The following is a 57671-nucleotide window of genomic DNA, read 5'->3' on the forward strand; positions in this document are numbered from 1 at the left end:
CGATCACTGTCTCGAAATTGACAAGAACTCACCTCTCTCACTCCAAAAAGTAAGAGCAGTGTCCTTGCTTCAAAACGTGAAAGGCCTTCTGTCTTCAATGTCAGGGCACAAACCCCAACTCGCAGAAACCGCCGTCCACGTTTCTCTTTCTTCTCTATTCAATTGTCAAATAACAGACACATCAACGTGTCAAAACTCATCCAAACCAATCCATCCCTAGACCAGTCATACCAACTCGCGTCAGCCGGAAAAACCAGAGACAAACAATCCCGCCGCCAGAAGCGCCGCTGCCGTCGTCTCGTGAAGCGGCTTATAAGGCCCCAACACGCCAAACGTCAACAGGGTTTTTCATTCCCCTGCCATATTTCACTTAAGACGTTGAAATAATATGACATAATAAGCATAAGATTTTTATCCGGGTCGCAAGACCTGCGTTTTGGCCGGCCGTTGGATAGCTTCGCCCTCAGATTTTCATATTGCAGTGGGAGACAGCTGCGCATCAGGTGCGTGTTACGTCGCTTTGTTTCCCTTCGACAGGTTTTCCTGGGCTCTTCGATTGCGCAGCCATCTGCCCAGGAAACGTGGCATCCATTGCGCTCTGATTGACAGGCCGCAGGGGAAAGGGCAGATGTTTGTGGAGGTCCTTTATGCTCATGAATGATAGGGCATGTTGGATATGATGGACAGGTGAGCATGACCTCAGGCAATGATTTGGCACGGACATTGGGAAGCGAACCTCCCTTGCTGGCTGATGGCCGCAATGTGCCTGATCGGCGTGAAATTTCGCTTCGCTGGCTTTGCGGCACCTTCCTGACGGGCATCACCTCATCTGTACTGATGGGCGTGGCGTTGTTTGCCGCAGTGGATGGTCGCCAGCAATTGGCCATTCCTGCCGAGGCACTGGCGCTCGGCGACCTCAAGATGCAGGATAATGATGGTTCGAAGGTTCAGCGTGGCAATCGTTTGATCCACACCGTCCTTTCCGAAAAGACGGCCGAGCGCTCGGTCATGGATGTTTCGACGGTTCAGAAAAGCGGTGACAAGGACGTCGTAAGGCGCCAACCCTTCACGCATCTCAAAATGTTGCTGGCAACCAGCCTTCCTGTGCAGGAAAACTACCCCCCCTTCGATCCGCTCACCATGTTTGCCGATGGCAACAACTCGACACCGGCACGCACAGGCAGCATCTACGGCTCGGATGTCGAGTCCGAGGTCAGCCTGAAAACGGTGGCCTATCCCGTGACTGGCGACAGCATGAAGCTTGCGGCGGGCATGACGTTCGACGAGATTGAGGAAAATGTTCGTTCTAACGGCTCGTTGCTAACCGACGAAAATTCCGAGGTGAGCGGCCTTTATTACATCGACCCACAGCGCTTTGCAGACGAATCTGACGATATCGACATTAATTCAGGGCTGGCGGCCCGTGTTGTCGAGCAAAATCTGAGCCTATCGGCGGCAGAGCCGATCACGCCGCGTACAGAGGAATATGCCGATGAGATCATTCCCGTACGACGCGACCAGTCGATTGTCGTGACGGTCATGGGAGCGGGATATCCTGAGGAAAAAGCCAAGGCGATTTCTACCGGATTGGGGCCGAAATTGCACTCCGACGACTTGCAGCAGGGTGATGTGCTGCGGATCGGCATCATCCAGCGTGGAGATGAAGTCCGTGTCGTGCGCTTCAGTGTCTACCGGAAATCACAGCATCTCGTGACCATGGCTGTCGATGATACGGGACATCTCGTTGAAGGAGCCCAGCCACCCATGCTGGATGCCATTGCTACCGCCTTTGACGAAGGCAGTGGTGCCATTATGGCCGGACGCGACCTCCCGCGCATCTATGATGGTATCTATCGAGCAGCGCTGGCCTATGGCATGGGGCGGGACCTGACGGCGCAGATCATTCGGATGCTGGCAAGCAGCGTCGATCTCCAGGCGCCGCTCAAGCCGACCGATAAGCTTGAAGCATTTTACTCCGCAGCCGACGAGAGCGGCAAGGCTGCGCCGGATTCCGAATTGCTTTTCGTGAAGGCCAGATTTGGCGATACGAATGTTACCCTGTATCGCTTTCAGGACCCCGGCGACAATTCCGTGGACTATTTCGATGAAAACGGGCGGAGCGCCAAGCAATTCCTGCTGCGCAATCCTGTACCAAACGGCGTGTTCCGCTCCGGTTTCGGAATGCGGCGGCACCCGCTACTTGGCTATTCACGGATGCATACCGGGGTGGATTGGGGAGCGCCATCCGGCACGCCGATCATCGCGGCGGGCAATGGCGTGGTGGAAAAGGCCGGTTGGGACTCAGGCGGCTATGGCAATCAAACCATCGTGCGCCATCCCAATGGCTATGAAAGCTCGTATAACCATCAAAGCGCGATTGCCAAGGGCATTACTCCCGGCACGCGGGTCCATCAGGGTCAGATCATCGGCTGGGTTGGCACGACAGGTGAATCCACCGGTCCCCACCTGCACTACGAAATCATCGTCAACGGCACCAAGGTGGACCCCATGAAGGTGCGTCTGCCAGACGGGAAATCGCTGGACGGACAATTGCTCAGCCAGTTCCAGAAGGAACGCAAGCGAATCGACGAATTGCTGGCCACATCCGACAAGAACAGGCAGGTCGCTTCAAACTGATGAGGAAAAGAGTGGGCCATACAGCAGGCCCACCCTCGGCTTTTGTCACATGGTCAAGCGACGGCATATTTTGCCATGCGCCTCTCAGGCCGCCTGATTCACCACCTTGCGGGGGTTGATCAGCAAGCGGTCGGAGCCAGCCGTCACATTCACGGCCATGCCGTCGAGAATTGACCCGCCCAGGATTTGCTCGGCCAGCGGATCCTGAAGATATTTCTGAATAACCCGCTTCAACGGCCTCGCTCCATAGACGGGGTCATAGCCTTTCTCCGCCAGCCACTCGCGGGCGTCTTCCGCCATGTCGATGGTGATCTTGCGTTCGCTCAGCAGCGACAGCAGGCGCTTCATCTGGATATTGACGATCGCCCCCATCTCGTTGCGGCGAAGGCGATGGAAGAGGATGATCTCGTCCACACGGTTGAGGAATTCCGGCCGGAACGAGGCCTTCACCACATCCATCACCTGCTCGCGCACAGCATCCACATCCTGTTCATCGCTCAACGAGGTCAGATATTCGGCACCGAGATTGGAGGTCATGATGATGATGGTGTTCTTGAAGTCCACCGTCCTGCCTTGTCCATCGGTCAGCCGTCCATCGTCCAGCACCTGAAGCAGCACGTTGAACACATCGGGATGCGCTTTTTCGATCTCGTCGAACAGCACCACCTGATAGGGCTTGCGCCGCACGGATTCCGTCAGGGCGCCTCCTTCTTCATAGCCAACATAGCCGGGAGGCGCACCAATCAGCCGGGCGACGGAGTGCTTCTCCATATATTCCGACATGTCGAGGCGCACCATGGCGGTTTCGTCGTCGAACAGGAAGCGCGCCAGCGCTTTGGTCAACTCGGTCTTGCCCACGCCGGTGGGACCGAGGAAAATGAAGGAGCCGATAGGCCGGTTGGGATCCTGTAGCCCGGCCCGCGCACGGCGCACCGCCCGCGAAACGGCCTGCACGGCATCGCCCTGTCCTACGACGGATTTCGCCAATTCGTCTTCCATGCGCAGCAGTTTTTCGCGCTCGCCCTCCAACATGCGATCCACCGGAATCCCGGTCCAGCGGGAGACCACGTGAGCGATATTGTCCGGCGTCACCACTTCCTGCACCATGCTGGCGCCGCCACCGGCATCACGCGCCTCGGCATCGGCCAGCTGTTTTTCGAGACCGGGAATGACGCCATAGGCCAGCTCGCCAGCCCGCTGAAATTCGCCCTTTCGCTGGGCAATCGCCAGCTCGTTGCGCGCCTCATCCAGCTGACGCTTGAGATCGGCGGCAAGGCCAAGCTTCTGCTTTTCCGCCTGCCAGCGGGCAGTCAGTGCATCGGCCTGTTCTTCAAGCGAGGTCAGCTCGTTTTCCAGCCTTTGCAGACGGTCGGCCGAGGAGGCGTCCGTCTCTTTTTTGAGGGCCTCCCGCTCGATTTTAAGCTGAATGATACGCCGGTCCAGCTCGTCCAGCTCCTCGGGCTTGGAATCCACCTGCATACGCAGCCGCGATGCAGCTTCATCCATAAGGTCGATGGCCTTGTCGGGCAGGAAGCGATCGGTGATATAGCGGTTGGAAAGGGTCGCGGCCGCCACGATGGCGGAATCCGAAATCCTTACCTTGTGGTGCTGCTCGTATTTTTCCTTGAGCCCGCGCAAAATGGAGATCGTGTCCTCCACTGTAGGCTCGTCCACCATGACCGGCTGGAAGCGGCGGGCCAGGGCCGGATCCTTCTCGACATGCTTGCGGTATTCATCAAGCGTGGTGGCCCCCACGCAATGCAGCTCGCCACGCGCCAGCGCAGGTTTCAAAAGGTTGGAGGCATCCATCGCCCCGTCGCTCTTGCCGGCACCGACAAGCGTGTGCATCTCATCGATGAACAGTACGACCTCGCCATTTTCCGCCTGGATTTCATTGAGAACTGCCTTCAGCCGCTCTTCGAATTCACCGCGATATTTGGCACCGGCAATCAGCGCGCCCATGTCGAGCGCCATCAGCATCTTTTCCTTGAGGCTTTCCGGCACGTCTCCATTGACGATCCGCAGCGCAAGCCCTTCGGCGATTGCCGTCTTGCCCACGCCGGGCTCGCCGATCAGCACCGGATTGTTCTTTGTGCGGCGGGAAAGAACCTGAATCGTGCGGCGAATTTCATCGTCGCGACCAATAACCGGATCCAACTTGCCTTCACGCGCTTCGGCCGTCAGGTCGCGGGCATATTTCCTCAGGGCGTCGAAGCCCTGCTCGGCATTCGCCGTGTCGGCGGTGCGTCCCTTGCGAACGTCGTTGATGACCTGATTGAGCGCCTGCGCCGTCACGCCGCCCTTTTTCAGGCTGGCAGAGGTGGAGGCAGAGGATTCGACCGCCAGCGCCAGCAACAGCCGCTCGACGGTGACGAAACTGTCGCCTGCCTTTTTCGCAGCTTCCTCGGCGGTAGAAAACACCTTGGCAAGCGGCTGGGAAAGGTAGACCTGCCCGTTTCCACCGCTGACCTTTGGCATTTTTGCCAGCGCTGCATCATTGGCCAGCCGCACCTCTTTGGCGTCGCCTCCGGCCCGGCTGATCAGCGAGGACGCCATGCCCTGCTCATCATCCAGCAGCACTTTCAACACATGTTCCGGCGCAAATTGCTGATGCCCTTCCGACAGGGCATGAGTCTGGGCCGATTGCAGAAAACCGCGCACCCGCTCGGAATATTTCTCGATATTCATCTTGCTCTCCGTTCCTCCGTCAGGCCCTGACCGGCACCCGACGGCAATTAACGATCAGGCCCCCTGATGGCAGGCCCGCGATGATCCGCCCCTTTACCCTCCGCAGTGCTTCCCTGTCCGGAAGCATTCGCGCCGTAAGCGCAGCCCGCGAAGAACAGGCTAGACCGTTTCATTGTTTCACGGAAACATTGAACCGCTCTAACTATCTGTTTTTACGCATTTTCAGACGGAAAACCGGCTTCCACTTTTCCTGAAAATGCTCTAGCTCTTGCGGCGACCGCGGCAGGAAGATGACGTTCATCTCTGATTATAGATATGGGGAAGAGTTTTTGCTGTTTAAAGAGGGGTTTACCCCCGGATGCACAAAAGGGCGACCTCCCAGTCTGACATGTTTCCGCCCGCGATATGACAAAGAACAAATCCCCCTTGCCAAGCGACTGAAAAAACAAAACCTCCCGAAGCGAAGGCCTCGGAAGGTTTCAAATGTCTGGCTGGCAGGCGCGCTGAAAATCCTATTCGGAAGCGGCACTCGCCAGGGCTGGCGCTTCACCACCCTCTGCGGCGGCTCCTTCGCCACCTTCGCCACCTTCCGCACCGGCATTGCGACGCGGGCGGCGCGGGCGGCTGGCGGGGCTGCGGCGGCGCTGCTGGCGCTCCTGCTTGGCGCCTGCCTGCTGCACGCTTTCTTCCGCGGCCATTTCTGCCTCTACCGGCGTTTCGTCGATGACCGGCTGCGGGCCGCTTCCGGCAATTTCCTGCACCGGCTGTGGCTGCGGCTGCGGCTGCGCCGGGGGCTGACGGTGTTGCTGCTGCGGCTGATGGTGCTGCGGACGTTCTGCCACGGTTTCCATCTCGTCACCGTCCATGTCCATCGTATCACGATCACCATAGTCGCGATCGTCGCGGTGAACACGTTCCTGCATCTGCGCCTGGGCAGAGGCGATGATCCGGTTGTAATGCTCGGCATGTTGCAGGTAGTTTTCGGCCATCACGCGGTCGCCGGCGCTTTGGGCGTCACGGGCAAGCGCCATGTATTTTTCGGCGATATGCTGGGCGGTACCGCGAATCTTCACATCCGGGCCGGAGCTGTCATAGGTCCGGGTCAGCGGGTTGGAGCCTTTGCGGTTGAAATTATTGTTTCCACCACCGCCGCCGCCATTGCTACGCCCCCGACTGCGCTTGTTCTGCTGTCCTGGCCTCATTGATTACTCACCTGTTTGTCTTGCTGATACGAGGGCAACGCTAAAGTTTCGGAATTCCCGAAACGAGATTGAGCGCGCCACGGGGCATAATGCGCCATCGCAACATATTGCCGCTGGTGACTGTTAAATTATCTGAACCACACGCCGGGGTGAATTCGCTCCGCGAACCTGTCCAAACAAGAGTCATGTTCGAGGTCGAGCCAGACCCGAACGAATCTTTATTCATTCCCCGCTGTCCGGCGTGTGAGCGCAAACTATCCCGCTTCCTTTGGAAAACCAAGTGTTTTCTTTGCTACACACAAAATGTCTTTGCACACGCAGCAAACCTCTTATTCGAAGTTGAAAATCAGCACGCGGTCATTGCCGCCGTGATCGCTTGCAGCCTGTGCAAGCTTGAAGCCCGCTTGGTCAAAAATATCGCTAACCGCTTGTTTTTGATCATATCCGATTTCGAGCGCCACATGGCCATGCGGCCTCAGAAATCGCCCGGCATTCGATGCGATGGCGCGATAGGCATCAAGGCCGTCCTCTCCGCCATCAAGCGCCGCCATGGGATCGTATAACCTCACTTCCGGCTCAAGTCCCTCGATCACAGCCTTGCTGATATAGGGTGGGTTTGACACGATCATGTCGAAGCTGCCGTCCACCGCAGTGAACCAGTCGCTCTTCAAAGTAATCAGCCGATCGGACAAGCCGTTGCTCTCGGCATTCCTTGCCGCTGTCGCCAGCGCCTCGGCGGAAATATCCGTCGCAGTCGCCCGGATGTTTTCGCATTCCTTCAATAACGCCAGGGCAATCGCTCCGGTTCCAGTGCCAAGATCGAGAATGCGCACATCCTGCTGCCGGGCGGCGATCGGCCGCAGAAACCCAAGGGCGCTCTCCACCAGAATTTCCGTATCGGGGCGGGGCTCCAGCGTTGCCGCAGAGAGCGCAAGCGTCAGGCCGTAAAACTCACGCGCTCCCAATATCCTGTGAACCGGCTCGCGCGCCAGCCGCCGCAATGCCGCAGCCTCGATCCTTGCCCCGTCCTCCTTGCAGACCGGCCGCTCGCCTCCCACCACGAGATCGGTCATCGAAAGGCCAAGCAGGCCCATCAGCAGGTGACGGGCATCCATCGCCGGATCGTTGAGCCCCGCTGCGGCAAAGCGGCGCCTGAGATCGGCCAGAACTTCGGCCAGGCTCACGCCGTTCATTGGCCCATGCCAAGCTGCGCCAGCTGACCGGCCTGATAATCGGCAATCAGGGCATCCACCACTTCATCGATTTCGCCTTCCATCATCCGATCCAGCTTGTAGAGCGTCAGGTTGATGCGATGATCGGTCACGCGGCCTTGGGGAAAATTATAGGTACGGATGCGTTCCGAGCGGTCGCCGGATCCCACCTGGCTCTTGCGATCAGCCGATCGTTCGCTTTCGGCCCGCTGCCGCTCGATGTCGTACAGCCGCGAACGCAGAACCTGCATGGCCTTGGCCCGGTTCTGGTGCTGCGATTTCTCGGAACTGGTGACGACAAGCCCGGTTGGCAGATGCGTGATGCGAACGGCAGAATCGGTGGTGTTGACATGCTGGCCACCGGCTCCGGAAGAGCGCATCGTATCGATGCGAATATCTTCCGGACGGATCTCGATATCGATCTCCTCGGCCTCCGGCAGAACGGCCACCGTTGCCGCCGATGTGTGGATGCGCCCGCCCGCCTCCGTCTCCGGCACGCGCTGCACGCGATGAACGCCCGATTCGAATTTCAGTTTGGAAAACACCCCGCGCCCGGTAATCGTGGCGATGATTTCCTTGTAGCCGCCCGCTTCGCCTTCGCTGGCCGAAAGGACTTCCACCTTCCAGCCCTTGCCGCTGGAAAAGCGCTCATACATGCGGAAAAGATCGCCCGCGAAAAGCGCCGCTTCCGAGCCGCCCGTTCCGGCGCGAATTTCCACGATGGCGCTTTTCTCGTCGGCGGCATCCTTGGGCAGAAGCTGGATCTGGATGTCGCCCTCCAGCTTTTCCAGCCGCGCCTCCACCTCCGGCAGTTCCATTTCCGCCAGATCGCGCATGTCGCGGTCGGTCGCCTTGTCGGCCAGCAAGACCTTGAGGCCTTCAAGCTCCCTTTCTGCCTCCGCATGGTCGCGAATGGCTTTGACCACCGGCTGCAACTCGGAATATTCCGAGGCCAGCTTCACATAGACATCGGCAGCAGGCCCGGCAGACATGCGCGCCTCGATCTCGCCGAAGCGTCGCTCCAGCTCGCGCATTTTCTCAACAGGAAGCTTGGCCAAATTTCACTCCATTCATCATCGCAGACTGGAGGCGCAAACTCCAACCTGCAATGCATAAAAACAATAGGTTCGGACATATCCCGCAAACCCGTCTGGCGGACAAGCTCGAAACAGGATCAGAGCGGAACGCCGTTTTCCTCGGCAAACCGTGTCAGGAAGGCGCGGATCGTTCCGTCATCGGCACGCGGCGCGTCCAGCCTGCGGTTCACCTCTTGCGAAAGCCTGCCCAGATCGAGTTGCAGCAGCATGGCCTTGACCGGACCGATGGCCGTTGGCGACATGGAGACCGACCGGAAACCGATGGCAAAAAGCGCCATGGAGGAAAGCGGCTTGCCAGCCATTTCCCCGCACAGCGTGACCGGCGTGGCGTGCCGCTCTCCTGCCCGGACAATATCGCGCAGGATACGCAGGAATGGCAGGCCCAGATTGTCGAAGCGGTCGGAGACCCGCGCATTGCCGCGGTCCACCGCCATCGAAAACTGGAAGAGGTCGTTTGAGCCGACAGAGACGAAATCCACCACCTGCATCAACTCGTCCAGCTGCCACATCAGCGCCGGAACCTCGAGCATGACACCGAATTGCAGCTTGCGCGGCAAACCATGCCCGAATTTCGAAAGATGCTGCACTTCCTTCTGCAAAAGCTCGCGTGCTGCATGAATTTCGGCGACTTCCGTCACCATGGGCAACATCATCTTCAGCTCGCCACCGGAGGCCGCCTTCAACAAGGCGCGCATCTGCGTGCGCAACAGGCCGGGCCGGTCGAGCGACAGGCGAATGGCCCGCCAGCCAAGCGCCGGATTTTCCTCGGCATCGCCCCGGAAATAGGGAAGCACCTTGTCGCCGCCAATATCGAGCGTGCGGAAGGTGACGACGCTGCCCTTCGCCTGCTTCAGAACATTGCGATAAAAAGCCTCCTGCTCCTCTGCCTTGGGCATGGTGGAGGAGATCATGAATTGCAGCTCTGTGCGGAAAAGGCCAATGCCGTCGGCGCCGGATTCGGCAAGCTGCGGCAGGTCCACCATCAATCCGGCATTCATTTTCAAGGCAATGCGCGTGCCGTCCTTGCTGCGCGGCTCGACATCGCGCAGGGCGCGAAACTGCTCCTGACGCCTTGCCCTGAGCTTGACCTTTTCTTCATAAGCCTTTTGCAGGTCGGCAACCGGGCGCAGATGCACGGTGGCATCATCGCCATCGATAATCACGGCATCGCCATTTTCCGCCAGCGCCACCGCACCTGCCGCCTGCCCGACCACCGCAATGCCCATGGCACGCGCCACGATGACCACGTGGCTGGTGACAGCACCTTCCTCCAGCACCAGACCCCGCAGGTTCTGCCGCGGATAATCCAGCAACTCCGCCGCCCCCATGGCGCGGGCAAAGACGATGGCGTCGGCCGGCAGGGCCTGCCCGCCACCACTGGCGGAAAATCCGGTCAACTGCCGCAGCAAGCGATTGGCCAGATCGTCGAAATCATGCATCCGTTCGCGCATGTAGGGATCGGTCAGGCGCATCATCCGCGCCTTGGTGTCGCTCTGCACCTTTTCCACCGCCGCCTCGGCGGTCAGGCCGTTGCGGATCGCCTCTTCCATGCGCCGCACCCAGCCCTGGTCATGGGCGAACATGCGGTAGGTTTCCAGCACCTCGCGGTGTTCGCCCTCCATGGCCACTTCACGGCGCGAGAGCATGTCGTCAATGGAAATGCGCAGAGAGCCCAGCGCATCGGCCAGTCTGGCGATTTCCGTTTCGGTATCTTCGTTGAGAAGGTTCGTGACCACCACGCGCGGCTCGTGCAGAACGACATGGCCAAGGCCGATGCCTTCGCTATAGCCGTCCCCTTCGATGGTAACAGGCCGCGTCAGGTCCAGCTCAAGGCCGGGACGGGTGATCTTCTTCAATTCGCCGGTGGCAATCATTTCCGCCAGCACCATGGCGGTGGTTTCAAGAGCCTCAAGCTCGTCTTCCCGATAGTTGCGCTGCGCCTTGTTCTGAACGACAAGAACGCCAAGACTGCGGCCAGCCCGCAGGATCGGCACACCCAGGAAGGAATGGTAGATTTCTTCGCCCGTCTCCGGCAGGTAGCGGAAGGCCGGATGCGCCTGCGCATCGGAAAGATTGAGCGGCTGGGCGGAGGCTGCAATGGTACCGACGAGACCCTGACCCATCTTCAACTGGGCAAGATGCACCGCATCGGGATTGAGGCCTTCCGTGGCATAGAGTTCCAGCACGCCATCGGAGCGCAGCACATAGACGGAACACACTTCGGCGACCATGTTGCTCGCGATCTGGCGCGTGATACGGTCAAGTCGCTCCTGCGGCTCAAGCGGTTCTGCCATCAGTTCGCGCAGCCGCTTGAGGAGAACGCGCGGACCTGCGGAAAGGTCTCTCATCGCCTTCATGCTCCCGATTATGATGCCGCCGGCAGGACGCCGGCGGCGAAGATCAGCAAAGGTGGCAAATTACCACATTCGGATCAACTCTTATCGAGGCCATACACAGAATGCAAAGTCCGAACGGCAAGCTCTGCATAGGGGCCGTCGATCAGAATGGAGATCTTGATCTCGGATGTGGTGATCGCCTTGATGTTGATGCCCTTTTCAGCCAGCGCCCGGAAGGCGGTGGCGGCAACGCCGGCATGGCTGCGCATTCCAATGCCGATGACGGAAACCTTGACGAGACCCTTTTCGCTCTGGATGACGTCGAAACCGATCTTTTCCTTGTTGTCGCCCAGCGCCTGAAGCGCCTTATCGACATCGCCGGAAGGCACGGTGAAGGTCATGTCGGTCTTGGAGCCGTCCTCGGAAATATTCTGGACGATCATATCGACATTGATATGCGCCTCGGCCAGCGGCCCGAAGATCGCGGCGGAAACACCCGGCCGGTCGGCCAGACGGCGCAGCGAAATCTGGGCTTCATCCTTGGCATAGGCAATGCCGGTCACTACTTCCTGTTCCACGATCTCATCCTCATCGCAAATCAACGTGCCGGGCGGGTTCAGCAGATCTCCCATGCCCGGCGCATCGGGATCCTCGAAACTCGAACGCACGAAGGTGCGCACCTTGTGAACCATGGCAAGCTCCACCGAGCGGACCTGCAACACCTTGGCACCCAGCGAGGCCATTTCGAGCATTTCCTCGAAGGCCACCTTTTTCAGGCGGCGCGCCTTGGGCTCGATGCGCGGATCGGTGGTATAGACCCCGTCCACATCGGTATAGATGTCGCAACGGTCGGCCTTGACGGCGGCGGCAATGGCAACGGCGGAGGTGTCGGAGCCACCGCGTCCGAGCGTCGCGAGGCGATTGTCCGGGCCGACGCCCTGGAAGCCTGCCACCACGGCCACCTGCCCCTCGCCCATGCGACGGATGATGTCCGAACCGTCGATCTCCTGAATGCGGGCCGCGCCATGGGCATTGTCGGTCCGGATGGCGATCTGCCAGCCCTGCCACGAACGGGCATTGATGCCCATGGATTGCAGCGCGATGGCCAGAAGGCCGGACGTGACCTGCTCGCCGGAAGCCACAACCGCGTCATATTCGCGCGCATCGTAGAAGGGAGACGCCGCACCCGCGACCTTCGGCATGGACTGAACCCAGTCCACCAGCTCGTTGGTCTTGCCCGACATGGCGGAAACGACCACGGCCACTTCGTGGCCTGCATCCACCTCACGTTTCACATGACGGGCGACGTTATGGATGCGTTCGAGATTGGCGACGGAGGTTCCGCCGAATTTCATCACAATGCGCGCCATGGATCTGACCGTTTCAACCTCAAAAAATGCCGGGTTTCCAGCTCAAAATGCGTTATGCCGCCATCCGGCAGCCGGTCCTGCATCGGGCGGGTCCCGACTGGCCGGATGCGGCAGGCGGCTTTTATCGAATAAGCCCCGCAGACGCAACGGCAACTTGTCCCCCTCACAGGCCCGAAAAGAAAGAACCAAAAAAGAAAAGCTTGAAGACGCTGGCGATTGCACAGTCATTGGCGGTTTTGTAAGGGCTGCGGTGATACGGGATTCCGCCATATTTTAGTAACAGTCACTGCCGCACAATGGTTCTCGCGGCGACGTGGGTCGATGCAAGGGACGTAGCAAGGGGTTTTACATGGCTGCCGAAACAAAGGCCGCAGACACCGCAGAGGATGAGCTGTCGCCCGCCACGGGCTGGCGCGCCAGGATCGGCGAATACGGGCGCATTCTCACAGCCATCTTCACCCTCGTGGTGTTCGCGGCTGTCGGATTGGCGATCTACCGGCTGACGGAGGAGGTCAGCTATGACGACGTCGTCACCGCCATGGCGACCACCGGCATCGACCAGATTGCCCTTGCGGTGTTTTTCACCGTCCTCAGCTTCCTGTCCCTTTGTCTTTACGACTGGAACGCCATGGCCTTCATTGGCCGCAAGCGCCCCTTCGCGGAAGTGGCGCTGACGGGCTTCAGCGCCTACGCCGTAGGCAATGCCGCAGGTTTCGGCATGTTGTCGGGCGGCGCCATTCGCTATCGCGCCTATGCGCGGGCGGGGCTTGCCCCCGACGAGATCGGCCGCATCATCGCCTTCGTCACCCTGTCATTTTCACTGGGCCTTGCTGCCGTCACCGCTCTTTCGCTCATTCCGATGTCATCGGAAATCGCCCCGCTCCTCGGTATCGATGCGATGTGGCTGCGCGCCATTGCCATTGCCGTGCTGGCGGGCTTTGGGGTGCTGCTTGTCATCGGCGAGCGGCGCAGCCTCACCTTTGCCGGGGTCACGCTGCGGCTGGCCGATTCGCTGACCCTTTCGCGCCAGTTCCTCGTGACCGTTGCCGACCTCGCCTTTTCGGCATCCGTCGTCTATGCGCTCCTGCCCGAACAGGCGGCCATTTCCTGGCCCGCCTTTTTCGCCATCTATTCCATCGCCATCGGCGTCGGCGTTCTCAGCCACGTTCCGGCCGGGATCGGCGTTTTCGAAACGGTCATCATCGCCTCGCTCGGCCCGACAACCAATGTCGATGCGGTGCTTGCCTCGCTGGTCGTCTATCGCCTGATCTATTACGTCCTGCCGCTCATCATCGCCATTACGCTGGTCACGGTCACGGAGCTGCGCCATGTCTCCAAGACCCCGGCGCTGGCAGGCGTCGGGCGCACGGCAAGCCGCATTTCTCCGGCCTTGCTGGCGGCTCTGTCGGTCATTCTCGGCACCATGCTGATCTTTTCCAGCGTCACGCCGACGCCGGAAAGCAATCTGGAATTCCTGCAAAGGCTGGTGCCGCTCTCCATCGTCGAGGGGGCGCATTTCTTCTCCAGCCTTCTCGGCCTGCTTCTCGTCATTGCCGCCCGCGGTCTGGCGCAGCGGCTGGATGGCGCATGGTGGGCAGCAGGCATCGGAGCCGCCGCCGCCCTCGTCCTTTCGCTGCTGAAGGCTTTCGCGATTTTCGAAGCCGCGGCTCTGGCCGTGCTGCTCATCGGCCTCGTGGCCAGCAAGCGGCTGTTCATCCGGCCAGCCTCGCTGTTCCGCCAGGCGTTGACCTCGTCCTGGCTAACCGCCATCGCGGTCATCTGCATCGGCGCCTGTTTCCTGATGTTCTTCGTCTACCGCGATGTGGATTACAGCCATTCGCTCTGGTGGGATTTCGAATTTTCCGAGGAAGCGCCCCGCTCGCTGCGCGCCATGCTGGGCCTGACGATTTTTGCCTCCGCCGTGGCGATCTTCAGCCTGCTGCGCCCGGCGGCACCGGCTGTCACCCCCTCCACACCGGAGGATGTGGCAAAAGCCGCCGATATTCTGATGAAACACGACGTTGCCGATAGCAATCTGGTGCGCACCGGCGACAAGGCCATCATGTTCTCGCCCGACGGGCTGGCCTTTCTGATGTATGGCAAGCAGGGCCGTTCGTGGATTGCCTTTCTCGATCCGGTGGGACCGAAAAAGTCCCGCGACGAGCTGGTCTGGCAGTTTGTTGAATCCGCCCGACTTGCCGGTTGCCGTGCGGTGTTCTACCAGGCCTCGCCGCAGCTCCTGCCCGCCATTGCCGATGCGGGCCTGCAAGCCTTCAAACTGGGCGAGCTTGCCGTGGTGGACCTTTCGCGTTTCGACTTGAAGGGCGGGAAATGGGCCAATCTGCGCCAGTCCGCCTCCAAGGCCGAGCGCGACGGGCTGAGTTTCGAAATCATCCCCGTCGAGCGCGTGCCCGATGTTCTCGAGGATCTTCGCAACGTGTCCGATAGCTGGCTATCGCAGCATCGCACCAAGGAAAAAGGCTTTTCGCTCGGCGCCTTTACCGATGACTACATGCTGGCCCAGCCGGTCATCGTGCTACGTTACGAAGGCCGGATCGTGGCCTTTGCCAATATTCTGGTAACGGACACGCATAACGAAGCTTCGATCGATCTCATGCGCTTTTCGCCCGATGCTCCGAAGGGTGCCATGGACTACCTTTTCGTCAGCCTGCTCACCCATTTGCGCAACGAAAGCTATGCCCATTTCAACCTGGGCATGGCGCCGCTTTCCGGCCTTTCCCGGCGGGATGTGGCCCCGGTCTGGGACCGTATTGCCAACACATTTTACGAGCATGGCGAACGCTTCTATAATTTCAAGGGGCTTCGCGCGTTCAAGTCGAAGTTCCATCCCGAATGGCAGCCGCGCTATCTGGCCGTTTCGGGCGGTCTCAGTCCGGTTATCGCGCTGCTCGATGCAACTCTGCTGATCGGCGGCGGTCTGAAAGGTGTCGTGAAGAAATGAAGCTCACCAAACATATTCCGGGCCTGCTGCTGGCGGCCTCTATAGGGTTCGCCAGCCATGCCGCACGCGCCGACGACAACAAATATGAAACGGGCGCCATTCCCGATCCGGTCATTGCGCTTCCCGAAGGCGGTGCAAAATCCATGGTTTTCCTGCTCTCCGACAAGGATGGCTGGACAGACGCAATGAAGGCGGAAGCCGAGCGGCTGCGCAAGAACGGCGCCGTGGTGGTGGGCATAGACACGCCCCGCTATCTCACCTCGCTCCAGGCTGCTCTCAAAGCCTCCGACGAGGATGACTGCATTTACACCGTTTCCGACATCGAGGAATTGTCGCACGAGATCCAGCGCCGGCTGGGCGACAGTAGTTACATGGCCCCGATCATTGCGGGCGTCGGGCAGGGCGGCACGCTGGCGCTGGCCATTCTGGCCCAGACGCCAAACGCCACCATCGGCGAAACGCTGGCCGTCGATCCCGGTGCTGTCATTCCCCTTCCCGACCAGTTCTGCACGCCTGCCGACAAGACGCCCAAGGACGGCGGTATCATCTACGGCCTGACGGAGGGTGCCCTGCCCGATCCCGCCAGCGTGATCTTCACGCCGTCGGCAACACCGGAAGGCCGCGCCCATGTGGCGGCCCTCGTCAAGGACCATAGCGATCTGGACGTCAGCGAAAGTGCAAATCCGGCAGCCAAGGCGCTTTCCACCGGCATAGACACCATCATTGCGGCAACGGGCAAGGATTCCCAACCGCTTGGCCTGCCCCTGACGCTCCTGGAGGTGGACAAGCCGAAATTCGACACGCTGGCGATCTTTTATTCCGGCGATGGCGGCTGGCGCGATATAGACAGCGATATGGCCAGTTATTTCCAGGATGAGGGCCTGCCCGTGGTCGGCGTCGATTCGCTCCGCTACTTCTGGTCCGAACGTGACCCGCAGCAGACCGCAGACGATCTCAGCCTCATCATCAATACCTACACCAAGCGATGGAAGGTCAAGCATGTGCTGCTGATCGGCTTCTCCTTCGGGGCCGATGTCTCGCCGAAGATCTACAATCACCTTTCGCCCGCCATCCGCCAGAAGATCAGCCAGATTTCGCTGCTGTCGCTCTCCCACAAGTCGGATTTCGAGATCTCCGTCACCGGATGGCTGGGGGCGGCAGGCAGGGGTACGGAAGGCGACCCGACCAATGAAATTGCCAAAATGCCTGCCGGGCTGGTGCAGTGCCTTTACGGCGGCGACGACGAGGAAGAAGATGCCTGCCACAATCTCGATCCGCAAAAGGTCGATATTCTCAAGCTCGAAGGCGGCCATCATTTCGACGGCGATTACGAAGCACTGGGCAAGCTTATTCTCGACCGGCTGAAAACACGCCGGTTGGACTGAAGCTGCCCAACCGAACCCAAATAACAAAGGCCCCATTGCCTCACGGCGATGGGGCCTTTGTCTACCGGCATTCAATTGGAAAACCGGCACCCACTTTTCCTGGCAATGCTTTTTCCATCGCATTGCCGGACGGAAAACCGGCACCCACTTTTCCTGGCAATGCTTTTCCCACCGCATTGCCGAACGGAAAACCGGTTCCCACTTTTCCTGGCAATGCTTTTCCCATCGCATTGCCGGACGGAAAACCGGTTCCCACTTTTCCTGGCAATGCTATGCCCTTTACTGCTGCTGGTCCTCAGGCTGCGGCCTGATCCACGGCGGCCTTGTTCCATTGGGTTGCGGCTGCCCTTGTGTGGCGGCAGGGGGCGGCTGGCGCCGATCCGGGCGGTCGCTCTGCTGCGGCGGACGCCTGTCCGGGCGTTCTGTCTGCGGTGGACGCTGCATGTCGGGATCGGGCCGCCGGTCGCCATCGCTCATCCGAGGCGGCGGCGGGCGACGATCCGGCCGATCGCGCTCATCGGCGCGAGGACGCCGATTATCGTCGCGCCAGTCTCTCGGCGGACGGTTGTCGTCGCCGCGCATGTCCGGCGGGGGCGGATTATCGCCACGATGCCATGCGGGCGGCGGCGGCGGAGCCCTGCGCCAGCGGTCACGCTCACGATAAAAATCGCGGCCACGATAATATCTGTCCCAATAGCTACCCACACTGAACGTCACGGTCGGGATGCCGAGCGGACGGTAATAATCGGGATCGACATAGATACGGCGTTGCGAATAGGTGGTTTGCAGATAGCTGCCGGAAATCCAGCCGCGATAGCCGGAATATCCCACATCGCACCAGTTGGCGCTGGAAAGGCAGCCGAAAATCTCCACACGATTTCCCGCTGGCACTACGAGAACCGGCGGATACTGCGTGCTGGGGCCAGCGCGCAGGTTGACATTGGCCGTGGCAAAGGCCTGTGCAGCCTCGGCGGCAACGGGCGCGCTCAAGGCCGCCATGCCAGCCAGTGCGGCAAGAAAAACGGGATTTTTCAACATATCTTCTCCTTGGGCGTCAGGCGCGAGCCTGCACCGGATACCGCCAAAAAGCTCAAGCGTTCCCAAGCAGCTTCAAAACGTGGCATTGCACGCTGCCATCGCCCCGCTGAAGCCCGCCTGAACGGCAGTGTCACTCAACGTTCATCTGGTATCATTGTTCCGCACGCCAAATGTCGCACCTCTTGACTTTAGGCGGGGATCGTCCGACTTCACTGCAAAGTCCAGATCCCGTCCTGATTTTTGCCAAATGCGGATGGGGTCGTCCTGTTTTGATGCTGGCGCCGGTCGAAAGCCGTTTTTCAGCGGCAACAGGCGGGACATACATTCGGACCGTATAACGGGAGACAGGCAATGAGCGACATGGGCGCAACCACCAGAAGCACGATCGATCAGGCAGAAGTGGACCGTTTCTCCGCCATGGCTGCGGAGTGGTGGGATCCCACCGGCAAGTTCAAGCCATTGCACAAGATCAATCCCGTGCGCCTCGCCTATATCCGCGACAAGGTCTCGGAGAATTTCGGACGCGATCCCTTGTCGAACAAGCCGCTCACGGGGCTGCGCTTCCTCGACATCGGCTGTGGCGGCGGGCTTCTCTCCGAACCCGTGGCGCGCATGGGCGCCGATGTGCTGGGGGCGGATGCGTCGGCGAAGAATATCGGCATTGCCAGCACGCACGCAGCCCAAACCGGCGTGCAGGTGGACTACCGCGCCATCACCGCCGAAGAACTGGCCGCCGCAGGCGAAACCTTCGATGTGGTGCTGAACATGGAAGTGGTGGAACATGTGGCAGATGTCGAATACTTCATTTCTACCTGCGCCACCATGGTCCGCCCCGGCGGCATGATGCTGATTTCCACCATCAACCGCACCATGAAAGCGGCAGCCCTGGCCATTGGCGCCTGCGAATATGTGCTGCGCTGGCTGCCGCGCGGCACGCATCAATACGAAAAGCTGGTTCGCCCGGAAGAACTTGAACGCCCCATCTCGTCTGCCGGAATGGACGTGGTGGAAACCACGGGCGTGTTTTTCAACCCCTTCCTCAACCGCTGGAACCTCTCCAGCGATACCGATGTCAATTACATGATGCTGACGCGCCGCCCCTCTCAGGCCTGAGGGCACGGCGGCAAGGCCACCGTTTCTCGTCAGTTCACCTCATCGGGTAAAAAGGGAAGGGCCGCAATCTCTATACCCTCGTCCACCAGGGCGCGGGCCTCGTCAGGACTTGCCTGCCCGATGATGCCACGGGCATCGGCCTCGCCATAGTGGATTTTCCGGGCCTCCTCGGGAAAGCGTTCGCCAACATCCTCGCTATTGGCCCTGATGGCGCTGACGGCCTCCTTCAACTTGATATAGGCCTCGCGCTGCGCCTGATCGAAGGCCACCGCCTGCTGCTCGTCCTTCTTGCGCGCCGTGGCGACCGCAGGCGCCATCAACGACTTGGAGACCGAGGAAGATCCGCAGACGGGACAGCCCAGAAAACCGCTTTCCTTCTGCCGTTCGAAATCGGCGCTCTCGGAAAACCAGCCTTCGAATTCATGGCCATGGTCGCAAACCAAGCTGTAGCGGATCACGCGGTCAGGCCCCCTTTCGCCAGCGCCGGAAGCATATCCAGATTGAAATCACGGGCATTCTTCAAATTGGGAATGCGTGCTCTTGCCGCCCGCGACGCAGAAATATCAAGCTCGGCGAGGATCACCGCCTCCCCCGCCTCCGGCCCTTCCGCCAGAATTCTTCCCCACGGATCGATAATCAGGGAATGGCCATAGGTTTCCCGCCCGTCCTCGTGCAGGCCCCCTTGAGCGGCAGCAATGACGAAAGCGCCGTTTTCGATGGCGCGCGCCCGCAACAGCACATGCCAGTGTGCCTCGCCCGTCTGGCGGGTAAAGGCGGCCGGCACAGTAAGAATTTCGGCCCCAGCCACGGCCTCGGCACGGAAAAGCGCCGGAAAACGAACGTCATAGCAAATGGCAAATCCAAGCCGCGCGAAACCGAGATCGATGACCCGCGCATCCTTGCCCGGCGTATAGGCCGAGCTTTCACGCCAGCTTTCGCCATTGTCCAGATCCACATCGAACATGTGGATCTTGTCATAGGTGGTCGCCAGCCGTCCCTTTGGATCGAACAGCAGGCCGCGATTGGCGATCTTGCCGTCGCCACGCGCAATGGCTGTGGAGCCGACATGCAGGTAAATGCCAAGCTCGGCGGCAAGCTCCCCGGCCCGGCAGGCAATGATGTCGTTCTCCTGCTCACGCAGGATGGTGGAAAAAATCGCGCGGTCGCGCTGCAATGCGCCGGTCATTTCCGGCGTCTGCACATAGGTCGCACCCGCAGCAGCGGCCTCGCGCACCAGGCGCTCCATGGTTTGAACGTTGCGCTCCGGTTGAGTGCCGGAACACATCTGGATGGAGGCAACCTTTATCATCGAAACTTCCTCACGCTGCCAGCATCGCGTCGAGCTTTCCAGCCCGTTCGAGCGCGTGGAGATCGTCGCAGCCGCCAATATGCGCGCCTCCGATAAAGATCTGCGGGAAGGTATTGCGCCCCGACTTCGCCACCATTTCCGCCCGCAGCTCGGCATTGCCGCTGGCGTCGATTTCCTCGAATGCAACATTCTTGGCATTGAGCAACGCCTTGGCCCGCGCACAATATTCGCAATACTGACGTGTATAGATGAGTACGGAAGCCATGCGCTTCTCCCCGGTCAAAATCGTTAGGCTGGAATTGGTCCGACATTCGCCATTCACCGGCTGCGAAGGGGCGCGAATGTCACAATCAAATCCGTAGGTGGAATCCTTCCCTCATATAGGCCCGGAAATTGCCATTGCAAAGGTCAAAACGCTGACCCCTGCCGCACCGGACGCCTTGAGCGCCCGTGTTGCCGCCTCGATGGTGGCGCCGGTGGTGAAGACGTCATCTACGAGCAAAATGTGCCGGCCAGCCACCCGCTCCCGCAGCGCCTGCGGCACGTGAAAGGCACCGCGAACATTGTCGGCACGCTTCTTCTTCGTCAGACCCACCTGCTTGCGCGTGGCTTTTACGCGCCGCAGCACATTGGGCATGAATGACTTTCCGGTATGGCGGCAAAGCCAACGCGCCAGCTCGGCAGACTGGTTGTACTGCCGGTGAAAAAGCCGCCATCGATGCAGCGGCACGGGCACGACGCCGTCCACCTCGGCCAGAATATCCGCCCCGGCCCGCGCCATCCACCGTGCCATCATCGGCGCAAGATCGGTTCGATCGGCATATTTCAGCTTGTGGACCAGCTCACGCGCCACGCCATCATGAACAGCCACCGCTCTCAGCCGGTCAAAGGCCGGAGGACTGGCAAGCGCTGCCCCGGACACCATGCCCTCGCCAGGATCATAGCTGAAGGGAACCCCCAGAACCGCGCAGAACGGCGGCGTGATAAAGCGCATCGTGCGCCAGCAACCTGAGCAAAGCCCCATTCCGGCGGCCACCGGCAGCCCACAGGCCGCGCAGCTTGGCGGGTAGATCACGTCTCCCAGACGCCGCAGGCCGGAGGCAAAGCCCCTCGCAAACAGACGGGTCAGCGCACCATGCGCCGTGACCTCTCGTTGCGCCTGCTCCTCAGTCATGACCCACCTCTGCTTCACACATCCGCAGCTCATCCAGTCCCTGTGTAGCACGGTTTTGCATCCGGGCGCCGGAAATCGCCGCCCGTCCCGGCTTAAAACCGTCTCAACAGATGAAACAACCCGAGCGCGTCCGGTGAACAAGGTTCACCAGACGCGCTCCAAGGTTTTGTTTTCACGGCTTTCCGGACGGAAAACCGTGACTACACTTTTCCTGAAAATGCTCTAACTGATTGTTTTTACGGATTTCCGGTAGCAGAGCCGGTTTTCACTTTCTCCGAAAATGCTCTATAGGAAAGGTAATCCCCGGAGATGGACGATGATGCAAGCCCTGTTTGACGCCGATCTTGTCGCACGCAATCGCGAGCGCGCCTTTGCCAATCATGGCGGCGAAGCCGCATTTCTCCTCGACATCGTGGCCGGAGAACTTTCGGAGAGACTGGCCGTGGTTGAGCGACATTTTCCAGCGGCCGTGGAACTGCACGGAGCCGATGGCAGGGTCGCGGAGGCCTGTCTGGCGACCGGGCGCATCGGCGGCCTGCAACGGGTCGAGACCAGCGCGGTTTTCGCCCGGCCGGGCGAGGCGCTCATGACAGCCCCGCTTGAAAAGCTGCCACTTGCAGCCCAGTCGGTCAATCTCGTCCTCTCACCGCTGGCCATGCATCTTGCCAATGACCTTCCGGGCCTGCTGATCCAGATGCGCCAAGCCCTGAAGCCGGACGGTCTGTTGCTGGCCGCCGTGCCGGGAGCGGGCACACTGAACGAATTGCGGGAGGTTCTGCTGGCAACGGAGGCTGAAATGACCGGCGGCGCAAGCCCGCGCGTCATTCCCTTCGCCGATGTGCGCGACATGGGCGGCCTGCTGCAACGGGCGGGCCTTGCCCTGCCCGTGGTGGATGTGGAGGATTACACGGTGCGCTACGCATCGCTGTTTTCGCTTATCAAGGATCTGCGCGGCATGGGCATGACCAACCCGCTCATTGGCCGCGCGCGAGCACCCGTCAGCAAGGCATTTTTTCTGCGCGCCGCCGAACTTTACGCCGACCGTTTCGGCGATCCCGATGGCCGGATCCGCGCCACCTTCTCCATCATCTATCTCTCCGGCTGGGCGCCGGATGCCAGCCAGCCCAAGCCACTAAAGCCCGGCTCGGCCACCACCCGCCTGGCGGATGCGCTGAAAAACGCTGAAAATTGAAGGCATTTGCTGGCCAAACACAAGTAGGGCCTGAAGCGAGACAAGTGCTGGCTCAAAAGGCCAAACAAAAAGCGGCGGGAAAACCCCGCCGCTCGCATTAGCTTTCATAAGATACGGCTCTCTCAAGCCGTCAGCGCACCATGGCAATGCTTGAAGCGCTTGCCAGAGCCGCATGGGCAGGGCTCGTTGCGGCCAACACGGCCCCAGGTGGAAGGATCGTTCGGATTGCGGTCTTGAACCTCGGCAGCCCCGAATTCATTCTGACCGGTCAGCGGATCCTGATGGATGGCCTCCATCACCGGCAGGCTGGGTTCGGCAGGCGCTTCACGCACGATTTCCACCCGCATCATCTGCGCCGTCACCGCCTCGCGCATATTGGCAAGCAGCGCCTGGAAGAGCTCGAAGGCCTCCGCCTTGTACTCCTGCAAGGGATCGCGCTGCGCATAGCCGCGGAAGCCGACAACGGACCGGAGGTGATCGAGGTTGACGATATGCTCGCGCCAAAGGTTATCGATGGTCTGCAACAGGACGGAACGCTCGATATAGGCCATGATTTCCGGCCCGAATCGTTCGGTCTTGTCGGCCATCACGTCATCGGCAGCCTTCTTGATCCGCTCCACGATGTCGTCTTCGGCAATACCCTCTTCCTTGGCCCACTCATCGATTGGCAGGTCGAGATTGAACATGGTGGCAACGGCGGCCTTGAGGCCAGCCGCATCCCATTGCTCGGCATAGGCGCGCTCGGGAATATGGGTGCGAACCACCGTGTCGATCAGCTCATGGCGCATGTCGGCAACCGTTTCGGTCAGGTCGGTGGCGTCCATAAGCTCCAGACGCTGTTCGAAGATCACCTTGCGCTGATCGTTCAGCACGTCGTCATACTTCAACAGGTTCTTGCGAATGTCGAAATTGCGCGCCTCGACCTTTTTCTGGGCCCGTTCCAGTGCCTTGTTGATCCAGGGATGGACGATGGCCTCGCCGTCCTTCAACCCAAGCTTCTGCAACATGCCATCCATCCGGTCGGAACCGAAGATGCGCATCAGGTCATCCTGGAGCGAAAGGTAGAATTTCGAGCGGCCCGGATCGCCCTGACGGCCGGAACGGCCGCGAAGCTGGTTGTCGATGCGGCGGCTTTCGTGACGCTCCGTGGCAATGACGTAAAGACCGCCAGCGGCAAGCGCCTTTTCCTTGAGCTGCCTGACCTCTTCGCGGATGGCCTGTTCCTTCGCATCGCGCTCCGGCCCCGGTTCCATACCTTCCAGTTCACGCTCCAGCCGCATGTCGATATTGCCGCCAAGCTGGATGTCGGTGCCGCGGCCCGCCATGTTGGTGGCAATGGTCACAGCGCCCGGCACGCCCGCCTGGCTGACGATATAGGCTTCCTGCTCGTGATAGCGGGCGTTGAGAACCTGAAATGTCTCAAAGCCGGTCTTGCGCAGCATCGTGGCCAGAAGTTCGGATTTCTCGATGGAGGTCGTGCCGACCAGCACCGGCTGGCCACGCTCATGGGCCGCCTGGATTTCGGCGATGATCGCCTGAAACTTCTCCTCGAAGGTCCGGTAGACCTCGTCGTCCTCGTCGATACGGGCGATGGGCAGGTTGGTGGGCACTTCCACCACTTCAAGGCCGTAAATGTTCTGGAATTCTTCCGCTTCCGTTGCAGCCGTGCCGGTCATGCCGGCGAGCTTTTCATACATGCGGAAGTAATTCTGGAACGTGATGGAGGCCAGCGTCTGGTTTTCCGGCTGGATCGTCACCTTTTCCTTGGCTTCGAGCGCCTGATGCTGGCCTTCGGAATAGCGGCGCCCCGGCATCATGCGGCCGGTGAACTCGTCGATGATGACGATTTCGTCGTTACGGACGATGTAATCCTTGTCGCGCTGGAACAGCTTGTGCGCCTTCAGCGCATTGTTGATGTGGTGAACGATGGCAACGTTCTCCACGTCGTAGAGCGAGGCGCCCTTGAGCAGGCCTGCCTGCGTCAAGAGCCCTTCGAGCTTTTCGGTACCAGCCTCGGAGAAGTTGGCGGAGCGCTGCTTCTCGTCGATTTCATAATCTTCCGCAGTCAACAGCGGAATGAAGGCATCAATGGTGTTGTAGAGGTCGGACCGGTCGTCCAGCGGGCCGGAGATGATGAGCGGCGTGCGCGCCTCGTCCACGAGGATGGAGTCCACCTCGTCAACGATCGCGAAATTATGACCGCGCTGCACCATCTGGCCGCGCTCGTATTTCATGTTGTCGCGCAGATAATCGAAGCCAAGCTCGTTGTTGGTCGCGTAGGTGATGTCGCAGGCATAGGCGGCGCGGCGCTCGTCATCGTCGAGCCCGTGAACGATGATGCCGGTGGTGAGGCCCAGAAAGCCGTAAAGCTTGCTCATGATCGTGGCATCGCGGCGGGCGAGGTAATCGTTGACCGTGACCACATGCACGCCCTTGCCGGAGAGGGCGTTGAGATAGACGGCAAGCGTGGCCACCAGCGTCTTGCCTTCGCCCGTCTTCATTTCGGCAATGGAATTTTCATGCAGGATCATGCCGCCGATGAGCTGCACGTCGAAGGGGCGCATACCCAGCGTGCGGCGAGATGCCTCACGCGCAACTGCAAAGGCCGGCACCAGCAGGTCGTCCAGCGTCTTGCCGGCCTTGATCTGCTCGCGGAATTCAGCCGTCTTGCCAGCCAGCTCGGCATCGCTCAGGGCCTTCATGCTGTCTTCCAGCGCGTTTATGGCCGCCACGCGCGGCTTGTGGCCCTTGATGCGCCGCTCATTGGATGAGCCGAAGATTTTGCGGGCAAGCCCACCGAGACTGACCATTTCTATGGTCCTTTCCTGCTTCCGTCGTCAGGGCCACGGGGGCGAACCTGCGATCATCGGACTGAATTGGCGCGCCACCCCCGGAAACGGCTCTGGACGCAGACTTGGCAGACAGATAAGAGGGGGGTCGAATTATGTCAACGGGACAGCACGCACCACAAGCGCCACATTCCGGTGGTTTTGAGTGTTTTCGAACCGATTGACGGTATCGACAGGCCTATCAACCGAAGGGTTATTTCATGCTTCGTTCCCACAAACTCGTGCTGACCGCCTGTGCGGCGCTGGCAATTCTTTCTTCGGCCGCCCGTGCCGAGGATGCCGTTGTCGCCAAGGTCGGCAGCCTTGAGATCCACCAGTCCGAGCTGGACCTGGCCATGTCCAATCTCGATCCACAATTTGCCCAGATGCCGGACGACCAGAAGAAGGTGGCAGCGCTTTCCGGCGCCATCGACGTGAAGCTCCTGGCAGGCAACGCCATTGGCGAAGGCATGAAGGACGACCCGGCCTACAAGCAGCGCATGGCCTTCATCGCCGACCGCGAACTGCACAATGCCTATTTCAAGAAGCACGTCGTGGACACCACCTCCGATGCAGAGGTAAAAGCCCGCTACGACAAGGAAATCGCTGCCCTGCCCAAGGAGCAGGAGGTTCACGCCCGCCACATTCTGGTCAAGACCGAGGATGAGGCCAAGGATGTGATCAAGCAGCTCGATGCCGGCAAGGATTTTGCAGCCCTTGCCAAGGAAAAGTCCACCGATTCCAACAAGGACGATGGCGGCGATCTGGGCTACTTCTCCAAGGGCCGCATGGTTCCCGAATTCGAAGAGGCAGCCTTTGCCCTCAAGCCCGGCACCTATACCAAGACGCCGGTGAAGACCCAGTTCGGCTATCACGTCATCAAGGTCGAAGACCTGCGCGATGCCCCGCCGCCGTCCTTCGACGACGTGCAGCAGCAGGTTCGCCAGCTCGTGATGCGTGACAAATATCTGGCGCTCCTCGAAAAGGCCAAGTCCTCCGAAAAGGTCGAAATTCTCGATCCGGCGCTGAAGAAGGGCTATGAGGACATCAACGCCCAGCAGAACCAGAAGCCGCAGCAGTAACGATAGCTTCTACAGCCGCGCCGTCTGGCGCGGCTGTATGTTTTCCCTTGCCTTTCCTCCACCAGAGCAGCGTCCAAGCCCATGTCCGCGACCGTTTCCCCGCTTGCACCGAAGAATTTTGCCGAAATGCCGGCCATCCGTGGCGTTGCCATGGCAACCGCCGCCGCCGGCATCAAATACAAGAACCGAACCGACGTGCTGATGATGGTGTTCGAGCGTCCGGCAAGCGTGGCAGGCGTGTTCACCCGGTCCAAATGCCCTTCCGCTCCGGTGGATTTCTGCCGCAAGAACCTGCCGCATGGCACGGCTCGCGGCGTGGTGGTCAATTCCGGCAACGCCAATGCCTTTACCGGCGTCAAGGGCCGTGCGGCCACCGAACTGACGGCGAAATCGGCCGCATCCGCGCTGGGCTGCGGGGAGCATGAAATCTATCTCGCCTCCACCGGCGTGATCGGCGAGCCGCTGGACGCCACGAAATTCGCAGGCGTGCTGGACATGATGGCCGCCGAGGCCAAGGGCGATTTCTGGCTGGAAGCCGCCAAGGCCATCATGACCACGGATACCTATCCCAAGGTCGCCACGCGCCGCGCCGAGATCGGCGGTATCGCCGTGACGATCAACGGCATTGCCAAGGGAGCGGGCATGATTGCGCCTGACATGGCCACCATGCTGTCCTTCCTGGTGACGGATGCCGATATTTCGCCAGCCGCCCTTCAGCAATTGCTGAGCGAAGGGGTTGGCCCAAGCTTCAATTCCGTGACCGTCGATAGCGACACCTCGACCTCCGATACGCTGATGCTGTTTGCCACGGGTGCGGCCGCCGACGATGGCCAGACCCGCATCGAAACGACAGACGATCCGCGCCTTGGCTCGTTCCGCGCCGCCCTCAACGATCTCCTCAAGGATCTTGCTCTTCAGGTCGTGCGTGACGGCGAAGGTGCCCGCAAGATGGTGGCCGTGACGGTCAAGGGCGCCGAGAGCGACGCGGCTGCCAAGCGCATCGGCCTTTCCATCGCAAATTCGCCGCTGGTCAAGACTGCCGTTGCTGGCGAAGATGCCAATTGGGGCCGCGTGGTCATGGCCGTTGGCAAATCCGGCGAAGCGGCGGACCGCGACCGGCTGGCCATATGGTTCGGCGACATCCGCGTTGCCGTGAACGGCGAGCGTGACCCGGATTATTCCGAGGCCGCCACCACGGCGGTCATGCAGCAGGAAGACATTTCCATCACCGTGGACATCGGCCTTGGCTCAGGCGAAGCCACGGTCTGGACCTGCGACCTCACCAAGGAATATGTTGCCATCAACGGAGATTACCGGAGCTGATGGTTTTGATCGACAAGGTTTCCAGCCACGCCAATCTGCCGCTGGTGCGCCGCCTGGAGGCGGTGAGCTTTCGCGCATGGCCTGCCGCTTCCGTAAACTATGACGGAAGCTGGCAGATCCGCCTTTCGGGAAGCTATCCTTCCAAGCGGATCAATTGCGTGGTGGCGCTGGATCGGTCCGACACGCGCGACATTGGCCAGCGTCTGGACAAGGCAACCCGCAAGTTTGAAGCCTATGGCCGGAAAATGGTGTTTCGGCAAACACCGCTTGCCGCGCCGGAGATTGAGGACGCCCTTGTCGCGGGCGGCTGGCACCGCTTCGACGAGAGCGTCGTCATGATCGCCGATCTGGCGGCTCTGGACGAACATGACGCCATGGACCATTTGCCAAGCCATGACATTGGCCGTTTCGTGGATGCAAGCCTGACCATGCATGGAGAGGACGCCAGCCTCAAGCCCGGCCTTGCGGAACTGATCGGCAGCATCAAGCCGCCTTATGGGCTTTTCCTGAAGGAAATCGCCGGAAATGGCCCGGTCGCCGCAGCCATCTGCGTGCAGGACAATGATCTGGCCGGACTGTTGCAGGTGGTGGTCGATCCGGCCCATCGCGGCAAGGGAGAAGGCTTCGAGCTGGTCTATGGCGCCCTGCGCTGGGCACGAATGCGCGGTGCGCGCCAGGCATGGCTTCAGGTTGAGGCCAGCAACCAGCCCGCCCTGGCGCTTTACCGCAAGCTCGGTTTCCGCCACGCTTATGACTATTGCTACTGGACGCCGGAGAAGGGCTGATGGCGCAGATGCAACACCCTATCCTGCTGGTGGCGGCCTGCGCACTGGTCGATAGCGATGGCCGTATCCTTCTGGCGCAGCGCCCGGAGGGTAAAAGCCTGGCGGGCCTATGGGAGTTTCCCGGCGGCAAGGTAGAAGCCGGTGAAAGCCCGGAGGAATGCCTCGTGCGGGAATTGCACGAGGAACTGGGCGTCTCTACCAAGGTTCCCTGCCTTGCGCCGCTGACCTTTGCCAGCCATACCTATGAAAAATTTCACCTTCTCATGCCCCTCTATATTTGCCGGCGCTATGAGGGCATGGCCACGGGTCGCGAAGGTCAGGCGTTGAAATGGGTCTATCCGAAGGATCTTCGCAGCTACCCCATGCCGCCAGCCGATGAGCCGTTGATCCCTTTCCTTCAGGATCTTTTGTAAGCCCTGACTGATAAACACACTTTCTTATCTCAAATTAATATAAAGTTAAGCTCCCACCCGCCATTATTAAGGTATCATGCAGTCTGGCATGTGAGGATGATAATGATGGACGAGGATTTGCAGAAGCTTCGCCAGCGCAAAAGGCGCTCGGCTTCTACGTCCGGCAAAATTGGTGTCGTAAACCTTGCGTTGCTCTTTGCAGTCGCCGCGGTGGCTTTGACACTCGTGGTAACACCCATGCTGGTTGGCAACCACGATACAGCGCCTGTCGCCTTCCGCTCCACCGACCTTGATACGATGAGCACCGGCTCCATTCCGGTGGAACGCGACGCCTCCGGCAAGCGCTACACCATTCGTCGCAGCGTATTGCAGACAGCACCCGATACGGTTTGCATCGTCAATCATGACGGAGGGGATGGCTGCTGAAGCATTTTCAGGAAAAGTGGGTACAGGTTTCCTGACATCGGCCGGGGCGAATACTTTGCGGCGTATGGAGACAAGCGACAGACGATGTGTGAAGACCCGATAAGTTTCGCCTATCAAACGCCTGGAAATATCACCTTTACAGCGCCGTGCGTTTTATCAAACGCAAAAACGACGCTGTAACACTTTAAAGCTGCTGCATAATTTTCACCTTAAATCGATTCCGATTTAAGGAATTATGCAGTAGAGCGCTTTTCGATCTGCTTGGGTCAGATTAGCGCTCTAAGATTTTATCTTTGAAGCATAATCTTCTCGGCCCTCGTTTCACTCCGGTCGGATTATGCTCTAAACCTGATCACCAGCGACACTCAAGCTGTGGCAGGTGACGGCACAATGTCCCGGGGGCACGGGGCTTATGGGGACAGACATGCGGACTATTCAGCGATTTTTGAAGGACCAGCGCGGCGCAACCGCCATAGAATATGGTTTGCTGGCGGGTCTTATCGCCGTTTCGATGATTGCCGGCCTCACCCTCTACTACGAGGCCCTGCAAAACCTGTTCACCTATATCGTCGATACGATCAACACGGCGCTCGGCCTTTAGAGCATTTTCAGGAAAAGTGGAAGCCGGTTTTCCGTCTGAAAATGCGTAAAAACAAATACTTAGAGCGGTTCAATGTTTCCGTGAAACAATGAACCGCTCTAGAAAGCCCGATGCGCAGAACTTTACCCGGCCTATTGCACCGTTGAAATTCGAAGATTTCAGCACGGTATCACGGCTCATCCAATGGATGAGCCCGTATCGCACGGCGCTGCAACACTTTAAATCTGCTGCATAATTTTCACCTTAAATCGATTCCGATTTAAGGAATTATGCAGTAGCGCCTGTGCTTTCAGCGGGTCGGAACGGGTGTTTCCCCCCGATAATCGTAGAAACCGCGTCCTGATTTGCGGCCGAGCCAACCTGCCTCGACATATTTCACAAGAAGCGGACAGGGCCGATATTTGCTATCGGCCAGCCCGTCATGCAGCACCTGCATGATCGAAAGGCAGGTATCGAGGCCGATGAAATCGGCAAGCTGCAAAGGCCCCATGGGATGATTTGCGCCAAGGCGCATGGCGGTATCGATGGCCTCCACGCTGCCCACGCCTTCGTAAAGCGTGTAAATAGCCTCGTTGATCATCGGCAGCAGGATACGATTGACGATGAAGGCGGGAAAATCCTCCGCCACCGTAATCGTCTTGTCGAGCGTGCGCACGAATTGCTTGGCGGTTTCGAAAGTGGTCTCTTCGGTCGCGATGCCGCGCACCAGTTCCACCAGCTTCATCACCGGCACCGGGTTCATGAAATGTATGCCCATGAAGCGTTCGGGCCGGTCGGTGGATGCGGCAAGACGGGTGATGGAAAGAGAAGAGGTATTGGTTGCCAGAATGGCTTCCGGTTTGAGCACGGGGCAAATCTGGCCGAAAATCTTGCGCTTGACCGATTCGTCTTCGGTGGCCGCTTCGATGACCAGGTCGGCGGGCGCAAGATCCTGAACATCCGCACTGCCGGAGATCAGCGTCAGGGCCTTCTGCCGTTCCTCATCCGCCAGCTTGCCGTTGCTGACCTGACGCGCCATGTTACCGTTGATGGTGGCAAGACCGGCCTCGATACGATCGCGCGACAGGTCATAGAGTGTGACCTTGTAGCCCGAAAGCGAACAAACATGGGCAATGCCGCACCCCATCTGCCCTGCACCTACGATTCCGATAGATTTGATCATCGCTCTTTCCACCTTGCTCGCCCGGCCGCGCCCGATCCCCATCAGGCGTCGGGCTCCTCATGACAAGTGATACTGCGGCGCACCCTGCTTTTCCAGCCCTCACGCTTCATGTGGTGAATTATTGCCTTTGCAGGGAAAGAGAAATCCGGCTTCGCGTTCGCAAATACCAAAAGCAGAAGATCGGCGACCTGTTGGAAAACATAAAAAATCCGCCTCCTCATCGGAGACGGATCTGAAAATCGTGGCAAAATGCAAAAGACCTTGAGGTTTACAGCGCCTTTTCCAGTTCCGGCAGGGCTTCGAAGATATCGGCGACCAGACCGTAATCGGCCACCTGGAAAATCGGTGCTTCTTCATCCTTGTTGATGGCAACGATGACCTTGGAGTCCTTCATGCCGGCCAGATGCTGAATGGCGCCGGAAATGCCGCAGGCAATGTAAAGCTCCGGGGCAACCACCTTGCCGGTCTGGCCCACCTGCCAGTCGTTCGGCGCATAACCGGCATCGACGGCTGCGCGCGATGCGCCAACGGCAGCGCCCAGCTTATCGGCGAGCGGCAGGATGACCTCCTTGAACTTTTCGGAGGATCCGACAGCACGGCCGCCGGAAACAATGATCTTGGCAGAGGTAAGCTCCGGACGCTCCGAGGCCGACAAGGCATCGGAAACATGGCTGGAAAGACCCGGATTGGCCGCAGCACCGACGGCTTCAACAGCCGCAGAGCCACCCTCGCCTGCCGCCGCAAAGGAGGCCGTACGCACGGTAATGACCTTTTTGGCATCGGTGGACTGGACCGTCTGAATGGCATTGCCCGCATAGATCGGCCGCTTGAAGGTGTCGGCAGAGACAACTTCAACGATTTCCGACACCTGCATGACATCGAGAAGGGCAGCCACGCGGGGCAGCACATTCTTGCCGACCGAAGTGGCAGGCGCGAGAATGACGTCATAGGCACCGGCCAGAGAAACGATCAAGGCCGCGAGCGGCTCGGCAAGCTGGTGCGCATAATCGGCGCCATCGGCCAGCAAAACCCTGGAAACCCCCGAAAGCCGCGCAGCCGCATCGGCTGCGGCCTGCGCGCCGGAGCCTGCCACAAGCACATGCACATCGCCGCCGATTTCGCTGGCCGCCGTCAGCGCCTTCGCGGTCTGGTCGGAAAGCGACGCATTGTCGTGTTCAGCGAGAAGAAGAATAGCCATGATAAAACTCCCTGTATCGCTGGTTAGATCACACCGGCTTCGGTCTTGAGCCTTTCAACCAGCTCGGCAACCGACTTGACCTTGACACCGGCCTTGCGGCCCCCCGGCTCCTCGGTTTTCAAAACCTTGAGGCGCGGCGCGGTATCGACACCGAGTTCGGCGGGCGATTTCTTGTCCAGCGGCTTTTTCTTGGCCTTCATGATGTTGGGCAGCGACGCATAGCGTGGCTCGTTGAGGCGCAGATCGGCGCTGACCACAGCCGGCAGCTTGACGGCAATGGTCTGGAGACCGCCATCCACTTCGCGGGTCACATTGGCGGAACCGTCGGCAAGCTCGACCTTCGAGGCGAAGGTTGCCTGGCTCCAGCCAAGAAGGGCGGCGAGCATTTGTGCGGTCTGATTGCTGTCGTCGTCGATGGCCTGCTTGCCGGCAATGACAAGCCCCGGACCTTCGGCTTCCACCACCGCCTTCAGCAGCTTGGCCACGGCCAAGGGCTCCACCGCATCGTCCGTTTCCACCAGCACGGCACGGTCCGCGCCCATGGCCAGACCTGTGCGAAGCGTCTCTTCGGCCTTGGCGGGGCCGATCGACACGACGATCACCTCATCCGCCTTGCCCGCTTCCTTCAGGCGCAGCGCCTCTTCCACGGCGATTTCGTCGAACGGGTTCATCGACATCTTCACATTGGCAAGCTCGACGCCGGTGCCGTCCGGCTTCACACGGATCTTGACGTTGTAGTCAACAACCCGCTTCACGGGCACTACGATCTTCATGGGGTCCTTCCTTGCTACAGTCACGCTGCAAACTGCGGTAAATTTCACGCGGGCGATGGTCGATTGGCGACATCGATACGCATTTTTTTCGCAATTACAATCGTGAGACACTCCTCCGGGAGAGAGGGCCTGTCTATATAACTTTTACGTTCACGTCAATATTTTGCTCTGTCAGCGGTTCTTGCCCGGCACCCACAGAATATCGGCCCTGCCGGTATCGTTGACGAACCGGGCTGCCACGAACAGGAAATCCGAAAGCCGGTTTGCATATTTCAGGGCCGGGCCGCCTACAGTCTCGCCTTCGTTTCGCATCAGGTCCACCATGATACGCTCTGCCCGGCGAATAATGGTGCGCGCCAGATGAAGATGCGCCGCCGCTGGCGTGCCGCCCGGCAACACGAAGGACTTCAGCGGCTCAAGATGGGCATTGAGCGCATCGATCTCGCTTTCGAGCCGGTCCACCTGCGATTGCACGATGCGTAAGGGTTCCCAGGATAGCACCTCGCCGGTATCCGGCGTGGCCAGATCGGAGCCCAGATCGAAGAGATCGTTTTGAATGCGCAACAGCATTTCGTTTACCGGCTCAAGGCCCTCCGTGTAGAGGCGCGCCATGCCGATGGCGCTGTTGGCCTCATCCACCGTACCATAGGCTTCGACCCGGAGATCGTGCTTGTAGCGGCGCGGCCCGCAAACAAGCGCGGTGGTGCCGTCATCGCCAGTACGGGTGTAGATCTTGTTCAGTTTGACCATATTCCAATTGTTCCAGAAAAAATGCAAAACTCAGCGAGACGAGCCCGCCACCCGCGGACACTTCCGCATCGGATAATCCGAAAACCGGTTCCCACTTTTCGGCCGATGCTTTTTCCATCGCATCGGATAATCCGAAAACCGGTTCCCACTTTTCGGCCGATAGGTTTTTTCAATCGCATCGGATAATCCGAAAACCGGTTCCCACTTTTCGGCCGATGCTTTTTCCATCGCATCGGATAATCCGAAAACCGGTTCCCACTTTTCGGCCGATGCTTTTTTCAATCGCATCGGTAATCCGAAAACCGGTTCCCACTTTTCGGCCGATGCTTTAACGCCCCCCACCGGAAATCCAGAGGGCGAGCATGATCAGCGCCACCGCGATGGCTTGCAGCAGAACACGCAACTGCATGAGCTTGTTGGACCTGTTGCCATCGCCCGCCTTCAACATGTTGACCAGGCCGCGCACCAGCACGAGCGCCACGAGGCCCATGAAAATAATGGCAAGTATTGTGGTAAAGGTGGACATGCCCGTTCAGCCCTCATCAAGCGCCCGCCCTAATCAAGCGAGCGCATCAGCCGGTAGAAGAGATCCGCCGGCAAAAGCCGCTTGAGAAGCACCCCCTGCTTCGCAGGCGTCGTGACGAGATAATGTGGGCGCGGACGCGGCGCGGTCAAGGCGTGGCGCAGTACTTTGTGGACGGCTTCCGGGCCGAGCTTGTGCTTGTTGGGCTTGCCGGTTCCTTCCAGCCGCGCCAACTGCTTGCGGTAGTCCTCAGCATGAACGGAATGCTCAAGATCGATATGTCTGCGGATCATCGTCAGGGCATTGGCGGTAAAACGGCTGGCGATCGGCCCCGGCTCGATAAGGCTGACGAAAACACCGCTGCCTTCCAGCTCCATCCGCAAGGTCAGCGACAGTCCCTCCAGCGCATATTTCGAGGCTGTATAGGCCCCGCGCCAGCGATAGGGCAGAAGCCCCAGAATGGACGAGCATTGCACGATGCGTCCGTGGCCTTGTGCGCGCATGACCGGCACCACGCGCCGCGTCAAATCGTGCCAGCCGAAGAGATTGGTTTCGAACTGCTCCCGCAGCGCTGCCGTGGGCAGGTCTTCCACCGCACCCGCCTGGCCATAGGCGCCATTATTGAAAAGCGCATCGAGCCTGCCGCCGGTGCGCTCCAGAACGGTTTGCACCAGTGTCGCAATGCTGGCTTCGTCGCGGTAATCCATCACCAGCGCTTCCAGCCCGTCGGCTGTAAGTGCGGCAAGATCATCGGGGTTGCGCACGGTGGCAAACACCCGCCAGCCTTCCGCCTGAAGCGCCCTTGCGCAATAGGCACCGATACCCGACGAACACCCGGTCACGATGATCGACTTCCGATCTGGCATTTTTTGTCCGCTCCCGCTGCAAAACTCTTTCAAACCGCAATGCTTCCCCCATATTCCCTTTTGCAAGGATTGGCGAGCGGAGACGAAATGCGGGATTATCTGACCCGACTCTATAAGGTGGCCTGGGACGCGATCTGGCATTTCACGGAGGATGACGGCTGGGCCATGGCAAGCCATGTGGCGCTCTCTACCCTTCTTGCCGTCTTTCCCTTTCTGATCTTCGGCACGGCCCTTGCTGGTTTCCTCGGCGCAAGCTCCTTTGCCAACACCGCCATCCACTTCATTTTCGACACTTGGCCGGAAGACATCGCCAAACCCATTTCCGAACAGGTCATACAGGTTCTGACCATTCCGCGCGGCGGCCTGCTCACCGTTTCGGTTCTGGCGGCGGCCTATTTCGCCTCCAATGGCGTGGAAGCGCTGCGGGCCTCGCTGAACCGGGCCTATCGCGTCACGGAAACGCGGCCCTGGTACATTACCCGGCTGATCAGCCTGGGCTTTGTTCTCATGGGCGTGCTGGCCTTCGCGGTAATCAGTGTTCTCCTGATTGCCGTGCCGATCGCGCTGCGATTTGCCGAGCAGAAATTTCCCCTGCTCAAGGATGCGCTGGCGATCATTTCAAACTGGGGCATTCTCGGCACGCTGGTCATGCTGGCCATGGGCCTGACCATTTCCCACCTCTGGCTGCCGGCTGGCAAAAGGCGGCTGATCGACGTGCTGCCCGGCATCTGCCTGACCTTGCTTTTGTGGATCATGGGGGCACTGGCCTTTGCGGCCTATCTCTCTACCTTTGCCAATTATGCCGCCACCTATGCGGGGCTGGCCTCCATCATGATCGTGCTGGTGTTTCTTTACATGCTGGGCGTGCTGTTCATCATCGGCGCGGAATTCAACGCCGCCCTGATGAAATTTCAGAATGTCCCGCGCGCACGGCGCGGCCTCTCACGCGACACACCCGACAAGGCGACGAATATCGGCGGGTGAGTGTCCCGCCTGCCGCAAATGCCTGAGACCCGCCGCGCCTTCGCTCTTGGAAAGCTTGCGGCCATCCCCCCCGGCCACAAGCCGGTGGTGACGATAACGGGGCGGATCAAGCCCAAGCAGGGCCTGCAACAGCCGCTGGACGGAGGTTGCATGATAAAGATCGCGCCCGCGCACCACCTCGGCAATGCCCTGAAGCGCATCGTCCACCACAACGGAAAGATGATAGCTGGACGGAGCATCCCAGCGCCACAGGATGATGTCACCCCAGGCCGCCGGATCGGCCCTGATCTCCTGCACCTCACCCGTGCCGCTTTCCTGCCAGAACAGCGGCGCATCGACGCAGGCCAGCGCCTTGTCCATATCCAGCCGCAAAGCATGACGTTCGCCATTCGCGATTCGGGCCGCCGCCTCTCCAGGATCGAGCACTCGTTCAACGGTCGGGTAATGCAGCGCGCCATCCGGATCGCGGGGCCATGTCCGGCCCTGCTGCTCAGCCTGTGCGGCATGGGCCTTGATCTGGCTGCGGCTCAGGAAGGCGGGGTAGACAAGGCCCATTTTCTCCAGACGGCCAAGGGCGGCGCGATAGGTATCCACATGCTCCGACTGGCGGCGCACCGGCTCCTCCCAGCGCAACCCCAGCCAGTGCAGATCCTCGAATATCGCCGCCTCGAATTCCGGCGTGCAGCGGGCAGGATCGATGTCCTCGATGCGCAAAAGCAAGCGACCGCCGGTGTCCTGCGCCCTTTTGGCATTTTCCAGCGCGGAAAGCGCATGTCCCAGATGCAGATAGCCATTGGGGCTTGGCGCGAAACGAAAACAGGGGCTTTGACGGACAGGCTCGCTCATGCTCTTTTCCTGCCTGATTTCCCGTCCGCAGAAAAGAGCCGCCATGCAACGCATAAGCACCGATGAGGATGTGGCCCTTGGGCTTGCCGAACTGCTGCGGCTGGATCCAAGGCTTGGCCCGATTGCCGAAAAGGCTGGGCCCCTGCCCCTGCGGCTGACGGAACCCGGCTTTGCCGGTCTGTCCTATATCGTCGTGTCGCAAATGGTGTCGCGCGCAAGCGCCATGGCCATATGGAGCAGGCTGCAAGCCGCAATGGGAGAAAGTCCGCAACCGGACCATTACCTTGCACTTGGCGATGCAGCGCTTGCCTGCGGCCTGTCTCGTGCCAAGCATCAATGCCTCACCACCCTTTCCCAGACCGTTATCGAGGGCAGTTTCGATCCCCTGGCCATTCTGGAGGCGCCCGCCGAAGAGGCGATCGCCAGCCTCTGCCGGCTGCGCGGCATCGGGCTGTGGACGGCGGAGGTCTATCTGATGTTCTGCGGCGGCCATCCGGACATTTTCCCGGCGGGCGACGTTGCCTTGCGGATTGCCGTCGGCGCGGGCCTTGGCTGGCCGGAGCGGCCGGATATACGCCAGACCGCCAATGAGGCGCTTGCATGGCAACCGTGGCGTTCTGTCGCAGCCCGGCTTTTCTGGGCCTATTATGCCGCTTTGACCCGCAGGGAGGCCGCTCCCGCAAGACCTGTATAATAGCAAGGCTCGAAGATGCGAACACATCCTCGCCTTGAGGGGATTTCGAATATCTCAACTGCGTCAGAGGCCCGAGATATTCTCCGTTTTTCAAAATTGAACGCAGCGCCCGCATAAGGGCTTCACAATCCTGTAACAGCAAGCCTAATATAGAATAGCAGATGCCGAATCGATCAGGAGAACGCCTTGACGATTGCAGTCTCACCACAGTCCTTGCCGGCACTCGTTCTGAATGCCGATTACAGGCCACTGAGTTATTATCCCTTGTCGTTATGGTCCTGGCAGGACACGATCAAGGCGGTGTTTCTTGACCGGGTCAACATCATAGCCGAATATGAATATTCGGTCTGTTCGCCCAGTTTCTCCATGAGGTTGCCAAGCGTCGTCAGCCTCAAGACCTATGTGCAACCGACGCGAAACCCGGCATTTACCCGCTTTAACGTCTTTCTCCGCGACAAGTTCGAGTGCCAGTATTGCGGATGCCGCGACGACCTGACCTTCGACCATGTCATTCCCCGCGCCCATGGCGGGCAGACAACCTGGGAAAACGTGGTGGCGGCCTGCTCGCCCTGCAATCTGCGCAAGGGCTCGAAACTGCCCCGCGAGGCCGCGATGTTTCCGGCCCAGAAACCCTACCACCCCACCGTTCAGGATCTTCACAACAACGGCAGGCTCTTCCCGCCGAACTACCTGCATGAAAGCTGGGTGGACTATCTCTACTGGGATTCGGAGTTGCAGCCGTAAAAGGCGGTCCTGTCTGCCTTGCCTCAGCGCGAGGACGCTTTCCCCGCGTTGCAGGCTTCGCTGAAAGGCCTTACTGCATAATTCCTTAAACCGGAATCGATTTAAGGTGAAAATTATGCAGCAGATTTAAAGTGTTACAGCGTCCTTTATGCATTTTTTAAAACGCGCGGCGCCGTAGAACGGGCCGTGGAAAAAGCAAACAGCGCAAAAGCCAAAGAGACGATGGCATTCCAGCCTGCGAAGGAAATGCCCAGCACCCGCAGTGCTGCCTCGGTGCAGGACGGGCCGTGGATGGTATTGAGCTGTTCGAGGATATTGCCCCCGGCACCAAAGGCCGCCCCCGTGGTGGCACCACAGGCAGACGGCCCTTCCCAAAACTTCCATTCGACGCCCGCGTGATAGGCGCCCAGACCGGCACTGACCAGCATGACGACACCAAGCAGCACCAGCACCAGCCGCAAGGCCGCTGGCGGCAGCTTCGCCGAGGCAAGCAGCGCCACAAGACCGATCACCACGCCTGCATAGAATGGCTTGCGCTCCAGCAGGCACAATTCGCAAGGGATATATCCGCCGATATATTCAAAGGCGAGCGCCACGCCAACCGCGGCGGCCATGGCGAGCGTCACGATAGCAAGCGACTTCACGCCAGAAAGAGAAGACGAGGACATAGGGTAACTCCATCGCGCCGCAGGTCAGTGGGTCAGCAGCCGATAGGCGATATACACCACGATCAGCAGGATGGCACCTGCCGCGGCAATCTGCCCCAGCCTCTTCTCGATAAAGTGACGGATCGGCTCGCCATAGCGGCGCAACAGCCAGGCCAGCAGGAAAAAGCGGCCACCGCGCGCAAGGATGGCCGAGACGATGAACAGCCAGATGTTGACATGCGCCACGCCCGAGAGAATGGTGACGACCTTGATGGGCGGCAGATGTGCAAGTCCGGACGTGACCAGCAGAAGAATCACCGTCTCGTAATCCACCGACAGGCGCAACTGGTCGAAGGCTTCCGCCTTGCCGTAAAATTCCAGAATGGGCCGGGCAATGCTCTCATAGGCGTAATAGCCCAGCACCCAACCGGCGATACCACCGAGAACCGAAGTGACAGTGGCCACCAACGCATAACGCCAGACCTTGTCGGGCCGCGCCAGCGCCATGGGCAGGAAGAGAACATCGGCAGGCACGAGAAAAATCGAGCTTTCAACGAAGGAGATGATCCCCAACCACAATTCCGCGGATTTGCGGGAGGCAAGCGACATGGTCCAATCGTAAAGGCGACGCAACATTTCTCGCTCCTCTTGCATTGCGCTTCGGGCGTCAGCCACAGGCCGCGCCGTCATTTCCAGCCACGCTTCTTGCCTGCCGGATCCTGCGCCGGAACGGCTGCAAGCCTTCATGCTGCGCCGCACGTGCGAAACGCCTTTATGCGGAAAGCCCCTGTTGATGGCAATGGCAGTTTCGCCCCTCAGCTCCCTGCCAGCAGAGTTTTACAGTCGAATGCTGCAAAAACCGGGTTGACCAACCACCCCGTCTCCGTATAGTCCCTCCTCATCCTTCGGGCCCCTTTGGCGGAATTGGTAGACGCGCCTGACTCAAAATCAGGTTCCGAGAGGAGTGCTGGTTCGATTCCGGCAAGGGGCACCATTTTCCTGCATGTTTCCTTCGTGGCGCATACGCGCAAACTGCGACGGCACGAAAAAGGGAGGCACGCAGCCTCCCTTCATCATGAAGCGATCAGATCCTGTTTACGGGTTCCCCGTGCCCGATTGCGTGCCCGTTCCGCCGCCCGTGCCGGATTGCGGCGCCGTGTTCGGGCTTGTAGAGGCGGGCGGCGTGGCCGGTGTCGTGCTGGTTCCGCCGCTGCTGCCGGGGGCAACGCTGGTTGCCGGAGGGGTTGTCGTGCCGGAATTGTTCTTGTTGGCATTATCATCATCGCCGCACGACGCCAGAAGACCAGCAAGTGCCAGCACGGGGATCATTTTCCTCAACATGGATTTCCTCCTTTAAAAGCATCGGACCGAAAAGTGGGAACCGGTTTTCGGGCGTCTCCGATGCGACCCATATAATCAGACCGTTGGTCATGGGATGGCTGCACCATCCGTCAGGACGCCGCCGCATGTGTCGTCAAGCGGCTTGCTAACGAAAGGATTTCAACGCGAAAATGAAGCGTTTCCTGACCGCTTGCGCGGCATCTTCAGGGTCATTTCGCGGCGAAGTTCCTGGTTTGCAATTCATAACGGCGACAGATTGTTCCCATTTTCATTTTGCTGCATCGCGTCATTTTCATTGTGCGCCTGCGAACGAAATGATAATTTCAGCAGGATTATAGAGGTTTCAAAATGTTTCTGCCGCAAGGCCTTGCCTCCCACACCGCGCTTTGCAGGGCCTTTTCCTGGTCGATACCTGCCAATTTCAACATGGGCCGCGCCGTTGCCGACGAGTGGGCATCGAAAGAGCCGCACCGCATCTGTCTCAAGCATTTCTCTCCCGCAGGCGACCACCGCAGCCTGACCTATGGGGAACTGGCCCAACGCTCCAGCGCATTTGCCCATTCCCTTTCGCAATTGGGCATCCGGCGCGGCGAGCGGGTGGCACTGGCTCTGCCCCAGGGTTTCGAGACCGCCATTGCCCATGTCGCGCTCTACAAACTTGGCGCCATCGCCCTGCCGCTGGCCTTGTTGTTTGGCGTGGAGGCTCTGGAATATCGGCTCAAGACCGCAGGGGCATCGGCCATCGTCACCAATGCTTTCGGCTTCAGGCGGCTTCAGGACATCCGCGCGCGCCTTCCTGACCTGAAGCATGTCATCGTCACGGAAAAGGTCGAGGGCGACGCAGAGACCTTCGAAAACCTGATCGCCGCAGGAGCCACGGATTTCTCCGGCGCAGACAGCAGCCCCGACGATCCGGCGCTGATGATCTTTACCTCCGGCACCACCGGCGCGCCGAAGGGCGCCTTGCATGGCCACCGGGTGCTGGCGGGGCATATTCCCGGTTTCCAACTGGCCCATGGCGGCGCGCCGCAGCCGGAGGATTGTATCTGGACACCTTCGGACTGGGCCTGGGCCGGTGGATTGCTGAATGTTCTCATGCCTGCCTTGCTGCTGGGCATTCCGGTTGTCTCCTCGCCGGGGCAGAAATTCGATGCCGCCATGGCCTATCGCATCCTGGAGGAGATGGAGGTGCGCAATGCCTTCATTCCGCCCACCGCGCTCAGGCTGATGAAAAGCGTGGACCAGCCGCTCAGCCGCTACCGCTTGAAGCTACGCTCCATCACCTCCGCTGGCGAAGCACTGGGCCGCGAGACCTACGAATGGGTGAAAACAACCCTCAAGATCACCCCAAACGAATTCTATGGTCAGACGGAATGCAATTTCGTGCTGTCTTCAGCCGCAGAGCTGGGCGTTACAAGGGCGGGTGCCATCGGCAAGCCGGTTCCCGGCCACCGCGTGGCCATCGTCGATGAGCGGGGGAATAGAATGCCTGCCGGTGAAACGGGTCAGATCGCCATTGCCAAGCCAGATCCGGTCATGTTTCTTGGCTACTGGAATGACGAGGCGGCAACGCAACGCAAATTCACCGGCGACTGGTTGCTGACCGGCGATCTTGGCCGGGCCGATGCGGAGGGCTATATCGAATTCTTCGGACGTGACGACGATGTCATCACGTCTTCCGGCTACCGGATCGGGCCGACCGAAATAGAGGACTGTCTCGTCGGCCATCCCGCCGTGCGGCTGGCGGCGGTTATCGGCAAGCCCGATCCGCTGCGCACGGAAATCGTCAAGGCCTTCATAACCCTTCAGGACGGCCATTTGCCCAGCGCAGCCCTTGCCGGACAGCTTTCTGAATGGGTCAAGGAAAGGCTTTCCATGCATGAATATCCGCGCGAGGTGGAGTTCATCGACGATATTCCGCTCACCACCAGCGGCAAGGTTATCCGCAGACTGCTGAGGGATCGTGAAACGGTACAGTCCTGACTTTTATGGTACGGGATGATCCGAATACCGGCCCCGGCCTTTGGATCTGTTGATCAGGGCGTCGTCCTGCGAAAACTGCCGTTGCAGACTTTTCGAACGGATACTCTAGCCATCCCGCCTCAGTCTGGACAGCACCTTGTCACGCAGCAGGCGGGCGAGGTTGCGGGTATTGCGGTAAAGGTGAAGCTGTGTGGAGACCTGGCGCACCTCCCGGTCGGTATTCGGCTTCAGCCCGACCACCAGTGTCCCCATCTCTTCACGCTCGCGCCACAGGCGGCTCATGATCGGATGATCGGGCACAGCGCAACTGTCGGTGCGCAGGATATTGGCGTCCTCGAGATGCCACCGCGTCAGTTCGCGCACCAGCAGCTTTCCGGGCGAAAAACGTGACAGGCTTTCGTCATAGGCAGTCTTCCATGTATAGGCCTCCGCCCCCATCATGAACACCACCATGGAGGCGATGCAGCGGCCATCCAGATGCAGCGTGTGAATGCGCACGGCATCGCGCCCGGCAAGGTTCGTCACGGCTTCACGGGCAAAGGCTGCCCGGAGGCGGTCGCTCAGCAGGGCGCTTCGCTTTCTGCCTTTCCAGCCGCTGGCTTCCAGCGCCAGAAAGTCTTCCATCGCCTGCCCAACCTCATCGGGCTGGCGGGCAACGTGGTAGCCGACCGGGCCAAGCTTTTCGAGACTGCGGTATTGGCGGCGCATTTCCCGCAAATGCGACTTCGACACCGATGCCGCCAGATAGGCATCGCCGTCGTCCAGACTTTCCAGCATGGGCCGCGATTGGCGATTGGTGACAAGCACGGGCAGGTCTCGGCTGATTGCCAATGCCTTCAGCAGGCGGGAAACCGGGCCGTTGAGGCGCATGTCCGGCAAGACCAGCACGCCAGGAAGCCCCGCTTCGGGCGCGCTCAGCGCGGTGAGAAGATTATCGACCGTTTCCACGGCATCTTCTCCATCCACCAGCGGCGTGCCGAGCGGGCCGAAGGGATTGGACCAGGCACGAATGATCGACGGGCCAACGGCAAAACCAGGCTTCTCCACGGAAAAAGGCAAAAGCAGCCGCATCCGGCTGCGACCGTCCACGTCATCGCGCAGCAGGGCCAGACGGATATGCCGGTCTTCGAGGCGGGGAATGGCAGGCGCCAGAAAGCGGCCGGAGAAGAAGACATTGGGCTCCATGGCGCGGTTGGTGAGAAAATCCATTTCGCGTTCCAGGTCATAGCTGGCCCGGCGCGGATAAAGCCACAAATGTCGTCCGGGGCGGCCAACTGCAAGGCGCAGATCGGCAGCAGGCGGCTCCCCCGTTTCCCGGCCCGCTTCCCCGCGCAACATCTGTCTGCCGGGAAAACCCGGATTCTCGGATGGTATCATATCAGGCCACCCTGATCTTGTTGAGGCGGGAAAGTGGATCGGCAAAGGCAAACAATAGGATACCAAGGGATTTCAGAACCGCAACATGTAACAGCACCGCCTCGACCAGAAGCGCGCCCGCCGCCGCACAGGCTGCCCCCATCAGGCCGAAATGTGGAATAAGCGTGACATTCAGCGCGATGTTTACCGAAAGCGCGACCACATAAAGCATCACGCAGAGCTTCTGCCGGCCCGCCATTGTCAACAGAACCTCTCCCGGCCCGACCAGCGCCTTGAAAAGAGCGCCGACAAAAAGCACAGCCATCAGCGGATAACCGGCCGTGAAATTCGGCCCGAACAGCGACAACAGCAATTCTCCCGCCGCCAGCACCACAAGGCCGATGGCCAGAGACGGCCAGAAACACCAACGCACCGTCTTGCCCGCAAATGCCGCCAGCGGCCGCAGGTCGTCTGCCGTCATCAGCGCTGAAAACCGTGGCCCTGCCGCCGCCTTCACCGCGAAATAGACAAACTGGACCAGCGCCATGGTCTTTGCCGCGGCGAAATAAATGGCCACCTGATCGGGCGGCAGATAAAGGCCCACGACCATCACGTCGGAATTGGTAAGCAGAAACAGAAAACCCTCGATGAAGAAGATCGGGATCGCCACCTGCACCCAGGCGCGAAAATCGATCCGTCTCGGTCCCTTCGGAAATTTCCGCCGCAACCGCCACGTCACGGTAATGAACTGGCCGATGCTGGTGAAATAGGTGGCAGCCAGCGCGGCCTGCATGGCGGTCGTGGCCGTATGCGGCGCCCCCCAGGAGATAGCCATCACCATAAAAAGCAGGATCAGCACGGGCCGGATGATGTAGGTGGGGCTGAGCGCGGCCACCGGCCAGCTGTTGGCGCGGGCCGTTCCGTCCAGTACGTCGCCAAGGGCGATCATCGGCAAGGCAAAAAGGCCGAGAAACATCGGCAAGATATAGTAGGTTTCGATCTTCCCGCCGAAAAAATGCAGCAGCACAAGGCCTGTTGCCGCCAGCATCGTTGCAAAGCACATGGCGAACAGACGGATCGTCACCGTCAGGCCGCGAATGGCATCCACCTCGTCACGGGCATGGTATTGCGGCAGGAAGCGGATGACCGTGGAATGGAAACCAAGACAGGAAAGATTGCCGAACAGAACAACCAGAACCCAGACGAAAACAAAGATGCCATATTCGAAATCGCCCATCAGCCGCGCCTGCACGATCTGCGAGAAAAAGGCGATCCCGGCGCTCAAGACCCTGATGACAAAAGCCGTCAGCGCCATGCGCTGGGCGCGGGCTATCTCGTCCGCACCGGTCAAAACCGCTGCAAGCCGCGCCATGGGCGCTTGCAGGCGCTGCGGCAGCCGCTTCTGCGCAAACTGGACAAACCCCATGATGGACACGCAACGTCACCAATCGCTTTTTCGCCGGATCAATCTGTCATGACATCATAGGGTTAACAAAGACTGGAGCACGGCTGCCCGAAATTGAACAGGGGCCGAAACCTCAAAGCGCGGTCAGCCGGTCGATCAGCAGCTTGGCATCCTCGCTGTCCCACGCCGCAGGCCCGTTCATGGAGCCGATCAGGCAACCCTTGCGGTCGAGAATGAGCGTGACCGGCAGGCCAAAGGCGAGGCCCTGCTTTTTCAGGGCATTGAAGGCGCCCATGGAGCTGTCGCGGTAAAAGCCCAAGCGGTCGATGCCGTTATCACTCAGGAAGGTTCTGGGCTTTTCATCGCCGCCACTGTCGATATTGATGGCCACCACATCGAAATCCTTGCCGCCTCTGGCGGCCTGCAACCGGTTGAGGGCAGGCATTTCCTCCCGGCACGGCACGCACCATGTCGCCCACAGATTGACGAGGGTGATCTTGCCCTTCAGGGTTTCGAGGCTGGCATCGGCCCCGCTTGCATCCTTGAACGACACGCCCGCCACCGGGTGCGGCGGATTGGCGGCAACCAGCGCGGTGATCTGGCCCTTGGCCAGGGGCGCCAGGGCATCCGTCATGACGCTCGCTGTCTCGCAGCCATTTGCGGCGACCTGTTCTGCGCCATTGCCAGAACCCGTCTCCTTCACGTATACCGCAACCGCGCCGGCGATCAGGCCGGCAATCGCCGCAACCGCAATCAGTTTGACGGATGGAAGTCCAGCGGGTCTTTTTTTCGTCATCGACGTCTCCAGGAACGATCTCCATGGCCGAGGGCAATCAGGACAACAAATCCTCCAACCAGATGTGGGGCGGTCGCTTCGCCTCCGGCCCGGCGGCCATCATGGAGGAGATAAACGCCTCCATCGGTTTCGACAAGAAGCTCTATGCCCAGGATATTCGCGGCTCCATTGCCCACGCCACCATGCTGGCCCAAAAAGGCATTATTTCCGCCGAAGACAAAGACAAGATCGTTCACGGACTGAACACGATCCGGGGAGAAATCGAGAGCGGGCAGTTCCAGTTTTCGCGCAAGCTGGAAGACATTCACATGAATATCGAGGCGCGGCTGGCAGAACTGATCGGCCCCGCCGCAGGCCGCCTGCACACCGCGCGTTCGCGCAACGACCAGGTGGCGCTGGATTTCCGGCTGTGGGTGAAGGAAGAGCTGCAAAAGACCGAAAGCCTGCTGTCAGACCTCATCAAGGCCTTTCTCGACCGCGCCGAAGACCATGCCGATACCGTCATGCCGGGCTTTACCCATCTGCAAACCGCCCAGCCGGTGACATTTGGCCATCATTGCATGGCCTATGTGGAAATGTTCGGCCGTGACCGCCAGCGCGTGCGCCACGCCATCGAACATCTGGACGAATGCCCCATCGGTTCGGCCGCACTGGCCGGGACCGGCTATCCGATCGACCGGCACATGACGGCCGAGGCGCTTGGCTTCCGCGAGCCGACCCGCAACTCCATCGATACCGTGTCCGACCGCGATTTCGCGCTGGAATTCCTGTCCATCGCCGCGATTTCCGCCACGCATCTGTCGCGGCTGGCGGAAGAGATCGTCATCTGGTCCACGCCGCAATTCGGCTTCATCCGGCTTTCGGATGCCTTTTCCACCGGCTCTTCCATCATGCCGCAAAAGAAAAACCCCGATGCCGCCGAACTGGTGCGCGCCAAGACGGGCCGCATCAACGGTTCGCTGATCGCGCTTCTGACCGTGATGAAGGGCCTGCCTCTCGCCTATTCCAAGGATATGCAGGAAGACAAGGAGCAGGTCTTCGACGCCGCCGAAAGCCTGGAACTGGCGCTGGCCGCCATGACCGGCATGATCCGTGACCTGACGGTGCGCGCCGACCGCATGAAGGCAGCGGCCGGTTCCGGCTTCTCCACCGCCACCGATCTGGCCGACTGGCTGGTGCGCGAGGCGGGCCTGCCGTTCCGCGATGCCCACCATGTCACGGGCCGCGCCGTGGCGCTGGCCGAGCAGAAGGGCTGCGATCTGGCCGAACTTTCGCTTGAGGATTTGCAGGCCATCCACGAAAGCATCACGGCTGACATCTATAATGTGCTGACCGTGGAGGCGTCGGTTGCCAGCCGCAAGAGCTATGGCGGCACGGCACCTGCGCAGGTGCGCCGCCAGATTGCCTGGTGGAGGGCGCGGAACTAGAGCACTTCCGGCGACACGGGTTCACCTGCATTGCTCCAACGTCTTGTTTTGGCGCATTTCCGGACGCAAAACCGACGACACTTTTGCTGGAAATGCGAGAGCATTTGCACGCAAAGTGCCGTTGCGGTTTTTCCTCGGCAAATGCTCTCATCAAGCCCAGGAATTGAACGATCAAAAAAATCGGGGTGCAAAAGCCCCGGTTTTTCTGTAGATGCTGTACTCGACAGAGCGTTTTCCATGGTTTTTGGAAGCGCTCTCGAATTTTGTTTCCACGCATATCCGGATCGGTGCCGGTTCAAAACCGTCCCGGAAATGCTCTCGTGATGCCGGACAGGATGCCATGGGCGCTTCGCTTCTGAGATTGACCACTTCCGCCGCCCTGGTCGGCGCCTTGAGCCTGACGATGGCAAGCTGCGGCCGCAAGGGCGACCTTGACAGGCCAAGCACCCCGGTTGCGCAGCAGAACAAGGCTGACGCGCCCGAAAAATCCAAGGCGCCAGACCGTAAATTCTTCCTCGATCCGCTGCTCTGACAGGTTAAGCCGTGAACCATTTTCAATATCGAGACGGCGTTCTTTACGCCGAAGACGTGGCCGTGACCGAAATCGCCAAGGCTGTCGGCACGCCTTTCTACTGTTATTCCACGGCCACGCTGGAGCGCCACTTCAAGGTGTTTTCCAAGGCTTTCGAAGGTGTGGATGCGCTGGTCTGCTATGCCTTGAAGGCCAATTCGAATCAGGCGGTGCTGAAAACGCTGGGCCAGCTTGGCGCTGGCGTCGATGTGGTCTCCGAAGGCGAATTGCGCCGGGCGCTTGCCGCGGGCATTCCGGCCAATCGCATCATGTTTTCCGGTGTCGGCAAGACGCCTTCGGAAATGGATCTGGCGCTGGAAGCGGGCATTTACTGCTTCAACGTCGAATCCGAGCCGGAGCTTGAAATCCTCAATCAACGGGCGTTGAAGGCGGGCCGCAAGGCGCATGTCTCCTTCCGCATCAATCCGGATGTGGATGCGCGCACCCACGCCAAGATTTCCACGGGCAAGAAGGAAAACAAGTTCGGCATTTCCTATGAGCGCGCCCGCGCCGTCTATGCCCGCGCCGCCAGCCTGGAGGGCATTCAGGTCACGGGCATCGACATGCATATCGGCAGCCAGATTACGGACTTACAGCCCTTTTCCGATGCCTTCCGGCTGTTGAAGGAACTGGTAGCGACCTTGCGCGGCGATGGCCACACCATCGATCATGTCGATGTGGGCGGCGGACTTGGCATTCCCTATCGCGACGACAACAACCCGCCACCGGAACCGGCAGCCTATGCGGAAATCGTCAAGGAACAGCTTGCCGGTCTCGATTGCCGTATCGTTACCGAGCCGGGCCGGCTGATCGTCGGCAATGCCGGTATTCTGGTGACGGAAGTGATCTATGTGAAAGACGGCGGCGAAAAGACCTTCGTCATCGTCGATGCGGCGATGAACGACCTGATCCGGCCGACGCTTTACGAGGCCTATCACGAAATCCGCCCCGTGGTGATTTCCGCCGCCAATGCCCCGCGCATCAAGGCCGATGTGGTCGGCCCCGTCTGCGAAACGGGTGATTATCTGGCGCTGGACCGGGAAATGTCCATGCCCCGGCCCGGCGATCTCTTCGCTGTCGGTTCGGCGGGCGCCTATGGCGCCGTGCAGGCAGGCACCTATAATACGCGGCGGCTGGTGCCGGAGGTTCTGGTCAAGGGCGATCAGTTCCATGTCATCCGCAAGCGGCCGAGCTATGACGAATTGATCGGACTGGACAGCGTTCCCGACTGGCTCGATTGAGGATCGGCGTTCACATTTGCGTCCGAACCGCGAAAAAGGCCGGGTTGATTTCACCCGGCCCTCGTCTTCGCCACAAAGAATGCTATCCTGTGCCCATGTGGGAAATGCGGCCATCGGGAATTGGTTGAGGGATGCCGCCGTAACCATCAAGGGAGCAAGGCGCTGGACAATGACCTTCGGCTGAAACGGCAGATTGCCATCAAGCGCGGCGTTGCGCGGGCGGTTCTTCTGGCCGAACGCATTTTGCCGCGGCTTCTGGCCCCGCTCGGTATCTTTGCCCTGCTGCTGGCCGTAAGCTGGCTGGGACTGTTTCGTGTCCTGCCGGATGCAGCGCGCTGGCCGCTGGTCTTCATGCTGGTATTCTCCATCCTCGCCTCGGCCTTGCCTTTGCTCAGGCTGCGTATGCCAAGCCGCGCGGAAGCCGACAGGCTGCTGGAGCAACGAAACCGCTTGCCGCACCAGCCCGTTGCCGTGCAGGAGGATGAACCGGCCTTCGATACCCCCTTCGCCAAAGCGTTGTGGCATGAGCATCAAAGACGCATGGCGGCAAGGATCGCCTCGCTTCACACCGGCCTGCCACAGCCGGACATCGCCAGCTTCGACCGGCACGCCCTGCGCGCCGTGCCCGCCTTGCTGTTTGCCGTTGCCTTTGTCTATTCCAGTTCGAACGGTGCCGGGCGACTGGCCGATGCCTTCCGGCTGCAATCCAGCGCCGCGGACGGCACCGATCTGCGCATCGATGCCTGGATCACCCCGCCGCCTTATACGGGCAGGGCTCCGGTCTTCCTGACCAGCCGCAATGGCACCGGCGAAGCCAATGCGCCGATGCAGATTTCGGTTCCGGAACAGTCGGTGCTGACGGTACGGCTTTCCGGCGACACCTCGGTCACTGCCGACTATCAGGGGGAAAGCGGGCCTGCTACACCGCTGCGCGACGCAGCAGAGAGCGCAAAGGCCGGCGGGGCAACTGCTTCGAGCCAGCCCTCGTCTCCCATTGCCGCAAGAGCGCTTGGCCTGACATTGACGCAAAGCGGCAGATTGAGTGTCGGGGACCGCCATTGGCCGATCACCGTTACCCCGGATCAAGCCCCGACCATTGCCTTTGACGGAATGCCGAAGCGGGCGGTGAACGGCGCGCTGGAAATCGGCTTCATTGCACGGGATGATTATGGCTTGCAGGAAGCCCGCGCCGAAATCGTTCCGCTGGAGACCGATGCTTCCGCCCGACCGCTCTATCCGCTGCCGGAGTTCAAGCTGGACCTGCCGCGCCGCAATGCAAGGGAGGTGAAGGGCACCTCCAGCCGCAACCTCACCGAACACCCGCTGGCGGGAAAGAAGGTTCGCATCACGCTGATCGTCAAGGACGGAGCCGGACATGAAGGCCGCAGTCCTTCGCATGACATGGTGCTGCCCGCGCGCCCCTTCTCCGAGCCGCTGGCGGCGGCGGTGGCGGAAGAGCGGCAGGTCTTTGCGCTGGATACGCGCAAGATGCCCGAGGCCATTGCCCTCAACGAAGCGCTGACGCTGCGCGCCGACGAGACCATTCCAAACCTGACCCATTATCTGCTGATCGAGGCGGCGCGGGCGCGCATGAAGATGGCCGATAATGACGAGAAGATGAAGGATACAGCCGATTATCTCTGGGAGATTGCGCTTGGAATCGATGACGGCGATGTCTCGCTGGCCGAGCGTAAACTGGCCGATGCCCAGAAGAGACTCTCGGAAGCCCTGGAGCGAAATGCCCCCGACAGCGAAATCCAGAAGTTGATGGCGCAACTGCGCCAGGCCATGCAGGACTACATGAAAGCGCTGGCCGAGCGCCAGCAACCGCAAAATGGCCGCCCGCAGCAGAATGCGCAAAAAATGCTGACAGAGCGCGATCTGCAAAACATGATGAACCAGATCGAAAACCTTGCCCGCTCCGGCAACAAGGACGCGGCGCGTGAGATGTTGCAGCAATTGCAGCAGATGATGAACAATCTGCAAGCCGGGCGTCCGCAACGCGGCACGCCGCAGCAACAGCAGCAATCCAGCCGGACGCGCCAGGAAATCGACAAGCTGGGCAAGCTGATGCAGGAGCAGCAGAAGCTGATGGATGAAACCTTCCGGCTGGATCAGGCCTTGAAGGACCAGATGCAGCGCGGCGATCCAACCCTGCCCGGCGATGACGAAGATCCGTTGCAGCAAATGCCGCCCATGGGTCAGCAGGGTAATCAGGGCGCGCCGCAGGATCAGCGCAGCACCGAAGACCTCAAACAGGCCCTGAAGCAATTGCGCGAGCGACAGGACGGGTTGGGCAAGCAATTGAAGGAGCTTCAGGAAGGATTGAAGGGCCTTGGCATCAAGCCCAATGAAGGTTTCGGCCGTGCCGACCGGGAAATGAAGGGTGCCGGTGAAGCGCTTGGCCGCAGTCAGGGCAGCCGTGCCGTGGAGGGGCAGGGCCGCGCCCTGGAAGCGCTGCGTCAGGGCGCGCGCGATATGATGAACCAGATGATGCAGGCCATGCGCCAGCAGGGACGCGGCCAGCAGCAGCAGGGCATGGGCGAAAACAACCCAGAGGGCCAGGATCCTCTTGGCAGGCCCCGCGCCAATGGTGGCCCCGACTTTGGTGAGCGGGTCAAGGTGCCGGACGAATTCGACGTGGAACGCGCCCGCGAAATTCTGGACGCCATTCGCGAAAAACTGGGCGACACATCCAGCCCGGAGGTCGAGCGCCGCTATCTGGAACGGCTGCTGGACAATCAATGACCGGGATAAGGGCAATGACCGTGATAAGGTGAAGTCTTTCCATGGCTGAGGCAAGCATGGAAGGCTTCAGGCTGGCTTGACGATCCGGCGGCCAGCGGCCGTCAGGCCGCCAGTGCCAGCGCCACCGCCTTGCGGATGTCGGGCAAAGCAAAAGGCTTCGGCACCACATCGATGATTTTCTGCATCAGATCTTCAGCGCGCTCGCGCTGCTCGGCATAGCCGGTCATCAGCAGGATTTTCAGGCCCGGAAAATCGGCATGAGCCCGATGGGCAAGCTCGATCCCGTCCATGACCGGCATACGAATATCGGAAAGCAGCAGGTCGAACTGGCTGGTGGAAAGCATTTCCAGCCCCTCGGCCCCGTCGGCTGCCTCATGTGTTTCATGTCCATCGAGCCGCAATGCCCGGGCAACAAAGGATCGCAACGAGTCCTCGTCTTCGGTGATCAGAATTTTGGCCATGCTCGAATTCCTACATTTCAGGGTTCTGGAAACACGTCATGCGTTTCTCTCTGAACCGACAGCGCCCACGTCGCCAGAACAGGAAGATCCGAGGGAAATCAGATTCGCCCCGTTCTCGCCAATCGGTTGGATGCCCAAATCACCAGCTTTTCCTTTTCGATCGGTAAACATCCGCGCAACGAAGCGAACAGATGGTTAACAACTCGTCTCAAAAACAGACGATTGCCGCGGGCAACAAAAAAAACCTGCGACGAAAACCGGCGCAGGGCAAAGAGCTACGGAAAAGGAGTAGCGTCGAGCCGCGGAGGTCATGCCAAAAGCATGTCGCGCAAAAATGTGCAGCGGTTTTGCGACAACGACCTGCGACAAACTACTGCATGATTCATTAAATCGGAGCCGATTTAAGGTGAAAATTATGCAGCAGATTTAAAGTGTTACAGCGTCCTTTGTGCGTTTGTTAAAACGCACGGCGCTGTAATGACGTAAAGCGTCAGGAGCGAATCTGAAAGATCGCGACACGCTTTACCCGGTCACGACGCCCACGAAAGGCAGTTCCCGGAAGGCATAGGCCACATCCATGCCATAGCCGACCACAAAGTAATCCGGGCACTCGAAGCCGACGAAATCGGCTTCAAAATCCTCCGTGCGCTTGACCTTCTTGTCCAGCAGCACGGCAATGGAAACATTGGCCGCCCCGCGCTCCAGCATCAGCGCCTTGGCAAATTGCAGCGTGCGGCCGGATTCGAGAATGTCATCGATAAGCAGCACGTTGCGGCCCTTCACGTCGCTATCGATGTCCTTGATGACCTTCACGCCGCGCGACACCGTGCCGGTGCCATAGCTGGACAGCGTGATGAACTCCACCTCCGGCGCAAGGCCGGTATGATGCAGCGCCCGGATGAGATCGGCCGCGAAAATGAAGGATCCCTTCAAAACGGCAATCACCAGCAGATCATCGGAGGGACCTTCGGCAATGGCCTTGGCAATCTCGGTGTTGCGCGCGGCGATCGCCTCGGCAGTGAAAAGCGGCTCGATTGTTTTTCCGCGCACGACAGGCATGGCTTCTCCATAAGTCAATGATGCATTCGGAGCGAGAGCTTTTCCGGGACAGGCTGAGCCGGTTTATCTCTGCGCATATGCGTAAACAGAAAGCGGGAGGATGATCCGGCCGACATGAAACGAGGACCGATAGAGCAAGCGTTCCCTACGGCCCGAAGACCTACCGCAAATCTGCCGCGCTGACAGCAGCCGGATCGAAAGAAAGCTTCAATTCCGGGGTTTTTCCACCGGGGTGGGGCAGTTTTGCAGCAATGCCCCGGCTTTGCCCGGCGCCAAGACCATCTGCTGGCGCTTCGATCAGCGTCGATGCCACGAGCCTGCCTTCAGAAAAAATATCGGCGCGAACCGGGGAAAGGCTTTGCCAGCCATCGCCGTGGTTTTCGATGATGGCGTTGATCAGCACGCTCGGAAGACCGGCAACATCCTGCTCGCGCAGCGTGACATGGGTAATGGCAAGTGGCCTGACCGGCGCAGATGAAGCAGCGGCAAAAAACACCTGCACACTGAGCGCGAGGACAAAGACCGCAAGCGCAATCAGCCCGACCATCGTAAGGAACATGCCACGGGAAAAGCCCTGCAAACGGCCTTCGAGAGTGCCAAGCAGCGCCTGCATTTCCCGGCGCCGCGCATGGGCTGGCGTGGAGGATGACAAAAATTCGGCCCGCAGGCGTGAGTGAAGATCCCCGACCGGATCCTTGACGGTCACGAAACGTGCATCCACCACATCCTGCGCCAGCACGAAGCCGCGGGCCGAAGCAGGGCGGGGACGCCGTTCGGGAAGAAGCAGGTCCATTTCGGGCTCGGAGGGTTTCGAGCGAAAGCGGAACGCATTCATGGGCTCTCCTTGCCGCGCCTTTCGGCTTGGCCCGTCTCTGTTGCAGCCAGATGCGCCACTGGGGGGGCATCTGGACGGATTAAAACGCTCCGGTGTCTCGGGCATTGAAACCAGACCCGTCCAGAGGTAAATTCGAATGGTTAATGATTTGCAAAAAATTGCCGGAATTTGCAGCTTCATGGTCGGCGTTTACCGAATGGTAACGTAGAACCTCAACAAGTCGGAAATGACTGCGGCAGCGCAGACCTCCTTTGCCTTTCACCGGAAACAAGCGGGCTTATCCTTGATTCATTTTGAAAATGTCGGCCTGAGATACGGCATGGGTTCCGAGATCCTCAGGGATCTCACCTTCGACATTCCCAAGCGCTCGTTCCAGTTTCTCACCGGTCCATCGGGCGCGGGCAAGACCACGCTTTTGCGCCTTTTGTTCATGTCGCTGAAGCCGACGCGCGGCCTGATCCGCAGCTTCGGACGCGACATCAACCAGATTCCGCGGGACGAGCTGCCGCTTCTTCGCCGGCGTATCGGCATCGTCTTCCAGGATTTTCGTCTGCTCGACCACCTGACCACCTATGAGAACGTGGCCCTGCCGCTGAGGGTACGCGGCAAGGAGGAAGCCAGCTATCGCCAGGACGTGCTGGAACTCCTGAAATGGGTTGGCCTTGGCGAACGTATCAATGTGCTTCCCGCCATTCTTTCCGGGGGGGAAAAGCAGCGCGCCGCCATCGCGCGCGCCCTGATCGACCGGCCGGAACTGCTTCTGGCCGACGAGCCGACCGGAAATGTCGATCCGCCTATGGCACGCCGGCTTCTGAGCCTGTTTCTCGAACTCAACCGGCTCGGCACCGCCGTCGTCATCGCCACCCACGATCTGGCCTTGATGGATCAGGTCAATGCACGGCGCATGATCCTGAGCGAGGGGCATCTCGATATCTATGAATAATCGTCAGCCGCCCCGTCCGCTTCCGCCGCGCATCACGCGCAGTCAACCCCAGCGCCCTGAGGCCACGCAGGGGCGCAAGCCGGAAATACAGGTGCGCGCCACCGGCCCCATCCTGCCGCCCTCCAACATTCAGGGTAATGCATTGATGGTGGTGATCGCCATCATGGCTTTTCTGGCCTGCCTGACGCTCGGCGCCGTTTCCATGGTGCGCGCCACCGCCGCAAGCTGGCAAAGCCAGATTTCCCGCGAGATCACCATCCAGATCAAGCCGGACGACGCCATAGACATGAACAAGGCGCTGGCGCGTGCCCGCGAGCTGGCTCTGACCTTCGTCGGCACCAAGAGCGGTGAAATCGTCGATGAGGCGGCAACCGCCCGCCTTCTCGAACCCTGGCTCGGCTCCGGCCTCGATATTAACGACCTGCCGGTGCCACGCCTCGTCATCATCACCATAGACGAGAACAACCCGCCCGATTTCGCCGCCATGCGCGACCTCTTGAGCACGCAGATACCGCAGGCCTTTCTGGACGATCACCGGACATGGGTGGACAGACTGGTATCCATGGCGCGAACCACCGTCCTGATCGGTTCGGGCGTTCTCGTGCTTGTTTTCACCGCCATGGTGCTGACCGTGATCTTTGCCACGCGCGGCGCGCTCTCCGGCAACCGGCACATCATCGAGGTTCTGCATTTCGTTGGCGCCGAAAGCCTGTTCGTTGCCAAGGAATTCCAGAAGCATTTCCTGAAAATAAGCCTGAAGGGCTCGGCGGCAGGCAGTCTGCTTGCCGCATCGGTTTTCGCGCTGGCCGGCTTTTGGCAGGACCAGAGGCTGGCAACGCCTCAGGCCGATCAGGCAAGCGCGCTCTTCGGCCGCTTCGAAATCGGCTTTACCGGCTATATGGGCATTTTCGCCACCATGATCGTCATTGCCCTGCTGACCACGGTCACGGCACGGCTTACCGTCATGCGGGCCATTTATGAAATCGACCAGATCCGCTCCGATCCAAGCCGCACCGACGGGCTGCCGCAAGACTGAGCGGATAAAGGGACTGAAACGGAAACCTTGGGCGTCAAGGATTGCAGGCAGCCTTGTCACGCCATGATCCGGAACATTTGCTCCAGGCATTTCCTGACGGAAAACCGGTTTCCACTTTTCCTGGAAATGCGGGGTCTCTGTTTTACGCATTTCCTGACGGAAAACCGGTTTCCACTTTTCCTGGAAATGCTCAGGGATTATGGACAGAACATGATCTTGCGTCGAAAAGATTCGCAGAACCGTTTGCAGTCCGCCCATCGGGCGGAGGGGCTGTTTTCGCCCCATGGCCGCCTTCGCAGAGTGCTGCGCTACGGCGGCTATCTCATGCTGGCGGTTATTGCCTTGCTGGTGGCGGGCTTCCTGCATTTCGCCGATCAGGTCACGCTCATGGTTCCGCCTGAAAACCCGAAGGCCGACGCCATCGTCGTCCTGACCGGCGGATACCAGCGCATCGACACCGCAATCGAGCTTCTGGAGCGCAAGGCAGGCCAACGCCTGCTGATTTCGGGCGTGGATCCCAATACCACGCCTTCGCAGATCCGCCGCATGACGCAGACGTCGCCCGCCCTGTTCAATTGCTGCGTGGATGTGGGCTATCAGGCCATAGACACGATTGGCAATGCCAATGAAGCAACGCGCTGGATAAACGACAAGCATTATGCCTCCGTGCTGGTCGTCACCAGCAATTACCACATGCAGCGCAGCCTGATGGAATTGCGGCGGCTGGACAGGCAAACGGATTTCATCCCCTATCCCGTCGTCAACAGCGACCTTCGCACCAAGGCGTGGTTTTCCGATCCCAATGCCCTGCGTACCCTGCTGGCGGAATATGTGAAAATGCTGCTGGCCCAGGGCCGTGACATCGTGGGTTGGGAAAGCTGGAGCGGGTTGCGCTCGGCCATGCGCTGAAAACCACGGCAAATCCCCCCGAAGAAAGCCGGAGTTTCATCTTTCGAGGCCTTGCGATTTCGTATAGGCAGGGCAGCATTCATTGCCGGATACTGCATCATGCTTGCACTACGCTCTCAAATCTTCAACGTGATTTTCTACGCCAACCTGATCATGCGCATGGTCCTGTTGTCGCCTTTCTATTTCATTTTGCCGCGCAAA

Annotated in this window: 53 protein-coding genes and 1 tRNA gene (1 of these 54 running past the window's edge); 24 read left to right on the top strand and 30 right to left on the bottom strand. The window is 59.9% G+C overall.

The window, feature by feature from the left end; translation table 11 throughout:
* Window positions 1-693 precede the first annotated feature (693 nt).
* The gene (locus T424_RS0105585; RefSeq protein ID WP_027486847.1) at window positions 694-2637 is read left to right on the top strand and encodes a M23 family metallopeptidase; all 1944 of its coding nucleotides are present in this window, start codon (window positions 694-696) and stop codon (window positions 2635-2637) included.
* 84 nt (window positions 2638-2721) lie between these two features.
* Here the strand turns inward: T424_RS0105585 and clpB are convergent, their stop codons facing one another.
* The 6 genes from clpB to T424_RS0105620 form a co-directional block, all read right to left on the bottom strand.
* A complete protein-coding gene (clpB, locus tag T424_RS0105590) occupies window positions 2722-5325 on the bottom strand; it encodes an ATP-dependent chaperone ClpB (protein WP_027486848.1) in 2604 nt (867 codons plus the stop codon).
* A gap of 512 nt (window positions 5326-5837) precedes the next feature.
* Window positions 5838-6527 (bottom strand): DUF4167 domain-containing protein, encoded by a 690-nt coding sequence (locus T424_RS0105600; RefSeq protein WP_027486849.1) that lies wholly within the window; start codon window positions 6525-6527, stop codon window positions 5838-5840.
* A 329-nt stretch (window positions 6528-6856) separates the two neighbouring features.
* The gene (gene prmC, locus T424_RS0105605) at window positions 6857-7720 is read right to left on the bottom strand and encodes a peptide chain release factor N(5)-glutamine methyltransferase (RefSeq protein ID WP_027486850.1); all 864 of its coding nucleotides are present in this window, start codon (window positions 7718-7720) and stop codon (window positions 6857-6859) included.
* On the bottom strand, window positions 7717-8796 hold the full coding sequence (prfA, locus tag T424_RS0105610) for a peptide chain release factor 1 (RefSeq protein WP_027486851.1): 1080 nt from the start codon (window positions 8794-8796) through the stop codon (window positions 7717-7719). The genes prmC and prfA overlap by 4 nt, the downstream gene beginning before the upstream one ends.
* 116 nt (window positions 8797-8912) lie before the next feature.
* Entirely contained in the window at window positions 8913-11183 is a 2271-nt protein-coding gene (gene ptsP / locus T424_RS0105615; protein WP_027486852.1) for a phosphoenolpyruvate--protein phosphotransferase, read from the bottom strand.
* A gap of 83 nt (window positions 11184-11266) precedes the next feature.
* Window positions 11267-12541 carry an aspartate kinase gene (locus T424_RS0105620; RefSeq protein WP_027486853.1) on the bottom strand — a complete coding sequence of 425 codons (1275 nt, stop codon included), beginning with the start codon at window positions 12539-12541 and terminating at the stop codon, window positions 11267-11269.
* A gap of 349 nt (window positions 12542-12890) precedes the next feature.
* On the opposite strand from T424_RS0105620, the gene mprF reads away from it, so the two are divergent.
* Window positions 12891-15503, top strand: a complete 2613-nt coding sequence (gene mprF / locus T424_RS0105630; RefSeq protein ID WP_027486855.1) for a bifunctional lysylphosphatidylglycerol flippase/synthetase MprF — start codon at window positions 12891-12893, stop codon at window positions 15501-15503.
* Complete coding sequence (locus T424_RS0105635; RefSeq protein ID WP_037066756.1) at window positions 15500-16888, top strand: virulence factor family protein; 1389 nt, start codon at window positions 15500-15502, stop codon at window positions 16886-16888. Before mprF ends, T424_RS0105635 begins: the two co-directional genes overlap by 4 nt.
* 61 nt (window positions 16889-16949) lie before the next feature.
* On the opposite strand, the gene T424_RS22435 is transcribed toward T424_RS0105635, so the two are convergent.
* Window positions 16950-17156 carry a hypothetical protein gene (locus tag T424_RS22435; protein WP_154664815.1) on the bottom strand — a complete coding sequence of 69 codons (207 nt, stop codon included), beginning with the start codon at window positions 17154-17156 and terminating at the stop codon, window positions 16950-16952.
* A gap of 11 nt (window positions 17157-17167) precedes the next feature.
* Complete coding sequence (locus T424_RS21965) at window positions 17168-17926, bottom strand: SH3 domain-containing protein (RefSeq protein ID WP_037066834.1); 759 nt, start codon at window positions 17924-17926, stop codon at window positions 17168-17170.
* 360 nt (window positions 17927-18286) lie between these two features.
* Here T424_RS21965 and ubiG point away from each other — a divergent pair, with 360 nt between their 5' ends.
* On the top strand, window positions 18287-19039 hold the full coding sequence (gene ubiG / locus T424_RS0105645) for a bifunctional 2-polyprenyl-6-hydroxyphenol methylase/3-demethylubiquinol 3-O-methyltransferase UbiG (protein ID WP_027486857.1): 753 nt from the start codon (window positions 18287-18289) through the stop codon (window positions 19037-19039).
* A gap of 29 nt (window positions 19040-19068) precedes the next feature.
* Here ubiG and T424_RS0105650 read toward each other — a convergent pair whose 3' ends face one another.
* The 4 genes from T424_RS0105650 to T424_RS0105665 all read right to left on the bottom strand — a co-directional run bounded on the left by T424_RS0105650 (window position 19069) and on the right by T424_RS0105665 (window position 21522).
* Window positions 19069-19497, bottom strand: a complete 429-nt coding sequence (locus T424_RS0105650; protein ID WP_027486858.1) for a DUF1178 family protein — start codon at window positions 19495-19497, stop codon at window positions 19069-19071.
* A complete protein-coding gene (locus T424_RS0105655; RefSeq protein ID WP_027486859.1) occupies window positions 19494-20348 on the bottom strand; it encodes a carbon-nitrogen hydrolase family protein in 855 nt (284 codons plus the stop codon). Before T424_RS0105655 ends, T424_RS0105650 begins: the two co-directional genes overlap by 4 nt.
* Before the next feature lie 10 nt (window positions 20349-20358).
* On the bottom strand, window positions 20359-20613 hold the full coding sequence (gene grxC, locus T424_RS0105660) for a glutaredoxin 3 (protein WP_027486860.1): 255 nt from the start codon (window positions 20611-20613) through the stop codon (window positions 20359-20361).
* A 111-nt stretch (window positions 20614-20724) separates the two neighbouring features.
* Window positions 20725-21522 (bottom strand): ComF family protein, encoded by a 798-nt coding sequence (locus T424_RS0105665; protein WP_084268400.1) that lies wholly within the window; start codon window positions 21520-21522, stop codon window positions 20725-20727.
* Window positions 21523-21841: 319 nt separating this feature from the next.
* On the opposite strand from T424_RS0105665, the gene T424_RS0105670 reads away from it, so the two are divergent.
* Window positions 21842-22714, top strand: coding sequence for a methyltransferase domain-containing protein (locus T424_RS0105670; RefSeq protein ID WP_027486862.1), 873 nt, complete (start codon window positions 21842-21844; stop codon window positions 22712-22714).
* A 122-nt stretch (window positions 22715-22836) separates the two neighbouring features.
* Here T424_RS0105670 and secA read toward each other — a convergent pair whose 3' ends face one another.
* Window positions 22837-25524 carry a preprotein translocase subunit SecA gene (secA, locus tag T424_RS0105675; RefSeq protein WP_027486863.1) on the bottom strand — a complete coding sequence of 896 codons (2688 nt, stop codon included), beginning with the start codon at window positions 25522-25524 and terminating at the stop codon, window positions 22837-22839.
* A gap of 239 nt (window positions 25525-25763) precedes the next feature.
* On the opposite strand from secA, the gene T424_RS0105680 reads away from it, so the two are divergent.
* The 6 genes from T424_RS0105680 to T424_RS20290 all read left to right on the top strand — a co-directional run bounded on the left by T424_RS0105680 (window position 25764) and on the right by T424_RS20290 (window position 30172).
* Window positions 25764-26624 carry a peptidylprolyl isomerase gene (locus T424_RS0105680; RefSeq protein WP_027486864.1) on the top strand — a complete coding sequence of 287 codons (861 nt, stop codon included), beginning with the start codon at window positions 25764-25766 and terminating at the stop codon, window positions 26622-26624.
* Between the two features lie 81 nt (window positions 26625-26705).
* Window positions 26706-27947: a bifunctional glutamate N-acetyltransferase/amino-acid acetyltransferase ArgJ gene (gene argJ, locus T424_RS0105685; protein WP_027486865.1), complete on the top strand. Its 1242-nt coding sequence runs from the start codon at window positions 26706-26708 to the stop codon at window positions 27945-27947.
* Window positions 27947-28732: a GNAT family N-acetyltransferase gene (locus tag T424_RS0105690; RefSeq protein ID WP_037066759.1), complete on the top strand. Its 786-nt coding sequence runs from the start codon at window positions 27947-27949 to the stop codon at window positions 28730-28732. Before argJ ends, T424_RS0105690 begins: the two co-directional genes overlap by 1 nt.
* Entirely contained in the window at window positions 28732-29145 is a 414-nt protein-coding gene (locus tag T424_RS0105695) for a (deoxy)nucleoside triphosphate pyrophosphohydrolase (protein WP_027486867.1), read from the top strand. Before T424_RS0105690 ends, T424_RS0105695 begins: the two co-directional genes overlap by 1 nt.
* Before the next feature lie 102 nt (window positions 29146-29247).
* The gene (locus T424_RS0105700) at window positions 29248-29571 is read left to right on the top strand and encodes a hypothetical protein (protein ID WP_051558814.1); all 324 of its coding nucleotides are present in this window, start codon (window positions 29248-29250) and stop codon (window positions 29569-29571) included.
* Between the two features lie 424 nt (window positions 29572-29995).
* The gene (locus tag T424_RS20290) at window positions 29996-30172 is read left to right on the top strand and encodes a Flp family type IVb pilin (RefSeq protein ID WP_084268414.1); all 177 of its coding nucleotides are present in this window, start codon (window positions 29996-29998) and stop codon (window positions 30170-30172) included.
* A gap of 289 nt (window positions 30173-30461) precedes the next feature.
* On the opposite strand, the gene T424_RS0105710 is transcribed toward T424_RS20290, so the two are convergent.
* The 7 genes from T424_RS0105710 to T424_RS0105745 form a co-directional block, all read right to left on the bottom strand.
* Window positions 30462-31334 carry a 3-hydroxybutyryl-CoA dehydrogenase gene (locus tag T424_RS0105710; protein ID WP_027486869.1) on the bottom strand — a complete coding sequence of 291 codons (873 nt, stop codon included), beginning with the start codon at window positions 31332-31334 and terminating at the stop codon, window positions 30462-30464.
* Window positions 31335-31602: 268 nt separating this feature from the next.
* Window positions 31603-32532 (bottom strand): electron transfer flavoprotein subunit alpha/FixB family protein, encoded by a 930-nt coding sequence (locus T424_RS0105720; protein ID WP_027486871.1) that lies wholly within the window; start codon window positions 32530-32532, stop codon window positions 31603-31605.
* Between the two features lie 23 nt (window positions 32533-32555).
* Window positions 32556-33305 (bottom strand): electron transfer flavoprotein subunit beta/FixA family protein, encoded by a 750-nt coding sequence (locus tag T424_RS0105725; protein ID WP_027486872.1) that lies wholly within the window; start codon window positions 33303-33305, stop codon window positions 32556-32558.
* A gap of 171 nt (window positions 33306-33476) precedes the next feature.
* The gene (locus T424_RS0105730) at window positions 33477-34055 is read right to left on the bottom strand and encodes a cob(I)yrinic acid a,c-diamide adenosyltransferase (protein WP_027486873.1); all 579 of its coding nucleotides are present in this window, start codon (window positions 34053-34055) and stop codon (window positions 33477-33479) included.
* Window positions 34056-34085: 30 nt separating this feature from the next.
* Window positions 34086-34343: a hypothetical protein gene (locus T424_RS0105735; RefSeq protein ID WP_027486874.1), complete on the bottom strand. Its 258-nt coding sequence runs from the start codon at window positions 34341-34343 to the stop codon at window positions 34086-34088.
* Window positions 34344-34383: 40 nt separating this feature from the next.
* Window positions 34384-34581, bottom strand: a complete 198-nt coding sequence (locus T424_RS0105740; protein ID WP_027486875.1) for a twin transmembrane helix small protein — start codon at window positions 34579-34581, stop codon at window positions 34384-34386.
* 29 nt (window positions 34582-34610) lie between these two features.
* The gene (locus T424_RS0105745) at window positions 34611-35444 is read right to left on the bottom strand and encodes an SDR family oxidoreductase (RefSeq protein WP_027486876.1); all 834 of its coding nucleotides are present in this window, start codon (window positions 35442-35444) and stop codon (window positions 34611-34613) included.
* Window positions 35445-35531: 87 nt separating this feature from the next.
* Between T424_RS0105745 and T424_RS0105750 the strand changes: the two genes are divergently transcribed.
* The gene (locus T424_RS0105750) at window positions 35532-36428 is read left to right on the top strand and encodes a YihY/virulence factor BrkB family protein (protein ID WP_027486877.1); all 897 of its coding nucleotides are present in this window, start codon (window positions 35532-35534) and stop codon (window positions 36426-36428) included.
* Here the strand turns inward: T424_RS0105750 and gluQRS are convergent.
* Window positions 36387-37274: a tRNA glutamyl-Q(34) synthetase GluQRS gene (gluQRS, locus tag T424_RS0105755; protein WP_027486878.1), complete on the bottom strand. Its 888-nt coding sequence runs from the start codon at window positions 37272-37274 to the stop codon at window positions 36387-36389. The genes T424_RS0105750 and gluQRS overlap by 42 nt on opposite strands.
* Before the next feature lie 43 nt (window positions 37275-37317).
* Here gluQRS and T424_RS0105760 point away from each other — a divergent pair, with 43 nt between their 5' ends.
* Both T424_RS0105760 and T424_RS0105765 read left to right on the top strand, forming a co-directional pair.
* On the top strand, window positions 37318-37968 hold the full coding sequence (locus T424_RS0105760; protein WP_037066837.1) for a DNA-3-methyladenine glycosylase family protein: 651 nt from the start codon (window positions 37318-37320) through the stop codon (window positions 37966-37968).
* A gap of 186 nt (window positions 37969-38154) precedes the next feature.
* Window positions 38155-38712, top strand: coding sequence for an HNH endonuclease (locus T424_RS0105765; RefSeq protein WP_027486880.1), 558 nt, complete (start codon window positions 38155-38157; stop codon window positions 38710-38712).
* Between the two features lie 146 nt (window positions 38713-38858).
* Here the strand turns inward: T424_RS0105765 and T424_RS0105770 are convergent, their stop codons facing one another.
* Together T424_RS0105770 and T424_RS0105775 are read right to left on the bottom strand one after the other, a co-directional pair.
* Window positions 38859-39380 carry a disulfide bond formation protein B gene (locus T424_RS0105770; protein ID WP_051558815.1) on the bottom strand — a complete coding sequence of 174 codons (522 nt, stop codon included), beginning with the start codon at window positions 39378-39380 and terminating at the stop codon, window positions 38859-38861.
* Window positions 39381-39404: 24 nt separating this feature from the next.
* Window positions 39405-39995 carry a YqaA family protein gene (locus T424_RS0105775; protein ID WP_027486882.1) on the bottom strand — a complete coding sequence of 197 codons (591 nt, stop codon included), beginning with the start codon at window positions 39993-39995 and terminating at the stop codon, window positions 39405-39407.
* A 273-nt stretch (window positions 39996-40268) separates the two neighbouring features.
* Here T424_RS0105775 and T424_RS0105780 point away from each other — a divergent pair.
* Window positions 40269-40353 (top strand) — tRNA-Leu (locus tag T424_RS0105780).
* Between the two features lie 101 nt (window positions 40354-40454).
* Here the strand turns inward: T424_RS0105780 and T424_RS20295 are convergent.
* Window positions 40455-40700 (bottom strand): hypothetical protein, encoded by a 246-nt coding sequence (locus tag T424_RS20295; RefSeq protein WP_084268401.1) that lies wholly within the window; start codon window positions 40698-40700, stop codon window positions 40455-40457.
* 348 nt (window positions 40701-41048) lie between these two features.
* On the opposite strand from T424_RS20295, the gene T424_RS0105790 reads away from it, so the two are divergent.
* Complete coding sequence (locus tag T424_RS0105790; protein ID WP_051558816.1) at window positions 41049-42683, top strand: AMP-binding protein; 1635 nt, start codon at window positions 41049-41051, stop codon at window positions 42681-42683.
* 105 nt (window positions 42684-42788) lie between these two features.
* Here the strand turns inward: T424_RS0105790 and T424_RS0105795 are convergent, their stop codons facing one another.
* From T424_RS0105795 to tlpA, 3 genes are all read right to left on the bottom strand, one after another.
* On the bottom strand, window positions 42789-44021 hold the full coding sequence (locus T424_RS0105795) for a GNAT family N-acetyltransferase (protein ID WP_245269457.1): 1233 nt from the start codon (window positions 44019-44021) through the stop codon (window positions 42789-42791).
* A 40-nt stretch (window positions 44022-44061) separates the two neighbouring features.
* Window positions 44062-45465 (bottom strand): oligosaccharide flippase family protein, encoded by a 1404-nt coding sequence (locus tag T424_RS0105800; RefSeq protein WP_027486886.1) that lies wholly within the window; start codon window positions 45463-45465, stop codon window positions 44062-44064.
* Window positions 45466-45577: 112 nt separating this feature from the next.
* Window positions 45578-46240: a thiol:disulfide interchange protein TlpA gene (tlpA, locus tag T424_RS0105805; protein WP_027486887.1), complete on the bottom strand. Its 663-nt coding sequence runs from the start codon at window positions 46238-46240 to the stop codon at window positions 45578-45580.
* Between the two features lie 23 nt (window positions 46241-46263).
* On the opposite strand from tlpA, the gene argH reads away from it, so the two are divergent.
* From argH to T424_RS0105825, 4 genes are all read left to right on the top strand, one after another.
* Window positions 46264-47667: an argininosuccinate lyase gene (gene argH, locus T424_RS0105810; protein ID WP_027486888.1), complete on the top strand. Its 1404-nt coding sequence runs from the start codon at window positions 46264-46266 to the stop codon at window positions 47665-47667.
* A 340-nt stretch (window positions 47668-48007) separates the two neighbouring features.
* Entirely contained in the window at window positions 48008-48199 is a 192-nt protein-coding gene (lptM, locus tag T424_RS20300) for an LPS translocon maturation chaperone LptM (RefSeq protein WP_037066840.1), read from the top strand.
* A gap of 11 nt (window positions 48200-48210) precedes the next feature.
* Window positions 48211-49479: a diaminopimelate decarboxylase gene (gene lysA / locus T424_RS0105820; protein WP_027486889.1), complete on the top strand. Its 1269-nt coding sequence runs from the start codon at window positions 48211-48213 to the stop codon at window positions 49477-49479.
* Between the two features lie 120 nt (window positions 49480-49599).
* On the top strand, window positions 49600-52227 hold the full coding sequence (locus T424_RS0105825; protein WP_245269448.1) for a TIGR02302 family protein: 2628 nt from the start codon (window positions 49600-49602) through the stop codon (window positions 52225-52227).
* 101 nt (window positions 52228-52328) lie between these two features.
* On the opposite strand, the gene T424_RS0105830 is transcribed toward T424_RS0105825, so the two are convergent.
* The 3 genes from T424_RS0105830 to T424_RS0105840 all read right to left on the bottom strand — a co-directional run bounded on the left by T424_RS0105830 (window position 52329) and on the right by T424_RS0105840 (window position 54582).
* Entirely contained in the window at window positions 52329-52688 is a 360-nt protein-coding gene (locus T424_RS0105830) for a response regulator (protein WP_027486891.1), read from the bottom strand.
* A 522-nt stretch (window positions 52689-53210) separates the two neighbouring features.
* Window positions 53211-53747 (bottom strand): hypoxanthine phosphoribosyltransferase, encoded by a 537-nt coding sequence (gene hpt, locus T424_RS0105835; protein ID WP_027486892.1) that lies wholly within the window; start codon window positions 53745-53747, stop codon window positions 53211-53213.
* Window positions 53748-53907: 160 nt separating this feature from the next.
* The gene (locus T424_RS0105840) at window positions 53908-54582 is read right to left on the bottom strand and encodes a hypothetical protein (protein WP_027486893.1); all 675 of its coding nucleotides are present in this window, start codon (window positions 54580-54582) and stop codon (window positions 53908-53910) included.
* 283 nt (window positions 54583-54865) lie between these two features.
* On the opposite strand from T424_RS0105840, the gene ftsE reads away from it, so the two are divergent.
* The 4 genes from ftsE to T424_RS0105860 form a co-directional block, all read left to right on the top strand.
* Window positions 54866-55525, top strand: coding sequence for a cell division ATP-binding protein FtsE (gene ftsE / locus T424_RS0105845; protein WP_027486894.1), 660 nt, complete (start codon window positions 54866-54868; stop codon window positions 55523-55525).
* On the top strand, window positions 55518-56561 hold the full coding sequence (locus T424_RS0105850) for a cell division protein FtsX (protein WP_154664817.1): 1044 nt from the start codon (window positions 55518-55520) through the stop codon (window positions 56559-56561). The genes ftsE and T424_RS0105850 overlap by 8 nt, the downstream gene beginning before the upstream one ends.
* 210 nt (window positions 56562-56771) lie before the next feature.
* Window positions 56772-57470, top strand: a complete 699-nt coding sequence (locus T424_RS0105855) for a YdcF family protein (protein WP_051558832.1) — start codon at window positions 56772-56774, stop codon at window positions 57468-57470.
* Between the two features lie 99 nt (window positions 57471-57569).
* Window positions 57570-57671: the 5' portion of a lysophospholipid acyltransferase family protein gene (locus T424_RS0105860; protein WP_027486897.1), read on the top strand. 684 nt of this gene lie beyond the right edge of the window; 102 of the gene's 786 nt are visible here — the first part of the coding sequence; its start codon is at window positions 57570-57572; the stop codon falls past the right edge of the window.

Source organism: Allorhizobium undicola ORS 992 = ATCC 700741 (assembly GCF_000621665.1).
Lineage (GTDB): Bacteria > Pseudomonadota > Alphaproteobacteria > Rhizobiales > Rhizobiaceae > Allorhizobium > Allorhizobium undicola.

Coding starts and splice junctions, on each gene's coding strand:
- T424_RS0105665 (WP_084268400.1), bottom strand. CDS start 21,522: ATGACTGAGGAGCAGGCGCAACGAGAGGTCACGGCGCATGGTGCGCTG.
- T424_RS20295 (WP_084268401.1), bottom strand. CDS start 40,700: ATGTTGAGGAAAATGATCCCCGTGCTGGCACTTGCTGGTCTTCTGGCG.
- T424_RS0105800 (WP_027486886.1), bottom strand. CDS start 45,465: ATGGGGTTTGTCCAGTTTGCGCAGAAGCGGCTGCCGCAGCGCCTGCAA.
- T424_RS0105725 (WP_027486872.1), bottom strand. CDS start 33,305: ATGAAGATCGTAGTGCCCGTGAAGCGGGTTGTTGACTACAACGTCAAG.
- T424_RS0105720 (WP_027486871.1), bottom strand. CDS start 32,532: ATGGCTATTCTTCTTCTCGCTGAACACGACAATGCGTCGCTTTCCGAC.
- hpt (WP_027486892.1), bottom strand. CDS start 53,747: ATGCCTGTCGTGCGCGGAAAAACAATCGAGCCGCTTTTCACTGCCGAG.
- T424_RS0105700 (WP_051558814.1), top strand. CDS start 29,248: ATGATGGACGAGGATTTGCAGAAGCTTCGCCAGCGCAAAAGGCGCTCG.
- ubiG (WP_027486857.1), top strand. CDS start 18,287: ATGGGCGCAACCACCAGAAGCACGATCGATCAGGCAGAAGTGGACCGT.
- T424_RS0105670 (WP_027486862.1), top strand. CDS start 21,842: ATGCAAGCCCTGTTTGACGCCGATCTTGTCGCACGCAATCGCGAGCGC.
- grxC (WP_027486860.1), bottom strand. CDS start 20,613: ATGGCTTCCGTACTCATCTATACACGTCAGTATTGCGAATATTGTGCG.
- T424_RS0105760 (WP_037066837.1), top strand. CDS start 37,318: ATGCAACGCATAAGCACCGATGAGGATGTGGCCCTTGGGCTTGCCGAA.
- T424_RS20290 (WP_084268414.1), top strand. CDS start 29,996: ATGCGGACTATTCAGCGATTTTTGAAGGACCAGCGCGGCGCAACCGCC.
- prmC (WP_027486850.1), bottom strand. CDS start 7,720: ATGAACGGCGTGAGCCTGGCCGAAGTTCTGGCCGATCTCAGGCGCCGC.
- gluQRS (WP_027486878.1), bottom strand. CDS start 37,274: ATGAGCGAGCCTGTCCGTCAAAGCCCCTGTTTTCGTTTCGCGCCAAGC.
- T424_RS0105740 (WP_027486875.1), bottom strand. CDS start 34,581: ATGTCCACCTTTACCACAATACTTGCCATTATTTTCATGGGCCTCGTG.
- T424_RS0105830 (WP_027486891.1), bottom strand. CDS start 52,688: ATGGCCAAAATTCTGATCACCGAAGACGAGGACTCGTTGCGATCCTTT.
- argH (WP_027486888.1), top strand. CDS start 46,264: ATGGCCGAGGGCAATCAGGACAACAAATCCTCCAACCAGATGTGGGGC.
- T424_RS0105745 (WP_027486876.1), bottom strand. CDS start 35,444: ATGCCAGATCGGAAGTCGATCATCGTGACCGGGTGTTCGTCGGGTATC.
- T424_RS21965 (WP_037066834.1), bottom strand. CDS start 17,926: ATGTTGAAAAATCCCGTTTTTCTTGCCGCACTGGCTGGCATGGCGGCC.
- T424_RS0105790 (WP_051558816.1), top strand. CDS start 41,049: ATGTTTCTGCCGCAAGGCCTTGCCTCCCACACCGCGCTTTGCAGGGCC.
- lptM (WP_037066840.1), top strand. CDS start 48,008: ATGGGCGCTTCGCTTCTGAGATTGACCACTTCCGCCGCCCTGGTCGGC.
- T424_RS0105795 (WP_245269457.1), bottom strand. CDS start 44,021: ATGTTGCGCGGGGAAGCGGGCCGGGAAACGGGGGAGCCGCCTGCTGCC.
- T424_RS0105695 (WP_027486867.1), top strand. CDS start 28,732: ATGGCGCAGATGCAACACCCTATCCTGCTGGTGGCGGCCTGCGCACTG.
- clpB (WP_027486848.1), bottom strand. CDS start 5,325: ATGAATATCGAGAAATATTCCGAGCGGGTGCGCGGTTTTCTGCAATCG.
- T424_RS0105620 (WP_027486853.1), bottom strand. CDS start 12,541: ATGGCGCGCATTGTGATGAAATTCGGCGGAACCTCCGTCGCCAATCTC.
- T424_RS0105850 (WP_154664817.1), top strand. CDS start 55,518: ATGAATAATCGTCAGCCGCCCCGTCCGCTTCCGCCGCGCATCACGCGC.
- ptsP (WP_027486852.1), bottom strand. CDS start 11,183: ATGAGAGACCTTTCCGCAGGTCCGCGCGTTCTCCTCAAGCGGCTGCGC.
- T424_RS0105855 (WP_051558832.1), top strand. CDS start 56,772: ATGATCTTGCGTCGAAAAGATTCGCAGAACCGTTTGCAGTCCGCCCAT.
- T424_RS0105680 (WP_027486864.1), top strand. CDS start 25,764: ATGCTTCGTTCCCACAAACTCGTGCTGACCGCCTGTGCGGCGCTGGCA.
- T424_RS0105600 (WP_027486849.1), bottom strand. CDS start 6,527: ATGAGGCCAGGACAGCAGAACAAGCGCAGTCGGGGGCGTAGCAATGGC.
- T424_RS0105775 (WP_027486882.1), bottom strand. CDS start 39,995: ATGTTGCGTCGCCTTTACGATTGGACCATGTCGCTTGCCTCCCGCAAA.
- tlpA (WP_027486887.1), bottom strand. CDS start 46,240: ATGACGAAAAAAAGACCCGCTGGACTTCCATCCGTCAAACTGATTGCG.
- T424_RS0105750 (WP_027486877.1), top strand. CDS start 35,532: ATGCGGGATTATCTGACCCGACTCTATAAGGTGGCCTGGGACGCGATC.
- T424_RS0105770 (WP_051558815.1), bottom strand. CDS start 39,380: ATGTCCTCGTCTTCTCTTTCTGGCGTGAAGTCGCTTGCTATCGTGACG.
- T424_RS0105635 (WP_037066756.1), top strand. CDS start 15,500: ATGAAGCTCACCAAACATATTCCGGGCCTGCTGCTGGCGGCCTCTATA.
- T424_RS0105655 (WP_027486859.1), bottom strand. CDS start 20,348: ATGATAAAGGTTGCCTCCATCCAGATGTGTTCCGGCACTCAACCGGAG.
- T424_RS0105840 (WP_027486893.1), bottom strand. CDS start 54,582: ATGAATGCGTTCCGCTTTCGCTCGAAACCCTCCGAGCCCGAAATGGAC.
- argJ (WP_027486865.1), top strand. CDS start 26,706: ATGTCCGCGACCGTTTCCCCGCTTGCACCGAAGAATTTTGCCGAAATG.
- T424_RS0105585 (WP_027486847.1), top strand. CDS start 694: ATGACCTCAGGCAATGATTTGGCACGGACATTGGGAAGCGAACCTCCC.
- T424_RS0105710 (WP_027486869.1), bottom strand. CDS start 31,334: ATGATCAAATCTATCGGAATCGTAGGTGCAGGGCAGATGGGGTGCGGC.
- T424_RS0105730 (WP_027486873.1), bottom strand. CDS start 34,055: ATGGTCAAACTGAACAAGATCTACACCCGTACTGGCGATGACGGCACC.
- T424_RS0105690 (WP_037066759.1), top strand. CDS start 27,947: ATGGTTTTGATCGACAAGGTTTCCAGCCACGCCAATCTGCCGCTGGTG.
- mprF (WP_027486855.1), top strand. CDS start 12,891: ATGGCTGCCGAAACAAAGGCCGCAGACACCGCAGAGGATGAGCTGTCG.
- secA (WP_027486863.1), bottom strand. CDS start 25,524: ATGGTCAGTCTCGGTGGGCTTGCCCGCAAAATCTTCGGCTCATCCAAT.
- T424_RS0105735 (WP_027486874.1), bottom strand. CDS start 34,343: ATGCGATTGAAAAAAGCATCGGCCGAAAAGTGGGAACCGGTTTTCGGA.